This window comes from Fulvivirga marina (assembly GCF_016775155.1).
Classification (GTDB): Bacteria; Bacteroidota; Bacteroidia; order Cytophagales; family Cyclobacteriaceae; genus Fulvivirga; species Fulvivirga marina.
This window is the reverse complement of sequence record NZ_JAEUGD010000043.1, coordinates 1-57,671: the sequence shown is the minus strand read 5'-3', so window position 1 is coordinate 57,671 and position 57,671 is coordinate 1. Positions and strand designations below refer to the sequence as shown.

General features: G+C 39.1%; 60 protein-coding genes and 1 pseudogene (1 of these 61 running past the window's edge). 24 read left to right on the top strand and 37 right to left on the bottom strand.

Annotation, left to right across the window (positions count from 1 at the left end):
• Both JMN32_RS14005 and JMN32_RS14000 read left to right on the top strand, forming a co-directional pair.
• On the top strand, positions 1-349 hold the 3' portion of the coding sequence (locus tag JMN32_RS14005) for a DUF4395 family protein (protein ID WP_202856967.1). It extends 386 nt beyond the left edge of the window; only the last 349 of its 735 coding nucleotides appear in the window; its start codon lies off the left edge, out of view; it ends in the stop codon at positions 347-349.
• Positions 350-507: 158 nt separating this feature from the next.
• Positions 508-1,530 carry an amidohydrolase family protein gene (locus JMN32_RS14000; RefSeq protein ID WP_394369173.1) on the top strand — a complete coding sequence of 341 codons (1,023 nt, stop codon included), beginning with the start codon at positions 508-510 and terminating at the stop codon, positions 1,528-1,530.
• A gap of 45 nt (positions 1,531-1,575) precedes the next feature.
• Here the strand turns inward: JMN32_RS14000 and JMN32_RS13995 are convergent, their stop codons facing one another.
• Complete coding sequence (locus JMN32_RS13995) at positions 1,576-2,208, bottom strand: 2OG-Fe(II) oxygenase (RefSeq protein ID WP_202856965.1); 633 nt, start codon at positions 2,206-2,208, stop codon at positions 1,576-1,578.
• 145 nt (positions 2,209-2,353) lie between these two features.
• Between JMN32_RS13995 and JMN32_RS13990 the strand changes: the two genes are divergently transcribed.
• Positions 2,354-2,809 carry an LEA type 2 family protein gene (locus tag JMN32_RS13990; RefSeq protein WP_202856964.1) on the top strand — a complete coding sequence of 152 codons (456 nt, stop codon included), beginning with the start codon at positions 2,354-2,356 and terminating at the stop codon, positions 2,807-2,809.
• Positions 2,810-2,827: 18 nt separating this feature from the next.
• Positions 2,828-3,439 (top strand): DUF1684 domain-containing protein, encoded by a 612-nt coding sequence (locus tag JMN32_RS13985; protein WP_202856963.1) that lies wholly within the window; start codon positions 2,828-2,830, stop codon positions 3,437-3,439.
• Here the strand turns inward: JMN32_RS13985 and JMN32_RS13980 are convergent.
• On the bottom strand, positions 3,436-4,722 hold the full coding sequence (locus JMN32_RS13980; protein WP_202856962.1) for an OmpA family protein: 1,287 nt from the start codon (positions 4,720-4,722) through the stop codon (positions 3,436-3,438). The two genes, JMN32_RS13985 and JMN32_RS13980, sit on opposite strands and share 4 nt — an antisense overlap.
• Positions 4,723-4,901: 179 nt before the next feature.
• On the opposite strand from JMN32_RS13980, the gene JMN32_RS13975 reads away from it, so the two are divergent.
• Positions 4,902-5,417 (top strand): T9SS type A sorting domain-containing protein, encoded by a 516-nt coding sequence (locus JMN32_RS13975; protein ID WP_202856961.1) that lies wholly within the window; start codon positions 4,902-4,904, stop codon positions 5,415-5,417.
• Positions 5,410-6,420: an Lcl domain-containing protein gene (locus tag JMN32_RS13970; protein WP_202856960.1), complete on the top strand. Its 1,011-nt coding sequence runs from the start codon at positions 5,410-5,412 to the stop codon at positions 6,418-6,420. Before JMN32_RS13975 ends, JMN32_RS13970 begins: the two co-directional genes overlap by 8 nt.
• Here JMN32_RS13970 and JMN32_RS13965 read toward each other — a convergent pair whose 3' ends face one another.
• The 9 genes from JMN32_RS13965 to JMN32_RS13925 all read right to left on the bottom strand — a co-directional run bounded on the left by JMN32_RS13965 (position 6,421) and on the right by JMN32_RS13925 (position 15,769).
• Positions 6,421-6,867 (bottom strand): YtoQ family protein, encoded by a 447-nt coding sequence (locus JMN32_RS13965; RefSeq protein WP_202856959.1) that lies wholly within the window; start codon positions 6,865-6,867, stop codon positions 6,421-6,423.
• A gap of 92 nt (positions 6,868-6,959) precedes the next feature.
• Positions 6,960-8,333, bottom strand: coding sequence for a formimidoylglutamate deiminase (gene hutF / locus JMN32_RS13960; protein WP_202856958.1), 1,374 nt, complete (start codon positions 8,331-8,333; stop codon positions 6,960-6,962).
• Positions 8,334-9,140, bottom strand: a complete 807-nt coding sequence (locus JMN32_RS13955; RefSeq protein ID WP_202856957.1) for an N-formylglutamate amidohydrolase — start codon at positions 9,138-9,140, stop codon at positions 8,334-8,336.
• A gap of 39 nt (positions 9,141-9,179) precedes the next feature.
• Positions 9,180-10,268, bottom strand: a complete 1,089-nt coding sequence (locus JMN32_RS13950; protein WP_202856956.1) for a glycoside hydrolase family 3 protein — start codon at positions 10,266-10,268, stop codon at positions 9,180-9,182.
• Positions 10,269-10,278: 10 nt separating this feature from the next.
• Positions 10,279-11,580: a D-alanyl-D-alanine carboxypeptidase gene (locus JMN32_RS13945; RefSeq protein ID WP_202856955.1), complete on the bottom strand. Its 1,302-nt coding sequence runs from the start codon at positions 11,578-11,580 to the stop codon at positions 10,279-10,281.
• A gap of 23 nt (positions 11,581-11,603) precedes the next feature.
• Positions 11,604-12,119, bottom strand: a complete 516-nt coding sequence (locus JMN32_RS13940) for a DinB family protein (protein WP_202856954.1) — start codon at positions 12,117-12,119, stop codon at positions 11,604-11,606.
• 90 nt (positions 12,120-12,209) lie between these two features.
• Entirely contained in the window at positions 12,210-12,821 is a 612-nt protein-coding gene (locus JMN32_RS13935) for a thioredoxin family protein (RefSeq protein WP_202856953.1), read from the bottom strand.
• 13 nt (positions 12,822-12,834) lie between these two features.
• Positions 12,835-13,311 carry a TlpA family protein disulfide reductase gene (locus JMN32_RS13930; RefSeq protein WP_202856952.1) on the bottom strand — a complete coding sequence of 159 codons (477 nt, stop codon included), beginning with the start codon at positions 13,309-13,311 and terminating at the stop codon, positions 12,835-12,837.
• Positions 13,312-13,987: 676 nt separating this feature from the next.
• Complete coding sequence (locus JMN32_RS13925) at positions 13,988-15,769, bottom strand: chloride channel protein (protein WP_202856951.1); 1,782 nt, start codon at positions 15,767-15,769, stop codon at positions 13,988-13,990.
• 202 nt (positions 15,770-15,971) lie between these two features.
• On the opposite strand from JMN32_RS13925, the gene JMN32_RS13920 reads away from it, so the two are divergent.
• Positions 15,972-16,364, top strand: a complete 393-nt coding sequence (locus JMN32_RS13920; protein WP_202856950.1) for a VOC family protein — start codon at positions 15,972-15,974, stop codon at positions 16,362-16,364.
• Here the strand turns inward: JMN32_RS13920 and JMN32_RS13915 are convergent.
• From JMN32_RS13915 to JMN32_RS13905, 3 genes are all read right to left on the bottom strand, one after another.
• Positions 16,361-16,633, bottom strand: a complete 273-nt coding sequence (locus JMN32_RS13915) for a hypothetical protein (protein ID WP_202856949.1) — start codon at positions 16,631-16,633, stop codon at positions 16,361-16,363. The genes JMN32_RS13920 and JMN32_RS13915 overlap by 4 nt on opposite strands.
• A 62-nt stretch (positions 16,634-16,695) precedes the next feature.
• Complete coding sequence (locus JMN32_RS13910; RefSeq protein WP_202856948.1) at positions 16,696-17,412, bottom strand: glycosyltransferase family 2 protein; 717 nt, start codon at positions 17,410-17,412, stop codon at positions 16,696-16,698.
• Entirely contained in the window at positions 17,413-18,945 is a 1,533-nt protein-coding gene (locus JMN32_RS13905; protein ID WP_202856947.1) for an ArnT family glycosyltransferase, read from the bottom strand. It lies immediately after the preceding gene.
• 146 nt (positions 18,946-19,091) lie between these two features.
• On the opposite strand from JMN32_RS13905, the gene JMN32_RS13900 reads away from it, so the two are divergent.
• From JMN32_RS13900 to JMN32_RS13880, 5 genes are all read left to right on the top strand, one after another.
• Positions 19,092-20,006: a hypothetical protein gene (locus tag JMN32_RS13900; RefSeq protein WP_202856946.1), complete on the top strand. Its 915-nt coding sequence runs from the start codon at positions 19,092-19,094 to the stop codon at positions 20,004-20,006.
• A gap of 68 nt (positions 20,007-20,074) precedes the next feature.
• Positions 20,075-21,226 carry an aminotransferase class V-fold PLP-dependent enzyme gene (locus JMN32_RS13895; RefSeq protein WP_202856945.1) on the top strand — a complete coding sequence of 384 codons (1,152 nt, stop codon included), beginning with the start codon at positions 20,075-20,077 and terminating at the stop codon, positions 21,224-21,226.
• 235 nt (positions 21,227-21,461) lie between these two features.
• Positions 21,462-22,112, top strand: a complete 651-nt coding sequence (locus tag JMN32_RS13890) for a YciI family protein (RefSeq protein ID WP_202856944.1) — start codon at positions 21,462-21,464, stop codon at positions 22,110-22,112.
• Between the two features lie 28 nt (positions 22,113-22,140).
• On the top strand, positions 22,141-23,145 hold the full coding sequence (locus JMN32_RS13885; protein WP_202856943.1) for an alpha/beta hydrolase: 1,005 nt from the start codon (positions 22,141-22,143) through the stop codon (positions 23,143-23,145).
• Between the two features lie 196 nt (positions 23,146-23,341).
• Positions 23,342-23,644, top strand: coding sequence for a hypothetical protein (locus JMN32_RS13880; RefSeq protein ID WP_202856942.1), 303 nt, complete (start codon positions 23,342-23,344; stop codon positions 23,642-23,644).
• Positions 23,645-23,806: 162 nt separating this feature from the next.
• Here the strand turns inward: JMN32_RS13880 and JMN32_RS13875 are convergent, their stop codons facing one another.
• The 3 genes from JMN32_RS13875 to JMN32_RS13865 form a co-directional block, all read right to left on the bottom strand.
• Entirely contained in the window at positions 23,807-25,120 is a 1,314-nt protein-coding gene (locus JMN32_RS13875; protein WP_202856941.1) for an HTTM domain-containing protein, read from the bottom strand.
• The gene (locus JMN32_RS13870) at positions 25,117-26,052 is read right to left on the bottom strand and encodes a carbon-nitrogen hydrolase family protein (protein WP_202856940.1); all 936 of its coding nucleotides are present in this window, start codon (positions 26,050-26,052) and stop codon (positions 25,117-25,119) included. Before JMN32_RS13870 ends, JMN32_RS13875 begins: the two co-directional genes overlap by 4 nt.
• A gap of 110 nt (positions 26,053-26,162) precedes the next feature.
• Entirely contained in the window at positions 26,163-26,792 is a 630-nt protein-coding gene (locus JMN32_RS13865) for a porin family protein (protein WP_202856939.1), read from the bottom strand.
• A gap of 77 nt (positions 26,793-26,869) precedes the next feature.
• Between JMN32_RS13865 and gldB the strand changes: the two genes are divergently transcribed.
• Positions 26,870-27,886 (top strand): gliding motility lipoprotein GldB, encoded by a 1,017-nt coding sequence (gene gldB / locus JMN32_RS13860; RefSeq protein ID WP_202856938.1) that lies wholly within the window; start codon positions 26,870-26,872, stop codon positions 27,884-27,886.
• Between the two features lie 4 nt (positions 27,887-27,890).
• Here gldB and JMN32_RS13855 read toward each other — a convergent pair whose 3' ends face one another.
• The 3 genes from JMN32_RS13855 to JMN32_RS13845 form a co-directional block, all read right to left on the bottom strand.
• Positions 27,891-28,616: a hypothetical protein gene (locus JMN32_RS13855; protein ID WP_202856937.1), complete on the bottom strand. Its 726-nt coding sequence runs from the start codon at positions 28,614-28,616 to the stop codon at positions 27,891-27,893.
• Between the two features lie 239 nt (positions 28,617-28,855).
• Positions 28,856-30,592: an ABC transporter ATP-binding protein gene (locus JMN32_RS13850; RefSeq protein ID WP_202856936.1), complete on the bottom strand. Its 1,737-nt coding sequence runs from the start codon at positions 30,590-30,592 to the stop codon at positions 28,856-28,858.
• A 406-nt stretch (positions 30,593-30,998) separates the two neighbouring features.
• Positions 30,999-31,490, bottom strand: coding sequence for a DinB family protein (locus tag JMN32_RS13845; protein WP_317191782.1), 492 nt, complete (start codon positions 31,488-31,490; stop codon positions 30,999-31,001).
• A 219-nt stretch (positions 31,491-31,709) separates the two neighbouring features.
• On the opposite strand from JMN32_RS13845, the gene JMN32_RS13840 reads away from it, so the two are divergent.
• Positions 31,710-31,982 carry a (2Fe-2S) ferredoxin domain-containing protein gene (locus JMN32_RS13840; protein WP_202856934.1) on the top strand — a complete coding sequence of 91 codons (273 nt, stop codon included), beginning with the start codon at positions 31,710-31,712 and terminating at the stop codon, positions 31,980-31,982.
• Here the strand turns inward: JMN32_RS13840 and JMN32_RS13835 are convergent.
• Positions 31,979-32,542 (bottom strand): ferritin, encoded by a 564-nt coding sequence (locus JMN32_RS13835; RefSeq protein ID WP_202856933.1) that lies wholly within the window; start codon positions 32,540-32,542, stop codon positions 31,979-31,981. The two genes, JMN32_RS13840 and JMN32_RS13835, sit on opposite strands and share 4 nt — an antisense overlap.
• Positions 32,543-33,210: 668 nt before the next feature.
• Positions 33,211-33,438: pseudogene (locus JMN32_RS13830) on the bottom strand (pinensin family lanthipeptide); the annotation flags it as partial.
• A gap of 188 nt (positions 33,439-33,626) precedes the next feature.
• Between JMN32_RS13830 and JMN32_RS13825 the strand changes: the two are divergent.
• Positions 33,627-34,220: a YkgJ family cysteine cluster protein gene (locus JMN32_RS13825; protein ID WP_202856932.1), complete on the top strand. Its 594-nt coding sequence runs from the start codon at positions 33,627-33,629 to the stop codon at positions 34,218-34,220.
• Between the two features lie 61 nt (positions 34,221-34,281).
• On the opposite strand, the gene JMN32_RS27335 is transcribed toward JMN32_RS13825, so the two are convergent.
• Positions 34,282-34,356, bottom strand: coding sequence for a CPXCG motif-containing cysteine-rich protein (locus JMN32_RS27335; RefSeq protein WP_238354480.1), 75 nt, complete (start codon positions 34,354-34,356; stop codon positions 34,282-34,284).
• A 173-nt stretch (positions 34,357-34,529) separates the two neighbouring features.
• Between JMN32_RS27335 and JMN32_RS13815 the strand changes: the two genes are divergently transcribed.
• Positions 34,530-36,347 (top strand): M61 family metallopeptidase, encoded by a 1,818-nt coding sequence (locus JMN32_RS13815; protein ID WP_238354471.1) that lies wholly within the window; start codon positions 34,530-34,532, stop codon positions 36,345-36,347.
• A gap of 107 nt (positions 36,348-36,454) precedes the next feature.
• Here JMN32_RS13815 and JMN32_RS13810 read toward each other — a convergent pair whose 3' ends face one another.
• Genes JMN32_RS13810 through JMN32_RS13800 form a run of 3 tightly spaced genes read right to left on the bottom strand, consistent with a single transcriptional unit; the run spans position 36,455 to position 38,077 of the window.
• Complete coding sequence (locus JMN32_RS13810; protein WP_202856931.1) at positions 36,455-37,201, bottom strand: type III pantothenate kinase; 747 nt, start codon at positions 37,199-37,201, stop codon at positions 36,455-36,457.
• A 1-nt stretch (position 37,202) separates the two neighbouring features.
• Positions 37,203-37,802: a hypothetical protein gene (locus JMN32_RS13805; RefSeq protein ID WP_202856930.1), complete on the bottom strand. Its 600-nt coding sequence runs from the start codon at positions 37,800-37,802 to the stop codon at positions 37,203-37,205.
• A 53-nt stretch (positions 37,803-37,855) separates the two neighbouring features.
• A complete protein-coding gene (locus JMN32_RS13800) occupies positions 37,856-38,077 on the bottom strand; it encodes a hypothetical protein (RefSeq protein ID WP_202856929.1) in 222 nt (73 codons plus the stop codon).
• A 46-nt stretch (positions 38,078-38,123) separates the two neighbouring features.
• On the opposite strand from JMN32_RS13800, the gene JMN32_RS13795 reads away from it, so the two are divergent.
• Both JMN32_RS13795 and JMN32_RS13790 read left to right on the top strand, forming a co-directional pair.
• Positions 38,124-39,185, top strand: a complete 1,062-nt coding sequence (locus tag JMN32_RS13795) for a pyridoxal phosphate-dependent decarboxylase family protein (RefSeq protein ID WP_202856928.1) — start codon at positions 38,124-38,126, stop codon at positions 39,183-39,185.
• Positions 39,186-39,195: 10 nt separating this feature from the next.
• Positions 39,196-39,567 carry a hypothetical protein gene (locus JMN32_RS13790; RefSeq protein ID WP_202856927.1) on the top strand — a complete coding sequence of 124 codons (372 nt, stop codon included), beginning with the start codon at positions 39,196-39,198 and terminating at the stop codon, positions 39,565-39,567.
• 175 nt (positions 39,568-39,742) lie between these two features.
• Here JMN32_RS13790 and JMN32_RS13785 read toward each other — a convergent pair whose 3' ends face one another.
• Positions 39,743-40,018, bottom strand: coding sequence for a hypothetical protein (locus tag JMN32_RS13785; protein WP_202856926.1), 276 nt, complete (start codon positions 40,016-40,018; stop codon positions 39,743-39,745).
• A gap of 174 nt (positions 40,019-40,192) precedes the next feature.
• On the opposite strand from JMN32_RS13785, the gene JMN32_RS13780 reads away from it, so the two are divergent.
• Positions 40,193-40,867, top strand: coding sequence for a uracil-DNA glycosylase family protein (locus tag JMN32_RS13780; protein ID WP_202856925.1), 675 nt, complete (start codon positions 40,193-40,195; stop codon positions 40,865-40,867).
• Positions 40,868-40,881: 14 nt separating this feature from the next.
• Here the strand turns inward: JMN32_RS13780 and JMN32_RS13775 are convergent, their stop codons facing one another.
• The gene (locus tag JMN32_RS13775; RefSeq protein WP_202856924.1) at positions 40,882-41,766 is read right to left on the bottom strand and encodes a DNA-3-methyladenine glycosylase family protein; all 885 of its coding nucleotides are present in this window, start codon (positions 41,764-41,766) and stop codon (positions 40,882-40,884) included.
• 24 nt (positions 41,767-41,790) lie between these two features.
• On the opposite strand from JMN32_RS13775, the gene JMN32_RS13770 reads away from it, so the two are divergent.
• On the top strand, positions 41,791-41,922 hold the full coding sequence (locus tag JMN32_RS13770; RefSeq protein WP_202856923.1) for a KTSC domain-containing protein: 132 nt from the start codon (positions 41,791-41,793) through the stop codon (positions 41,920-41,922).
• An 85-nt stretch (positions 41,923-42,007) separates the two neighbouring features.
• Here JMN32_RS13770 and JMN32_RS13765 read toward each other — a convergent pair whose 3' ends face one another.
• Positions 42,008-43,900 (bottom strand): TonB-dependent receptor plug domain-containing protein, encoded by a 1,893-nt coding sequence (locus JMN32_RS13765; protein ID WP_202856922.1) that lies wholly within the window; start codon positions 43,898-43,900, stop codon positions 42,008-42,010.
• A gap of 281 nt (positions 43,901-44,181) precedes the next feature.
• Positions 44,182-46,833, bottom strand: a complete 2,652-nt coding sequence (locus JMN32_RS13760; RefSeq protein WP_202856921.1) for a DUF5916 domain-containing protein — start codon at positions 46,831-46,833, stop codon at positions 44,182-44,184.
• 211 nt (positions 46,834-47,044) lie between these two features.
• Here JMN32_RS13760 and JMN32_RS13755 point away from each other — a divergent pair, with 211 nt between their 5' ends.
• Complete coding sequence (locus JMN32_RS13755; RefSeq protein ID WP_202856920.1) at positions 47,045-47,407, top strand: cupin domain-containing protein; 363 nt, start codon at positions 47,045-47,047, stop codon at positions 47,405-47,407.
• A gap of 1 nt (position 47,408) precedes the next feature.
• Here the strand turns inward: JMN32_RS13755 and JMN32_RS13750 are convergent, their stop codons facing one another.
• The 7 genes from JMN32_RS13750 to JMN32_RS13720 all read right to left on the bottom strand — a co-directional run bounded on the left by JMN32_RS13750 (position 47,409) and on the right by JMN32_RS13720 (position 53,293).
• Positions 47,409-47,981, bottom strand: a complete 573-nt coding sequence (locus JMN32_RS13750; RefSeq protein WP_202856919.1) for a DUF3592 domain-containing protein — start codon at positions 47,979-47,981, stop codon at positions 47,409-47,411.
• Positions 47,982-48,588: 607 nt separating this feature from the next.
• Positions 48,589-49,236 (bottom strand): hypothetical protein, encoded by a 648-nt coding sequence (locus JMN32_RS13745; RefSeq protein WP_202856918.1) that lies wholly within the window; start codon positions 49,234-49,236, stop codon positions 48,589-48,591.
• Between the two features lie 308 nt (positions 49,237-49,544).
• Positions 49,545-50,423, bottom strand: a complete 879-nt coding sequence (locus tag JMN32_RS13740) for an alpha/beta fold hydrolase (protein ID WP_202856917.1) — start codon at positions 50,421-50,423, stop codon at positions 49,545-49,547.
• 89 nt (positions 50,424-50,512) lie between these two features.
• Entirely contained in the window at positions 50,513-51,124 is a 612-nt protein-coding gene (locus JMN32_RS13735; RefSeq protein ID WP_202856916.1) for a hypothetical protein, read from the bottom strand.
• 56 nt (positions 51,125-51,180) lie between these two features.
• Positions 51,181-51,774, bottom strand: coding sequence for a Crp/Fnr family transcriptional regulator (locus JMN32_RS13730; protein ID WP_238354470.1), 594 nt, complete (start codon positions 51,772-51,774; stop codon positions 51,181-51,183).
• 579 nt (positions 51,775-52,353) lie between these two features.
• Entirely contained in the window at positions 52,354-52,767 is a 414-nt protein-coding gene (locus JMN32_RS13725) for a nuclear transport factor 2 family protein (protein ID WP_202856915.1), read from the bottom strand.
• 4 nt (positions 52,768-52,771) lie between these two features.
• A complete protein-coding gene (locus tag JMN32_RS13720; protein WP_238354469.1) occupies positions 52,772-53,293 on the bottom strand; it encodes a TetR/AcrR family transcriptional regulator in 522 nt (173 codons plus the stop codon).
• Between the two features lie 636 nt (positions 53,294-53,929).
• Between JMN32_RS13720 and JMN32_RS13710 the strand changes: the two genes are divergently transcribed.
• Genes JMN32_RS13710 through JMN32_RS13700 form a run of 3 tightly spaced genes read left to right on the top strand, consistent with a single transcriptional unit; the run spans position 53,930 to position 57,462 of the window.
• Entirely contained in the window at positions 53,930-54,124 is a 195-nt protein-coding gene (locus tag JMN32_RS13710; RefSeq protein WP_202856913.1) for a helix-turn-helix domain-containing protein, read from the top strand.
• On the top strand, positions 54,117-56,210 hold the full coding sequence (locus tag JMN32_RS13705; protein ID WP_202856912.1) for a RecQ family ATP-dependent DNA helicase: 2,094 nt from the start codon (positions 54,117-54,119) through the stop codon (positions 56,208-56,210). The genes JMN32_RS13710 and JMN32_RS13705 overlap by 8 nt, the downstream gene beginning before the upstream one ends.
• A gap of 4 nt (positions 56,211-56,214) precedes the next feature.
• Entirely contained in the window at positions 56,215-57,462 is a 1,248-nt protein-coding gene (locus JMN32_RS13700) for a DNA-processing protein DprA (protein ID WP_202856911.1), read from the top strand.
• The last annotated feature ends 209 nt before the right edge of the window (positions 57,463-57,671 follow it).

Here is a 57,671-nt window from a genome sequence, read left to right as displayed (position 1 = left end):
TGCTGCAATTCTTACTCACTTCTGTGTGGCCTGTTGGTTGTATGAAAAGTTTTATGCCTTTCTGGGGTACGGGAACAATATTACCCTTTCGAAGGCAAGAGAACTTCGAATGAATGGGGCCTTGCTTGTTGATGTAAGAACTCCTCAAGAGCATGAAAAACAGGTGATCACAGGCGCCCTAAATATTCCCATTACCACGCTCACTGATAATAATATATATCACGGCAAGGATGTCATTGTTTTCTGTAATAGTGGCATGAGATCTAAAGAAGCCTCGAATATTATAAATCAAAAAGCACTGGCCAGGGCCTATTCCCTAGGCTCTATAGAAAATGCCATTAAACTATAGAGTTTATTGTGGCGGTTATCATAACCTCTTATAGGGTAATCCGTTTGAAGTAAGCATAAAACTGCTTGCATATGTATCGATCTATACCGTTTTTCTTCCTTTTAACCGTTTTTTTTCACTGTAAAGGTCAAAACAACCCCACCCAAAATGAGCTGCAGATGGATTGGGAAAAATATGATCCTCCCTCCACACTGGTCGTACCAGAGCATATCATAAAACAGGCAAAGTATCCATTCATAGACGTACACAACCACCAGTTTAATATGCCTAACCAAGACCTTACTGAGGTAGTGGAAGAAATGGACAAGCTCAATATGTCGGTTATGGTTAACCTCAGCGGTAGAGGAAGAGGCTCTGAAAAACACCTGATAGGTAGCCTTGAAAATGTAAAGAAAACAGCTCCAAAACGTTTTGTTGTATTTACAAATATTGACATCAGCAGTATTAATGAGTCAGGCTGGACTGAGCGCACTGTAAAACAGATTGAAAATGATGTTCAGCTAGGAGCTAATGGACTCAAAATATATAAGAGTCAAACTATGGCTGTAATCAACGGCCAGCGAATAACCATCGACGACCCTCGAATTGACCCTGTTTGGGAAAAATGTGGCGAATTAGGTATCCCTGTATTAATACATGCAGCAGATCCTAAGCCTTTTTGGGAGTCTCATGACGAACAAAATGAAAGGTGGCTGGAATTAAAGGTACGCCCCGGTAGAAAAAGGTCTGATTCTGACCCTGCCCCATGGGAACAAATTATCGGAGAGCAACATCACTTATTTGAAAAGCACCCAAACACTACCTTTATCAATGCCCACCTAGGTTGGTATGGCAATAATTTAGCAAAGCTTGGCACGCTTATGGATAAATACCCCAACATGTATACTGAAATAGGTGCTGTTATTGCCGAACTGGGTCGACAGCCTCGCATGGCAAAGAAATTCCTGACCAAGTATCAAGACAGGGTAATGTTTGGTAAAGACAGTTGGAACCCTGAAGAATATTATACCTATTTCCGAATACTTGAAACTGATGACGAGTATTTTCCATATTATAAAAGATACCACGCATTCTGGAGAATGTACGGCCTGAACCTAGATGATGAAGTTTTGAAAAAGCTCTATTACAAAAATGCTTTGAAGGTAATACCAAATATAGATAAGACACTATTTCCAAAATAGCGAAGTGGAAACCAAAATGAGTGCCTTTACAGTCACTCTGATAGCTTACTTATCTACTACAAACTCTAAACCCCAAGGCAAGTTCAACATCCAACCTGTCAGGCTAAACCTGTCCTTTTTAGATAACAATACCTCATGCTCTATAATCTCGCTTCTAAAACATGCCAGTTTACCTGCAGTAGGGGCAACATCCTTAATTTCATTGCCAAAGTAAAGCCTTAACTCTCCTCCGTCTCCTGGCTCCCATTCAGTATTCAGATAGCAGATAAAAGATATTTTTCTAGCTCCATCATTTTTAAACTGATCGAGGTGTCTTTTGTAAAATGAGCCGGGAGGGTAAATGGTAAAGTGCGTTTCATAATCTTGTATCCCCAAAAAGCATGTCCTATTTAGATAATCTTTTAAACTGTCTATTTTATCCAAAAACCTCTTCACCGGAGGAAGAGCATGTTTAGGGTTTACCCATTTGATATAATCACCGCGAATACTTCTGTCATATTGCAGGTTATCATCCTTACCGATACCGGCTCTCCTAAAAAGATCGTGATCCTGATGCAGGGAAAAAACTTTCAAAATGTCATGAACCTCCTCCATAGGAAGAAAGTTATCAACAATTGCATAATCCTGGCTAGCTAATCCATCAGCTATAAATTCCAAGTAATCAGTGGAAATGTTCATCGAAGTAGTAACACTGTAAATTTACAATCGTGGTGTGGCTTTTAAAATAATTTAGTATGATTATAGTTTAGAAAGTAACAAACTTATTAAGCTAACGTCTATTACATGCTTAGTTTTGAGCATAAACTCTATACCCTTTTAAAATATGAAATATAAACTGCCGCTGTTATTGCTGTTGTCTATTGTGTTATTTACTTATGGCTGTAAACGCCCAGAAGATGCTCCTGTATTTAGAAGGGTAGGTAATATTGAAGTTACAAAAGTGACCGGTTCCAAAGCATACCTTAACGCCAATGCTTATTTTTATAATCCCAATGGTGTAAAGATGAAGCTTAAAAAAGTTGCCGTGGATGTTGAGGTAGAGGGCAACAAAATTGGCACCATCAACCACTCTGTAAAGACTTTGATCCCGGCAAACTCTGAGTTCAAAGTGCCACTGGATGCCACCTTTGATATGAAACAGATGGGATTCCTGAAGAGCGTAATCAGCATTCTTGGCGGAAAGAAGGTCAAAGTGCATTATAAAGGATTCATTAGGGTGTCATTACATGGCTTACCCATTAAAGTACCTGTCGACTATGAAGACCATGTTCGTATTTAATTAACTCAACAAATCATTATGATCAAAAATATACTGATTACTGCCCTGTTTTCAACTTGCTTTCTAACATCACATGGCCAATCCAATGAACTCACCAAAGAGATTGAAGAATTCCATAAAGAACTTAACGAAGAATTTGCTAACCCAGAGGAAAGCCCTTTAACGAAACAAGACCTGGAAACATTTAAATCTCTTGATTTCTTTCCTATAGACCTCAAGTATCGTATTGTGGCCAAGTTTGTACGAACTCCAGATCAAAAACCATTTAAAATGGCAACCACCACCACCCGGTCTCCCATTTATGAAAAGTATGGTGAAGCTCATTTTGAGCTCAATGGTCAGGAGTTTGTACTAGAGGTTTATCAAAGCCATGAACTGAAAGAAACTGAGGAATACAAGGATTATCTTTTTTTACCGTTCACTGACCTCTCCAATGGTGAGGAGACATATGGAGGAGGAAGGTATCTCGGCCTAACCATTCCTGAAGCAGACACGGTTGTTCTTGATTTCAATAGAGCATACAATCCATATTGCGCTTACAATAAAAAATACTCATGTCCTTTGGTGCCAAGGCAAAATAGGGTCAGAACAAAAGTACTAGCAGGGGTCAAAGCATTTAAGTCACACTAGTAGCTTAAAATCAGTTCTACACGCCTGTTCCTCGCTCTTCCTTCTGTAGTACTATTAGTTTTTAAAGGCCTCTTTTCACCATAGAAATGAATAACTAACTGACTATCAGGTATACCAAGCCCTTCCAGCGCACGTGCAACAGCTTTGGAGCGATTGTGCGAAAGTACTACATTGTAATTATCGGTACCCCAGCTATCAGTATGTCCGATTACATGAATTTTACCCTCCGGTTTTTTATACCATTCATTGATGGCTGTAGTTAGTGTATGCTTAGCCCCAACAGGCACTCGGTATTCATCAAATTCAAATTCTATATTCCCCAGTATAATTTCTTTGGGTATACTTCTTGTTTGTTGTCTCTCTGAGTTCGCAAAGTCAGGGCGCCTGCTTTGTGCTGTTTTAGGTATAATATCCTCTTTAAAGTGCCTATCCAGCTGTACAACCAGGTCCCCAGAACTTTGAAATGAACCTCCTTTAAGAATAACTCCAGAATCCAAAATACCATCTCCAACATCAGCTATTGCTATTTTAATATGGTATACCTGATTGGGTATTACCGTACACCTAGCCTCCAAAACTCTGGTAAAACCATCGAATTGAATGTTATACTTTGGAGGAATCTCTTCATGTAGGTAGTTCTTATTTTCAATAACCTTGCGATTTCTTACATCCCAAATAAAAGGATCCGTGGTGTTTATATAAGTATTATCAACGTAATACTGGTTGTTCAATTTATTGTTTACCGTATTAACGGTAATAGGAGTAATACCATCAGGAAGCATGGCAATATTCATTTTTTCCAGGCCCGGCCCTTCAATAAAAAAAGCAAATACGTCATTAAACTTTGACCCAACATACTCAAGATACTCCTCAGAGGCAAAAACAAATTGAAAAGTCAGGTTTTCAGAAGCGGTTACAAAATCAAACTCAAGCACCGAAGCATCATATGTCTTCCCACGAGCAATTATATCGAGTTCAGGGTCTCCAGGAGCATCACTAGCCCAACCAGAGCGAGGAGACTTATTGGGACCTACAATAAAAAGGGCATTACCAGAAGTTAATAATATTCCCTTTTCGATACCTATTTGCGCGGTATGGTCTTCATAGAAACCAATAGCATGTTTCTGACCGGTAAACCTAATGTTCCCAGCCTGCACACCGTTACCCAAAAGTATATTATTAACCAAATCAGTGGCTGTTTGGGTTGTATCCACCACCTGTCCATGAAGGGTAATGCTTATGCCAAAAGCGACTACTAATACAATAAAAACTTGTTTAGCCATAGGAGTGGCCTCTTAATATTCTATCAACTTACATAAAACCAGCCTATTCTAATAATTCCAACAAGAACATAAATGTTCAAAAGTCAAAAAATGCGATTTTTAAAGATAAGGTACATCAAAGGTTACATGCCTTTTTCACTCAGTATATATTGATATACATTGACTTATAGCCAATGTATATGGCTTTGATTATCATGACAAGAATATTCTTCACCCTAAACCTACTGTTGTTTGGTGGCTTTTGCCATGGGCAAAGCCAACTTACTACTTTAATTTCTCCTGCTGGAGGGTCATATCATAGCAATTCCTTCAAAACTCTCTGGACAATTGGGGAAATTACAGGAGCAACCTCAAGAGTTAATAATGTACGTATACAGCAGGGCTTTATACAGCCTGGTGTCAGTGCTACAGTTACAGGTACTGAGCAACTGTTCAATCCCAAACTCAGTATATATCCCAATCCAGCTGATGAGTTTGTAAATATTTTATACAATACCTCTATAAACGATTTAAAATTCAAGTTTTTTGATTCACAAGGCCTACTATTGGAAACATGGACAGCTGAAAATATGCTTCAGGTCAAAAAGCTGGATATTTCCAATTATACTCCCGGGGTGTACCTCCTTGTTGTTGAAAGTCAAAGCCCAAAACAAAACATGAAGTACAAAATTATTAAAGCTTATATCAATGAATAAGTTAGCCTCTGTATTATTATTATTCATTATAATCTCCCCGGATTTGGTTGCTCAGGGAAATGACTCCTTCAGGTATCAGGCTGTTATTCAAAGTGAAAACGGTCAGATTATTGCCAGTAGAAAGGTGTCTTTTTTAGTTACTATTTTGAAATCAGCTTTGAACAGGGAGCGTGTATTCTCAGAGTTCCATACTACAGTTACCGATGAGTTTGGTGTTGTAAACCTTGCCATAGGTAAAGGCAACCCTATATTCAAAACCTTCGATAGCATTAAATGGGCCAGTGATGAGCATTTCATAAAAATTGAAATGGATGAAAATGGGGGGTCTAATTTTACACTTTTAGGAGAAAGCCAATTAATGACCGTTCCTTACGCTCTTCATGCCAAATCTGCCGATAATGTAGACGACGCTGATGCTGATGCTCAAAATGAAATACAAACATTAAGCTTGAGCGGAAATGAACTAAAGATCACCAGTGGTAATGCCATCCAACTGCCACAGCAGACTTTATCGCTTAATGGGAATAAATTATCAATTTCGAATGGCAATACCGTAGTATTACCCACAGAAAATTCTCAGGCACCAAACCCAGAGCAGCCAGTACCTATAATTTTTAGAGGCTCATATATTTATGCCCACCCAATTGATAATGCCGACAATGTTGTTTTTGGTCCCTTCCAAAATACAGGAGCAACCTCGGATTATGATGGCAAAACAAACACGGAAATATTAGTAGGCACCTATGGTTCTGGCAATTATGCCGCCAAGATTTGCGCAGACCTGAATGCCTTTGGATATGATGATTGGTATCTCCCATCACGTGCAGAATTAGACGCTATATTTAAGCAAAGCTACCTAATAGCGGACTATACACTTGAAGAGTACTGGACATCAAGCGAAACAGCCAATAACATGGCATATATTATTGACATGCGTACGGGTCAGCCCAATGACCAAGCGAAAAACCAAGAGAAAAAATGCAGGTGTATCCGAAAGGAATAACTATTCGGGTAGTGTTATGTATTCCAGGATTTTAAGTACCTGCTCAATATTTTCAGCTACGGCCATAGCCTGAGCATCAACTTCTTTCAGAGCATGAGTAAACTCTTTAGAGTGCACTACAATATATGATTTACCAAGAGCTGCAGCATAACCTGCATCAAAAGCAGCGTTCCATTGCTTGTACTTATCCCCAAATTTAACCACTACAACATCTGCCTTTTCAATGCTGTTTTTAATACGAATTGCATTGATCTTTGCAGCTTTGTGGTCTTTCCAGAAGTTGCTCTCTTCAGCTCCCAGAATTTCAACACCAACATTATCACTGGCATCATGATTTAATACCGGGGCTAAAAAGTCAACGGGAAGTAATTGTCTCTCAGCCTCGTTGATGAGCTCCTCCCTCCAACCTGAATGGATCTCACCTGACAAATAAACTTGTAGTTTCATAGGTATATAATTTTAAAATTGCTTTGTCAATATACAACAACTCAACCGCTCCGATATGAACACTTAGCTCATCTCCATATTACAAATCTCTGTTACCTTATGTTTAATTTTTTTATGCAAGAAATAAAATTTTCGGTTATCTCGGCCTTTAGCTTGTGCTCATTGTTTTTCACTACCCACTTCCCGTTGACCATAGTTCCTAAAGTCATTGTCGCGTCACCAGAATAAACAATGGTTGACAACAAATTGCTTACAGATGATGAGGCAAGCAAAGCTGCAGAGGCATCATAAACAACAGCATCAAAAGCTGCTCCCTCCATAAAGTATTGCTCACAATCATTACCCATAGCCTTTCTTCCTGCTATAAGAGCATGCTTGTAACCATAAGCCCCACTATCTGGCTCGATATTGTCTATAAAAGTATTTCTTTGATGTGAAGTCAGTCTTTGTCCATAATCTAATATTCTGAGCTCTTCCAATGGGTTAAGTCCAACATGACTATCCGTACCTATAGACCAACGCCCCCCTTGCTTTTGGAAGCTCTTCAAGGGAAATATGCCATCTCCAAGGTTTCCTTCGGTTGAAGGACAAAGAACAACATGAGCACCCGCCTGAGCTACGCCACTAACTTCAGCTTCTAACAGGTGTGTTGCATGTACCAGATGAAAGTTTTCGTTAACATCCGTGTTATTTAGCAACCACTCTACAGGTCGCATTTTTAAATATTCCTTAGCATCTTCAATCTCCTTAAGCTGTTCCGATATGTGGATATGAAAAGGAATTCCTTTGGGTCCCTCATTAATAGTAGTAATTATATCATCAGGCTGTACTGCTCTCAAAGAGTGAATACCAAAAGCTACTGTTGCTCCATTATATAATCTGGCAGCCTGTTTAGATGCTTCCAGCAATTTGAAGTATGAATCAAGCGTAGGGGAGATGAACCTACGTTGCCGGAGTTGAGGTTCTGCTCCAAACCCTCCCTTTTGATAAAACATTGGCACCAAAGTAATCTTAATTCCGGCCTTTTTGGCCGCTGCTACCAACCTCTCACCGTGCTCCGCCAGGTTTCCATAAGGTTTTCCATTCTTATCATGATGTAAGTAATGAAACTCTGCAACATGAGTATAGCCATGTCTCACCATTTCAGCGTACAGCATCGTAGCAACATGCTCAATATCTTTAGGAGACATGGTAAGGGCAAGTTGATACATAGCTTCTCGCCAAGTCCAGAAATCATCAGCAGCTTCAGCATTTTCATGACGTTCTGCTATACCTGCCATAGCATATTGAAAAGCATGACTATGAGCATTTTGAAAGCCAGGAACAGCAAAACCATTTACCTTTTCGGCTCCATCTATATCATCCGTTGAAATTTCCTTTATAACCCCCTCATTATCAATTGTTACACAGGCATTCTCTATCCAGCCATTGCTCTGTAAGATACCTTTGAACTTGTACGTTTTCATCTATAGAGTATCTATTTTTTTAATAAGGTTTTCAAAAGTCTTTTTCAGTAAAGTTCTCATATTACCTGCTCGCTCAATATCATAATGAACTTCTTTATTATCCATATAGTTGATTTTTGTCATTTCCAACTGCAGAGCATGTTGGCTTTGTTCCGGCTTGCCAAAGTATCTGGTCAGGTGACCTCCTCTAAAAGGATGGTTGTGCTCAACTTTAAGTCGCTTGGTTTTTAAAGTAGACAATGCTGTTTCAATTAACTCATTATCAGCTGTTTTACCATTATTGTCACCCAAAATCAAATCAGGGAAAATTTCCTTTCTGATCAAAGGTACATACTGACGAATAGAGTGCGCATCCCAGAAAAGTACCTTTCCAAACTGCTCTTTTAGCCCGTTTAGCAGTTCCGTTATTTTATTGTAATACGGCCAGTAATAGGTTTCAAGTCTTCTGTCTATCTCGTTTCTGTTAGGCATGTGATGATCCTGGTAAATAGGCTCTCCCGCAAATGATGCGCTTGGACACAATTCCGTAATAATTCGTCCATCATCATAAAGAGGAGCACTTTCCGGATCACGGTTAAGATCTATCACCCACCGGCTGTAAGTAGCGGTGATCATAGTGATCCCCATCTCCGGCGCAAAATCATAAAGCTTATGTACAAACCAATCTGTATCATCAGGCGCAGCAATAAGTTTTTGATTGTAGTGGTCTTTGATATTATCCGGAAAAAGTGTTCCACTATGCGGTACACTAATCAAAACAGGAACATTCTTTCCTTCTGCTTCTATGATATGGTATGGTTCTGTCATATTTTAAAATATGTTCTTAGGTTTGCTTTTGATTTTATATTAATTAAACATTGATTTCAGCTTAACTATCCTGTCGTATGACTTATCAATTCTCTCAGTACTAATTTCACCTTTCTCTACCAGGCTTCTGATAATCTTATGAACCGTATCAACGGTACGGTTTTCACTTCCCTGAATATTATTACTAAACATAAGAACATCAACCCCTGCCTGTATGGATAGCTTGATAGCTTTTTCGAGCCCATAGTGTTTAGCAATAGCATGCATCTGCATATCGTCCGAGAATATCACACCATCATAACTAAGGCTATCTCTCAGAATATCTGTCATTATAGCCTTTGAAAGTGTCCCTGGGTTCCCTGCTTTGTCTAGTTTTTTGTTGACAATATGCGCAGTCATAATTGCATCGACTTTATCCTGTTCTAATAAATTCTTATAAGGGACAAGCTCCTTCGACTGCCAATAGTCTGTTACATCTGCAATACCCAAGTGAGTATCTGCATGTGAGCTGCCATGTCCCGGGAAGTGTTTGAGAACAGAAATAACGCCATACTTGCGGTGAGTATCAATTACTACTGCAGCATGACGGACCACACTATCCGGATTATCACTGTATGCCCTTTTTATTTTAGCAATTACAGGGTTGTTTTTATAAGTTGACAGGTCTACAACAGGAGCGAAGTTAACATTGAAGCCCAGACCAGCAAGAGTTGAAGCTGTTATTTCAGCATAAAAACGAGTGCTGTCAACATTACCCAAGTCTCCAAGGTATTCTGCAGAAACGCTTTTCGGAAAACTATATTTCTCTTTTAGTCTATTAACACGCCCGCCTTCTTGGTCGATAGCTATAAATAAAGGAATTGGGGCCTTTTCCTGAAGACTCCAGGTTAGCTGCTTCAGTTTTATGTAAGAGTTGGAAGGTTTTATATTTTTTTCGAATAAAATGATACCTCCAATCCTGCCTTCTTCAATATCACTGATAGTTTGTTCAGTAGGTTTAATGTCCTGCTTAGGATATCCTACTATTAGCATCTGACCGATTTTAAAATCAAGGCTGTCAACACTTTGCGCTCTTAACTGAATAAAAACAAAGGATATTAAAAATATAGTAATCAGGGTCTTCTTCATGTAGAATTGGTTAATTGTTCAGGTAGACTTTATACAAGATCCGCTCCATTTCTTTTTTAATAACAGCTGCCTTGGTAGGGTAATTATTATTCATAAAGGCAAAAATATAAAGCTTGCCTTTTTTTGTTTTCAAAAAGCCACTTATGTTATGGTTATTACTTAACGTTCCCGTTTTTCCAAATATATATGGCGTAGCATTTTTATAATATTTTTTCAGCGTTCCGAATTGCCCTCCAACCGAAAGCAATGCGAAAAGCCGGTCAGGGTTATAGTTTTTATACAGCTCATTCCATACCCATACCATAGAGCGAGGGGTAAAAAGGTTATATCTCGAGAGACCTGAAGCATCAACCCAAACAGGTTCGTCTGGTATTTGTTGTAGGTAGTGATTTACTGAATAGTCTATAGCTCTTTCTGTGTTTAGTGAATCCGTAAGTATACCTGCATTAATTAACATAAGCTGCTCAGCAATGAAATTATCACTCTCTTGCATCATCACTTTATAGGCGGAATCTGACGGAATGCTATATATCGTTTTATAGTTATCCGGCAGAGAGTAGCTTACCAAATTAACTTTTTGATTCAGAGTATCCGCCAAAGCTGAGGCTAAGAAGTAATCGCTATAGTGGAAAGGTATTTGCTCATTAAAACCACTTTCCACTGAAGAAGGAAAATAAAAGGTGTTATTTGAGCTTATGTCACGAAGCAAGACATTCTCAGTCCTAACCGTGTCTCCAAGCCAAAAGAATTGCTTAAAAAAGGGTTGTTCAAGTTTAAGGTGGGTATCTTTATTAGATTTACTGACGGTGAAAAGGTTTCCATAAATGGGTAATGGTGATTTTTCCGCAGAAAAGGTGTACAAGTAATCATCCCAGGCCCAACCAGGTCCAAAGTGCTCATCAAAATAGTTGGATGAAGAAAAGTATAGCTGCTTGTCGGTATTATTTAGAAATTTAAACACCGGGCCTTCAGGCAGATTTGCATTAAGCAGGGATGGGTCTCCTGTTCCCCAAAAAATGAGCGAATCACCACTTTCAAGATAATAAAGGCCGGGGATAGAATCTCCTAAGGTTTTTAATGAAGCTAAAAGAGTGAGTATTTTAGTATTAGAAGCAGGAGTAAAGTATTTATCTCCATGATAATCTAAAATATAGTCACCACTTTCAATGTCGTATATTACCAAACCGGAGTGGTGTTGATACCTGGCTTCAAAAGCTTTAACTGAATTCAGGATCTGTTTCTTGCCTTTAATAGATGCACAGGAACAGGCGGCCATTGCCAAAACAGCCACCAAAGCCAGGTTAAATTTCATAGGGGCAAATTACGAAACGTCTGTTACTTTGAAAAATAGCGTTCACTCAACACATTTCTATGGTGAGTCTCATGGCCTGCTATCACGAAACCAATAGCATTGACAGATATTTCAGACCCGTTTGCCAAACCGGTCCGGGCCAGAGCTTCTACATCGAAACTACTGAACAGGTCAATAGTAGCAGCCCTTACATTGTTATATTCTTCAATAATTTTATAAAGTTTGCGGGTATTTGCGTTTGACGCTATGGCATAATTGTTTTCTTCAAAACCAGAAAGCTCTGTTTTATCACCTCTGCCAAACCTTAGTGCACGGTATGCAAAAACGCGCTCCGCATCGATCAAATGAACAAGAACTTCTTTTATGCTCCATTTACCTTCAGCATAGCGATAGTCACCAGAGGCTTCCGGAATAGACTTGATCATATCTATGGTTAGGTTACCACTATTTATCAAAGCGGGGATCAACTCTTCTTCATCTATTCTTTCCACATATTTCTGGTAGAATGATGGAACAGATAATAAATTGGGTTTGGCCATTTCTGTAAATTTAAGAGGTAATTAAAAGGTCCGCCAAATGTAAACTTTTGTTTTTTTAGCGGACCTCGATTTTAAAGAATATTATTTAAGCTATGCTTCCTTCCATTTAATAGTACAGCCTATAGCCTTTGTTTTATTAGTAGCCGGTTCCTTTCCTTTTAAAAGAGCATTAACTGCATCTTCAACATATTTCTTATCAGCCGCTGCTGCATCTTTGGTATTGTTATCAATAGCTCCGACATAAGCAACCTTAAAGGCTCCTTTGTTGTTTTTCAAAACAAACACATGAGGAGTATTAGTAGCACCAAATGCCCTGGCTACAGACTGATCTACATCTTGTAGATAATCGTGCTTATAACCATTCTCTTTAGCATAGGCCACCATTTTGTCAAATGCATCTCCGGGAGATCTTCCCGGATCATTGGGATTAATCGCCAATACTGGGTAGCCTTTTGACTTAAAGTTAGCGTGAAGCGATTTTATACGCTCTCTATACGCCTGCGAATACGGACAAGTATTACAGTCAAAAATTAGAATCACCCCGTTTTCGTCTTCAAAGTCTGACAGTGCCAGCATTTCCCCATCAACGTTTTTAAGCTCAAAGTCCTTAACCGTATCTCCAACCTGATATCCCGAATTAATTTTATTTCCGGCAAAAAACACCACAAATAGTAACAATGAAAACAATTTCAACTTTAGCATGGTATTAAATGGTTTAGTTTGACAATTCTGCAATTAGTTTTTCAAGTTCACCTTCTTCAAGCTCTTTCTCAACAAATTTTCTTTGACCGGTAGCTGCATTAATTACCAATGTTGCCGGGATCGCACCTGACCAGCTTTCATCTACTTTATCTATCCATGAATTATAATCCATTTCATCCAAAAGGAGAACCGGTGAAACCAACTCCTTCCTTTCAATAAATGCATTTACACGATCAAGTTTCTCTACAAAATCAAGACTGATCAAATATACATTAACATCTTCGTTTTCAGCATCAAGTTTTTTAAAGTAAGGAAGCTCTTTAACACATGGTCCACACCACGTAGCCCAAAAGTTAATAACCATAACCTTCTCGCTTTCCTGGCTAATCAGAGCTTCGAGTCTGTCAAATTTTATTACCTCCGCCTTTTGCGCATAGCCAGGAACCCCTAGAATAAACAAAAGAAAAAATAAGATGTTGTTTTTGTTCATAAGTTAAAGATAATTAATTCATCGAATGCACAATTAATGCAACCGAACAGTAAAATACATAACGTTATTTTTATGGCCGCGGTTGCCAAAGCGCATTGTTAGCCTAGCCATAAAGCCAACAACACCAATCTACACATAAAAACATGATTAGAACAAAGCTATAAACATTGTACTATTTAAAGATTGTTGCTTTCGGGTAATTCTAGATTAACTTGAGTACACTTTACATTGTAATAATACTGAATTAAACATAGCATAATATTATGGATGGATAGCACGATATGGGTTGAGCGGCATAAATGGCTGACTAAGGTAAAGCAATTAATCACAATTACTCTGTTATAGTAATGTATGTTTTGAGTAATAAAATAACCTTCATTGTTAGCTTTTACCTGAAAATGGAAGGGAAGATTTGACTAAATAAAGAATCCACAAAATCAACAAAAACTTATCCACAAAATGACAAAGTTATCAACAGCAGAGCTTGCCGAACACATAAATTGCTGTAAATCAATAATTTATACATGCAAATTTTAATGTATGCTTTGTGGACAACTTTGAATCCACAAAACGCGGGCTGCGAAATTAACTAATTAGATGAATTATACAAGGCTTAATTCGTGAAAATCAAAATTTTATGTCAACCGCAACTGAAAGGTAGAGAAATTACACCTGATCATTCTCTATTATGACGGATCAACTTCTTTCGGTAGGTATTAAAAATTCTAGACTTAGACAAAAAACCAACGTACTTTCCGTGGTCAATCACTGGCAAATTCCAAGCCCCAGAAATCTCAAACTTACTCATTACTGATTGCATATTTTCATGAGAGGATACGAATGCAGGAGGACTATGCATATAGTTTTTCACCACTGTATCCTTTTGCTTTTCTTTATCAAACATGATGTTCCTAATGTCATCCAAGGTCACAACACCTACGAGTTCCTGGTTTTCATTTACAACCGGAAAGATATTACGCTTTGATATTCTCACCAGATTTACGAGCTGTTCCAATGTTGCCTCTGGCTGGATGGTAAGAAGATCCTTTTCAATGATCTTGAGCAAATCAATCTGGCTCAAAACCTGTCGATCTTTATCGTACTGGATCAGGTCTCCTCGTTCGATCAAATGCTTAGTATAAAGTGAATGCTTTTCGAAAAATGATGAAGTACTGAACGAAATAGCCGACACCAACATCAACGGTACAAATAGCTCATAGCCACTTGTAATTTCTGCTATTAAGAATATAGCTGTTAATGGTGCATAAAGCACACCACTCATTACACCGCACATGCCAACAAGAGTAAAGTTACTGGTACTAACATTGGCATCTCCCCAAGTAATGACATTAAGCACAGTGGCAAACATAAAACCCGTAACTCCTCCCAAAAATAGAGATGGGGCAAATATACCTCCACTACCACCTGAGCCTATCGTTAATGCTGAAGCAATTGGCTTCATCAGGATCACCCCAAAAATAAAACCAAAAACAATGTAAACATTATCGATTTCATTAAAGAAAGGGCTTGTATGCAGTATCTCTAACTCTCTATTTGCTAATAGCAACTTAATGGTATTATAGCCCTCTCCATACATAGGAGGGAAAAGGAAGATAACGAAGCCGAGTAATATCCCGCCTACTATAGCCCTTCCGAACCTATCCTTTACTTTGGCTATTAACCCCTCTACCATGTACGTCATTCTAGTAAAATATACTGAGACCAACCCGCAGAAAATACCGAGCAATATATAGTAAGGGGTGTCAGAAGCCGTGAAGCTATCTATCAGTTTAAATGAAAACAACACATCATCGCCCAAAAGGCTAAGAGAAACAAGTGCTCCGGTAACAGAAGCAATAAGCAAAGGGATAAACATAGCAATAGTTACATCTGCCATAATAACTTCCATGCTAAAGATAACCCCTGCAACAGGAGAGTTAAATATTGCCGAAATGGCCCCTGCTGCTCCACAACCAATTAAAATTGTTCTTTTCTTATAGTTAAGATGCATAGCTCTTCCAACATTAGAGCCTATTGCTGAGCCAGTAACAACTATCGGAGCCTCCAGTCCTACCGATCCTCCAAAACCAACAGTTATGGCACTGGTGACCATTCTGGAAAACATTTTAGATCTTTTGATCAATGCGGAATTTTTGGCAATATCATAAAGAATCTGAGTTATACCATGTCCAAGGTTTTCACGGAGCAAAAACCTGGAAATCACCACGGTAATTAAAATACCTACCAAAGGGAAACCCAGATAATAATAGTTACCATTCTCTATGGCAAACTCACTAATAAGCTGATTTTGTATGAAGTGAACACTCTCCTTAAGAGTAACTGCTGCAACACCGGCAATTAGGCCAATGATACCGGCCAGGAAAAGAACAAAGTTCTTGTTACTGACATGCTTCACACGCCATATAAGAAACTTAACCAGCAGCCCGTCATTTTTCACTATATCTTTAATATCGAGTTAATTGTGCGCAAAGTTAGAATAATCGCTTTAAAGGAAAGCCCTTCATCCTGTTAATTTCAGTTAGTTTTAGACCCCTGATCACATAAGGCCGTGTATTTAAAAGAAAGTAAGATAAAATTAACCTACAACAACTTCTGAACGTTATAAGAAAAATCACCAATTCAATGATTAAACGGCTTTTATGAAAGAAATTATTAAAATTAAAGAAACTTGCTTGTACATTAAAGATCTTGAGGGAGCCAAAGATTTTTATCATATCAAATTGGGTCTTGAAATAATACATTATGCTCAAAACAGACACATTTTTTTTAGAGCAGGTTCTTCTGTTTTACTCTGCTTCAACCCTGATGATAGCAAACATAAAGATTCACCTCCACCTCATTTTGCAGAAGGAAACCAGCACTATGCTTTTGAAGTCAGTCAGAAAGATTACGATGCAGTGAAAGAAAAAATAAAAGCACTAGGCATCACTATCATTGATAAACTGGTGTGGAAAACTGGCCAGGAATCTTTCTATTTCAATGACCCAGAGGGCAATGTCCTTGAATTTGTTCCTGAAGGTGTCTGGGGTTAGTCAAACGCCAGGCCTCCGAAGGGTTTCTTGGTTTTAAATTCTGACTTTATCATGCTGACTTCTTCAGTAGTTACGGCACTGGTATGAATTTTTTTAAACCAAAATTCATAATCCTTAAAAAGGATACAATCAGACATTAATACTGTCTCAGTCTGAATCTTTATGACCACATCCATATTAACCCAATTCTTAATAGACGTTTTTTGGTCTTCCGGCAACTCACTTATCCTAACATATTCTATGCCCCGGTATATTTTCGCTTCTATCATCCTAACGCTCTCTAAAATGTGTGATATTTAATAAGACTTATTGCTGAGAAGTAACCAGAAAGTTAAAACAGGTTATATTTGAATATACAATAAATTGCTCTAAACCCATCTTTCCAATTTATTTTTTTGCCCTCTGCATAGGTACGTCCATAATAAGAAATCCCTACTTCATAAATACGGATACCCTTTACCTTGGAAAGTTTTGCTGTTACTTCTGGTTCGAACCCAAATCGTCTTTCCTTCAGGTTCAAATTCTGAGCCGTTTTCGTTTCAATGAGTTTATAACAAGTCTCCATGTCTGTCAAGTTCAAGTTAGTAAACATATTTGACAGAAATGTTAATATTTTGTTGCCTATTGAATGCCAAAAGAATAAAATTCTGTGAGGATTGCCTCCCAGAAACCTACTACCATAAACCACATCTGCAACACCATTAACAATTGGCTTGAGCAAAAAGTTATATTCATCGGGGTCATATTCCAAGTCAGCATCCTGTATTACGAGGTATTCGCCCGTAGCCTCCTTTATACCACGATGAAGTGCGGCGCCTTTGCCCATGTTTTTGTCTTGGGCATAATATTGAATATCAAGTTCCGGGTTTGCACTCATATACTCCCGAACCTTAATTTCACTATCATCAGTAGAAGCATCATTAACTATTACCACTTCCTTCTCGATGTCATTGATCAGATGTACCGCTTTTACTTTGTCAAGTATTTTGTGAATGGTTCTGCCTTCATTATATACCGGAATTACTACGGATAATTTAGTTATACTCATTTATCGCTTAAATTTAAGAAGAAAGGTATCCGGATTTTTCAAATGATAAACCTGCTCAAAGCGCTCAGGGTACTGACGAACAGCTGGAAGCAGGTAACGTATAGTATTCCCATAAACCTGATCGATCACAACATAGTCCACCGCATGCTTCTCCAAATCTGCAATCAACTCTTTAGGGTCCTGCGCAAATTTGTACCTTCTCGTGTATGTATCTGCATAAAGATAAAACAGCGATGGCTTACCGCAACTCACTACCACACCTTCCTCCAAGTTTCTGTCTACCCATTTGGCTATTTCAAAATAGTTTCTCCACCCTGGCATATAAGGAACCCTTGCCTGATCATGAATGGCATTAACAGGCTTTATATATAACAGGGAAAAAGCCAGTAACAGGTAGGGTGAGACAGGTTTTTTAAACGAAAGCAACCCTCTCAATTTCAAAATACCATCGTACAGACCATACAAAAACCCAAGTGTAAACAGTGGTATGAGCGGCACAATAAACCTGACACCAATCCAGACATCAGGCCATATCATCAAAATGGCTAGTGTACCGAGTGTGTACCCCAAGATCAACCAACGATACTTTGGCAAAGAGAATACACCATAGAAAAACAAGCCCACTATAACCACTCCAAGGAGCCAATCTTCTGCACTGTATGATGAGCCATACTCCGGTTCCTTCAAAGGAAATATTGCACTGGGAATCTCAAAAGTAATGTAGCGTGAAAAGTTGCTAAAGAACCGATCGACAAAATCACCAAAATCCGCCTTGCCCAATGCTGGCTGATATGGATTAATCATACCCAGTTGCTTCATATATGAGCCTCCCCCCAGCTTTTGACTGCGAATAAACCAAGGAAGAGCCCCTACTACAAAAGCAATAAAAAAACCAAGAATCGGCTTCCATTTTTTTTGAAAAATAAAGTATAATATATACCCTCCAAGAAGGGCAATCCCCAGAGACCTGATGTAATATGAGATTATCATAGTAATAATGCAAAGAATCAAATACGGATCCTTCCACAACCACTTCTCCTGATCGATATTTACAAAAGCCCAGAGCGACAGGGTGCTAAAGAAGAAAAATGGTATTTCCGACATCATAATGGATGAGTACCACAGCATGTGTGAGTTTAAAAGTGCCATAAAGGTTGCTGTAAACGCAAATGCTTCATTATCGGTCACCTTATTTATTAAGTCAAAAAAAAGCCAGAGCCCCAAAATAAAAAAAATACCATTCAGTATCTTTATAGGAGTGATCGCTTTGGTAAACAATAATATGGTACTGATAATAGCTGGGTAACCAGGAGGATAATGGTTGTTAGGCCTATGGCTGATGCTATTAATACTAACATAACCTTCACCTTGAGACAGAGCTTTACCTAATATGTAATAACTGGCATTATCGCCTAACATAGCCAGCTTAGAATCGAAGGTATAGACATAGGCTGCTATGAAGGAAGCTACCAGAATAACCAGATACACATACCTCTTTGAGCCTTTGTCTTTTTTTACTTTTTGTTCAGACATATGTTTTTATTCGAAAGGGTAAATATAGAAATTTATAAAAATGTAAAGGACACGACTGCAGTAAACTTATTTTATACTGATTTTTAAAGTAGTTGTTAGTTAACCACTTGCAGCCTAAAAAACACTTGGCTCTAAAATGTAAAATCATGAAATCCTCACTTCATATTATTGTATTTACTCTGGTCTATTCCGGGCTTTGGGGCTGCCAGCAGCCTATAGATACTCCAAAGGCAAAACGATTGCAAAAGCTTTATAAAAACGAGCAGTTTAGCGAGTACTGGTATTCCGGCAAAGCTGAGGTAGCATCATATAATTTAAAACAGTCGAGGTATGGAGAAGTACATGAAGGAAAGGCAGTATTCATCTTTGTCACCGAACCATTTTCCAAATCTAAGCAAGTGAAACTGGATGTTCCTAAAGAGACCAAAGATGATGAAGTAACTGTAATGAAATTGAACTTTACCAAAAAGTTTACCACAGGCATTTACCCTTATTCTATGATGCTCTCCGCATTCACTCCTGTTGACAGATATCATTACCCAAAAACACTTAAGGTTACAATGTCCAGCCAAGAATGGTGCGGACATGTATACAGCCAGATGAACCTTGAAAAAAAGAAATACCGCTTAAAATCATTTTCTTACTTTGAAAGCGAGGGAGATCAGGAGGTCTCTGTTGAAACGGCATTACTGGAGGATCAGGTGTGGAATCAAATACGGCTCGACTACAAATCCCTGCCCGTTGGGAAAGTAAAAATAATACCCGGACTTTTCTTCACCCGTTTAAAGCACAAAGACCTAAAACCACTCATAGCCTCGGCCAGTTTACAGGAGAAAACCGACCACATAACATATCAAATTTACTACCCCGAGCGAGCATTGTCCATCCATTTTAGTAAAGAATTTCCATACCAAATACTTTCATGGGAAGAAACCTATAAAGGAATAGGAGGCAAAGAGTTAACTACGTCTGCCACATTAGACAGAACTTTACATATTGATTATTGGGCGAAAAATAATATTACGGACAGTTACCTTAGAGACTCGCTGAACCTCAAATAAATACTTATTAAACCCTATAAATAAATCTTCGTTTACACTTATTTTAGGATCTACGAAACCAACTTAACATGCTAACCAATCAGTCTAAATTATTCTCTCTTCCAAAAGATCACATTTATTTGAATTGTGCATACATGTCTCCGTTGTTAAAGCGTGTGGAAGAAGCCGGAATAATGGGTATAAAAGGAAAAAGCAACCCAACATCCATTTCTCCGTCAGACTTTTTCAAAAACACCGAAATACTTAGAGAGGAATTCGGCAAGCTCATTAGCACTGAAGATCATAACCGCATAGTAATTATACCTTCCGCATCTTACGGAATCTCGACAGTTGCCAAAAATGTGGACGTTAGCAAAGGCCAGAATATAATAGTTATGGAAGAACAATTCCCCAGTAACTATTATCCCTGGAAGAGCTTGGTTGATAAAAACGGCGCAGAACTGAGAACAGTTAAAGCTCCAAAGCTAACTGAAGGAAGAGGTAAAGCATGGAACGAAAAAATATTAGAGTCTATTGATGAAAACACCAAACTGGTAGCAATGACACACGTGCACTGGGCTGATGGTACATTATATGATTTAAAAGCTATCAGAAAAAAGACCCAAGAAGTAGGAGCCCTGCTTATTATTGATGGCACCCAGTCAGTAGGTGCACTTCCATTCAATATAAATGATATTCAACCTGATGCTTTGATCTGCGCTGGATACAAATGGCTTTTGGGTCCTTATTCTATTGGCCTTGCATACTATGGCAAAGCCTTTGACAATGGTGAGCCTCTGGAAGAAAACTGGATCAACCGAGCTAAAAGCGAAGATTTTTCAGGACTTGTTAATTATCAGGATAGCTACCAGCCCGGTTCACTTAGGTACGAAGTTGGAGAGCATAGCAATTTTATTCTGGTCCCAATGATGCTCGAAGCAGTTAGACAAATCAATACCTGGGGACCAGAAAACATCCAGACTTATTGCCACAACATCACAAAGGATGCACTTAACCGTTTAAAGGGAACCCCCTATATCTTCGAGAATGATCAATACCGAGCCCAACATCTATTCGGGATAAGAGCAACTAAAGGACTGGATACAGCAAGGTTAAAAGAACTCATGGCTCGTGACAACATACATGTTTCTGTCAGAGGTGATGCCGTGAGGATATCACCTCATTTATACAATAATGCAGACCAGATATCTTTATTGGTTGATCGGATACTAGAGCTTTAGTATCAATGCCACTCGAAAGTGCATCAAGCCTATGACCCTGTTGTAGTTAATTAAAATCATAAGTAAAACCGTGTTGGTGTAACCTCCACCACTTCAGTTTTTATTCCGCTTACTGTAAATTGAGTGAAAAACGATAAATTGCCGTTTATATATAAGCGTTAGAGGTTTTAAATAATTAAATTAGGTGGAGTTTACCACTAAAAATAGTATATCGTTTATATGATAAGGTTGGATAATGAATAAATTGATACTGTTACTGGCACTGATTACTTGGGTATGGAATGCGCATGCTCAGGAAAAGTACATGTTTGTTTTTCTGCATAGCAACCCTGAGAAAGAAGTTCTTTCAGAACAAGCAATGGACAGTCTGCAAAAAGGACATATGGCTAATATTCAGCGACTCTCTTCTGAAGACAAATTACTAGTCGCAGGCCCATTCGAAGGGGGGGGAGGTATCTTCATTTTGAATACAAACTCCATTTCAGAAGCCAGAGAATGGATAAACACAGACCCCGCAATAAAAGCCCACAGATACAGAATAGAGATTCTTCCATGGACCCCGAGATCCGGAGGAATTTGCAAAGTAAGTGAAGATACGAAAATGGTTTTTTATACCTTCATCAGGTATCAGTCACATATTACAAAATTTAATGTTCAGCAGGCACCAGAGTGGTTTCTAAAGCATGATCGATATAGCCATGAGATAGTAAAGACAGGAAATGTAATTTCGGAAGGCGTCTTTGATAATGATGACGGAAGCATCCTGATCATGAAGGGTGAAGTTGAACCCGAGGTGATTATGTCTGACCCGGCGGTTAAAAATGGTATCCTTCAACCAGAGCTTAAAACAATTTGGGTTGGAAAAGGCTCTTTTTGTGAAAATTAACGTTCTCAATCATTTATAATACTATCCCATGAAAGCAGTCAAATGGATATCAATAATAGTTTTATTCATATGCGCCGCATACTTTTTAGGACCTCAGGTAGAGTCTCCTCAATTGACCAAAGATCTGCCTACAGTTGCAACAGATCTGCGCACTCTGGAGGAAGACATAAAAAGGCATGAAGAGCAGACTCCAAATATAAAGCCTGATAATGAATCAACCATAATCTGGGCTGACTCTGCCTATAAAAAAACTCCATATAGCATTGTATATCTACATGGGTTCTCTGCGAGTCAGGGAGAGGGGGCACCGTTGCATAAGGAAATTGCCAAAAGATATGGCTGCAACCTGTATTTACCTCGACTCTATGGTCATGGCGTAGCTGATAAGGAGCCTATGATAGATCTTACTGCAGATAAGCTTCTGAATTCAGCCAAAAAAGCCATTGCAGTAGCCAAGCAGCTTGGTGAACATTTAATTATACTTGCCACTTCTACAGGAGGTACGTTTGCACTGTACCTTGCCGAAAATGACCCGGACATTGCTGGTTTAATTCTCTATTCGCCCAACGTAAAGATCTATGACCCCAACTCCTGGTTGCTCGATGAACCATGGGGGTTGCAGTTGGCAAGACTGGTAAAAGGGAGTAACTATAACCGATGGGAAATAGATCCTGAAAGAGAACAGTACTGGACCAACGGCTATCGCTTGGAAGCGCTTACACATCTCGAAGAACTTATTGAAGAGACAATGACTACAAAAACCTTTGCTACAGTTACCCAGCCTGTATTTTTAGGGTATTATTATAAAAATGATAGCGCACAGGATAACACTGTCTCTGTACCGGCAATGCTTGAGATGTATGACCAGTTGGGCACTCCTGAATCTCTTAAAAGAAAAGTGGCTTTTTCAGAGGTAAACCACCACGTAATCGGTTCATACCTAACCTCTGAAGACCTTGAGTCTGTAAGACAGGAAACATTCAGCTTTATAGAAGAAGTGTTGAAACTTCAGCCGTATGACACTGTAGAATAGTGTAATTTATTTCCTCTCCAAACCCCAACGACATGTAGAAAAATTCAACAGTTTAAAATACTACCACCACTAAGACTTCAGGTTAAAAGCATGAAAATCAAATAATTACGATCTCTCTAATGGTCTGGCATGGTTCTGAACGGATGGTTATCAAACATTTTAAATTTTTAACCAACCAATAAAAAAGTAAATAAATATGAAAACGTTAATTAGAACAATAGCCGCTTCAATGATCATTGCAGGAACCGCAGCATTGAGCACAACAGCCGTCGCACAGGTAGAAAAACAGGATGAGAAAGTTGAGATTAGAATGACAGAGGTACCTTCCTCTGTTTCTGAAACAATTTCTTCTGACTACGCTGACTGGAAAGCCTCCAAAGTATATAAGGTAATTGACCCTAAAACAAGCAAAACGGTTTATGAAGTACACTTCACAAGCCCGCAGGGAGCACCTGAAAAGAAAAAGTTCAGCGCTGAGGGTAAAGAACTTGACGGATAATTAATTGTAAGCAACACTTTTCGCAAAAGAAGAGGCCTGCTCAAAACCCAGGATATCAAAATTTAGAAAATTAGGGTTTATTCAGGCTTCTTTTCCTTTTTATAAAAATTCACACTTAAAGCTCACTAAGACTTACCATGTACTGTAACACAACTTTATTATCTACTCTGTCATACTAAGTAGCCATTCGGAATGGCCAAATCGCCTCCACTTAACTTTAGTCAAATCCACACTTTCATCATAAAGCGGCTGTTGCTCTCTTCCATTTAAACTGACTTTCCCTACTGCATAAATCGCAACATCAGGGAATCCTCTTTGGGCATAATCAGATTTTAAAATCTGCACAAATTGCCAACACATATCCGGACGAGTAGCTATAGCCCTGGATTGTTTGTAGGTCAAATATTGAGTTGGATTCACTTTCCATTTCCGGCCTGTTTCCTCATCTACCACCCTAAAAAATACATAGCCTGACTTTACTCTAAGCATCATGTGCCATGAGAGACGATGGCCCTCCTCAGTCCAGTGCACATTGCCGGGAAACAGCCAATGACGTAATGGTAATGATATTTGCATAATGAAGTACAAGCCTATAATATAAACCCAGGCAATTTTTGGCCTGTATATATCAACGTGCTCTGCTATGGGTTTCTTTTTGAAGAAAACCTTGCGTATAACTGTTGGCTCAAAGAAAAATACACCTAAAGCAATTCCCATATATGGGAACACACCTACCTGAAAAATGATGGAGTTAAACAAGTGGAAAAATATTGAGGCAATAAATGCATATTTTCTGGTTTTCTTCCAGATAAGTCCAGGTGCAATAAGCAGGTCAAACAGAATACCTCCATATGCAATGACATGTTGAAACCACTCTTCAGCCAGAAGTGGGCCGATTAGAAAATAGTCGCTTTTATAATCAAACCATATACTAATTGGCTTAGCCGCGATCCAATCAGGATACATCTTTGCCACTGAAGCATAGATATATACAATGCTAGTTTGTATTGCAAAAATCCATAAACACCATTGTGGGCAGGTAAGGCTTTTTTTCTCAGGGTGTCTTGTGGCATCTATTGATGCATATCTATGTGCAGGAACCAAACACATCAGCAGACATAATAACACCAGAAGATAGTAATGATTATTATAGTTGGTCTTCTGCATAAAATACACAGCTGACCACATAATAGTATAAATCCCAATACCTAGCCGGTAATAGAACCCAAATAAAACCATTAAACCAGCTATACCCATTACGATATAATAAACATACATGCCATAGCCAGGTAATGGCTGTAACCATGGGAAATCTAAAAATGGAAAAGTGTATTGAGGCTCTATAAAAGCCCTTCTTACCCACCCGGTTAGGATAGCTCCCCAAGCTTCTAAAAATATAAGCAAGCCAAAAACGATCCTAAAAAGGATAAGGGGACTATTATCAACCGGACGAAATAGTTTTTGTGTAAAAGTCATGCCTTTCTTTGTTTATCAACCTGAAAATCAAAAATATCCGCCCGTTGATAGTGCCCGCTCACATCCAGTGTCATTTGTTCTTTTACTCGCTCAGAAAGGTCTATTTCAGCAGTTACAAGCCCTTCTTCTTCATACATAGGGTCTACCACAAACTCTCCTCGAGGATCAATAATGCAACTTCCTCCACAAAGTACCAGCTTGTCAGGATCATTGATGAGTTCCTCCGGCAGTGACAGTTCCTGAGGAAATTCAGATGCTCTCATCATTTGTCCCGCTGCCAAAACAAAGCACCTTCCTTCAAAAGCATATTGCCTACTGGCTATAAGATGTTCTTCATGTACAGTTGGCCATACAGCTACATGAATATCCTCAGCCTCATCATGTAGGCTCTGTCGAGTCAAGGGCATCCAGTGCTCCCAGCAAACCAAAGCCCCCACGTTACCTACTGAAGTTTCTGCCACCTGCAACCCATGGCCGTCTCCCAAACCATAGATCATTCGCTCGGTATATGTAGGTACAAGCTTTCGGTGATGGTTAGCCAACTTTCCCTGATTATTAAATGTCAGCAATGCATTATATACCGTACCGCTACCCCTGCCTTTTTTAACCACCTCGTTCACTCCAATAACTATCGACATGCCATACTTTTGAGCTAAAGCACCAATCCGCCGAGTCTCCCTGCCAGGAATTTCTATACTGCTTTGGCGTAATTTAAGGTAAGCCGCTTTGGTAGCTGCACTATCCCATTGCGCCACTTCAGGACAATGATCTAGCCATACAGGGTAACCGGAAAGCCAGGTTTCACCAAAAACAAGTAATTCCATATTTTCTGAGGCTGCCTGTTCCACAATTTGCTCAAGCCGGACCAAGCTTTTCTCAAGGTTGAGGTAGTGAGCCGAATACTGTGCTATACCTACTTTATGTAACGACATATTTTTAAATTTCTACCAGTAGTTATGGGTAATACTAACTGGGTGAAGATAAAAAAAGCCACCCAGAAAGCGTATCCGGATGACTGAATAAATGACCTAATATACCCTAATCAGAATTTGATGCCCAAATCGAGCGCCAGATAATCATTTTTAAAAGTGATGTCGTCATCAAGTCTCACCTGATCCCCAATAGTGTTTAAAAGACCACGACTATAGGAAAATCCACCAAACACAATAGTGTTCAAACCAACCTTATATTCCAATCCTACACCAATCAACAGTGAAGAATCAAAAAGCTTAAAATCCTCAACATAGTAATAGCGATCTTTCTTGGGGTCTTCTTTCACATTTACTTCCATGGTGGCTCCCATCTGGAAATATATCCGTTTGTCGAGAGCCACCTCATTTGTATAAAGTTTTAACGTAAGTGGTATCTGAATATACTGCAAAGAATACTCCTCCACCTCTGTACCTGTTACCTGTTTTGCTTTTAGTCCTGCTCTTTTAGAAACAAGCAGTAAGCCCGTGCTCACAAAATAATTATCCGTAAGCTGAAAATCGGCAATAGGGCCGGCAACAAAACGTAAACCTGCTCCATCAGTACTGAATGAAACTGTATCTGACTTAGCATCTATTCTGTTTGTTGAAATAGTTGGACTAAATTTGAAGCCAAGCTGAAACTGGGAAAAACCAGTAGTAACAACACATAAGAATATGATCATCAACAGAATTTTTCTCATGAATCTATAATTTTTTAGTTATTTAGCATGTTCAATAGTAAAAAACACTAACGACAAAATAAGCGAATAGTTTAATCATGGAAAAAAGCCTCCGACTTTTATTAATACCTGCCCTTTTTATCTTATGGTTGTCATCATGTAATAATGAAAGTAACGAATGTGTCTATCAGCCTGATATAAGCAATATCGAAATAAATGTAGAAATAGAACGGCTTGAGGATGACCTGTTGGGTGTAAAAAGCCGAGCCGATCTCAGGCAATTCCTAAAAGATAACCCGGTAATTACTGAGATTTTTCTTAAAAGAAATCAATACCCTGATGACTCCATCATGATGGAAGCTCTGTATAAAAGATTCCAAAATCCGCATATAGATACTTTAAAAAGTGAGATAGGCCGGGTATTCGGTGACCTTAGTGAGCTTAAAGCTGATATTTCGACAGCTTTTGCTAACTTAAAATATTATTATCCTGATTTCAAGACTCCAAAGATACAAACCATCGCCACTGGACTGGATCATGATCTTTTTGTCTCTGATTCACTGATCGTTATAGGATTGGATTATTACCTCGGAGACAGTGCCAAATATCGCCCACTAGGCCTCTATGGTTATATGCTTGAAAGGTACAGACCTCAGTACATTATGCCCTCAGTGATGCTACTTTATGGTATATCCCCCATGTTTAACAAAACGGATGTTTCAGATAAAACTATACTTGCCGACATGATAGGCTACGGCAAATCTTTCTACTTCGCCAAGCACATGATGCCATGCACGCCAGACAGTGTCCTGATCTGGTATTCAAGCGATGAAATTGATGGGGCCAGAAAAAACCAGGATATCATTTGGGCTCATTTTCTTGAAAATCAATTGCTGTATGAAACAAATCATATGGTGAAGAAGAAGTATATTGATGAACGCCCTAAGACCTTTGAAATAGGGGAGAAGGCCCCTGGAAGAATTGCAACCTGGGTGGGCTGGCAAATTGTTAAGCAATACATGGAAGAGGAAGAAGTAACCTTGCAAGAACTGATGCAAGAGCCTGATCCCAGAAAAGTTTTTAATAACTCAAATTACCGCCCAGAACGTAAGTAAGAGATTACATTTCTGCGAATGGATCATGTCCATTATTAAGGTCTGCAGCACTCATGGCAAGCTCTACCCCTGACACTTCTACATTCACCACCCCGTGATGAAATGAAGAAATGCGTGCACCAGTGGTGTAAGTTTGCCAGCCATCCCAGCTAAACTTCATGCCCCCAAGCGGTATAATTTTAACCCATAACTTCCAGGCTACCGGAAGGCCATCTTCATTTAATAACCAAAGGTAGCTGTCTCCTGGAGTTACACCCCCTGAAGTATATTGTACAAGCAGTGCATCTCCATGCTCGGTTTTTACTATGCTTCTTTTAGTGCCAGGGTCCCTAGCCTTAAAGGGAGCCGCCAGCCAGAAGGAATCATTAGTAAAATATTCCCACGCCATTTGTAAAGCATCAATTGCCTCATTTCCAGATAGTAAAATACCTCCCTGAAATGCTTTTCCAGATTGACTGTTAGTATTTAAAAGCACCCGCATGTCGTCCCACTTCACTTCAACAAGATCCCGCTTTTTATCCCATAAAAAGTCATGCCCTCTATAGAAAGACCACTTAACAGCCACAGTACTATCCCAAGCCTCAAAGTTTACAGCTTTCAACATTTTATCAGCCAAAAGCTCAGCCTCCGGCCCCTCAACACCCTCTGGTAAGGGCTTGTCATACCAGCTATATAACATAAAAGCTGCCACAGCCAATATAGATAGCAGGATTAGTGTTTTTTTAAGCATACAATTAAAATTTGCCTCCCAAGATGGCCATTATAGACCTATTTAGGAAGTACTCTTTGTATATTTTACTTATTTCCCGATCTCAAAATAGATGAATAAACATAAGGCTTCGGTAAAAATGACTTAGGGAGCATATCGGGAAGGACATGACCTCTGCTTTTATTAATACATTATACTCGTGTAAGAAAAAGCTACGACTGACCAGAACTGTAGAGGTCAACAGCTAAAAAGTATAATCATTAAATTCTGGCTTGATAAGTATATAACTGATGATATCTACCTTCTCTCTCGATCAACTCATCATGCTGTCCTTGCTCCACAATTTCACCCTTCTCTATTACCAGTATCTGATCTGCCTGCCTAATGGTACTCAATCGGTGCGCAATCACAAAAGTAGTACGTCCCTGCATAAGTTCTTTTAGACTTTCCTGTATGTATGCCTCACTCTCCATGTCCAGATTTGATGTGGCTTCATCAAGTATCAACACCTTGGGATCGGCCAATATAGCCCTGGCGATGGCGATTCGCTGTTGCTGACCGCCGGAGAGCTTAACCCCCCTTTCTCCAATCAGAGTATCCAGACCGTCTTCAAACCTGTCAGTAAATTCATCTACATGAGCGGCCTTCACCGCATTGTGCAGCTGCTCTTCACTAGCATCAGGGCGAGGGAATAAAATATTGTCACGAATGGTCCCTTCAAATAAAAAGTCGTTCTGCAAAACCACTCCCAACTGACTTCTGAAGCTATCCAACTTAACTTTACTCAGGTCAACACCGTCAACGGTAACTGTACCACTGAGGGGGGTGAGAAATGAAGCAGCCAAGCCGGCAATAGTGGTTTTACCTGAGCCAGACGTCCCGACAAGGGCAGTAACTGAGCCAGGAGGAGCTTTAAAACTTATATTCTTGACTACCGCCTTCCCTTCTTCATACGCAAATGAAACATCTTTAAAGTTGATCTCTCCTCGTATATTGTCAATACGCTCAGTTCGAGAAACTTCATCATCCTCAAGAGGTGTATTCAGAATTTCTTCGGTACGATCCAATCCCGCGAAAGCTTCGGTTAACTGACTCCCGATATTGCTCATCTGGACAATAGGAGCAATCATGAAACCCAGGTAGAGAGTAAAGGCAAGAAAATCCCCAAAAGAAAGGTCATTATGCATGATCATATAGCCTCCAATACCCATAATGCCTGTAGAGGCAAGTCCCAACAAAAGTGTAGCTGAGCTAGTAACAAGGCTGGTAGAAGTCAAGCTTTTCTTGATGTTCAGAAATAGTTTGTTGACCCCCGTTTCAAAAGTCTTTATTTCCTGCTCCTCGGCATTGAACCCCTTGATCACACGCACGCCACCAAGTGTTTCCGTTAACCTGCCTGTTACTTCAGCATTGATCACACCACGTTCCCGAAATATCGGTCTGATATATCCAAAAGCCTTAAGAGAAATAACACCAAAGACAGCCACAGGAACCAAAACATATAAAGTCATCATGGGGCTGATGTTGATCAATAAAACCAAACAGATCACCGAGGTAAGAACACCCCCAAACAATTGAGCAAGCCCTGTACCTACGATATTTCTAACTCCTTCGACATCCGTCATAATACGCGATACCAACTCTCCCGTTTTAGTATTGTCAAAAAACCGTATAGGGAGCTTGATAATGTGGCGTTGAACCTTGGCTCGCAACTTGGCAATGAGGTTTTGTGCTTCTACACTTAAAATTTGCGTTAACGCGAATGAAGTAACCGCCTGCACTAATACGGCTCCGGCAACGACCAGAAGCAGAAATTTTAACTTCTTCATATCACTTTTTGCAATAACATCATCCATCAGGTATTTACTCGCATAGGGCAAAACGAGTCCCGCCGGACGGCTTATGATTATTAGTATCAGACCAATAGATATATGCTTTCGCCTAGGCCACACGATCGTTTTAAAAACGTGACCTATGGTAACTTTTGATTTACTCATGGATATGATTCGGTAGTTAAGTTAGACCTTTCTACTAACGTAATTTGAAAAATTTGTTTGCCTTATCAGGCGATAATTTAAAAAGGAATCCCTATCTCATGGTTGGGCAAGTTTTGAGTTATAATTATGGGTTTAATCTGCATAAGCTTAAATTGAAGTTATATATTCGCCAAACAAATGCCTCTAAAACCCATCAACTGAGCAACAAATAGAACGGCTACCTCTCTAATTAAAAAGATAGCCGTCAATCAAACACAAGAAGGGGCACTCATTACCGATATTTTATTACAAGATATATCAGTAAAACGGCAACTCCTATACCCAATAACAGGATGCCCTCCCCATTCAATATTTTTTCAAGTGTTTTCAATTTTTGCTTCATTCAATGTACGTCTGTATTTTTTAATTAAAAACTCACCTCATCTGCACTTGGCCCGTAACTTCCGGGGATTGGTACATCCAGTAGCCTCAGGTACACCCCTAGCTGAGCTCGGTGGTGTACTATTTGACAGTAGACCATTCTCAACACTTCTGCTTTAGTATCGGAAGAATATACCTGATTGCCCTCACGCAGTATCCATGTATCGTTGAAACGCTCCTCATTCGCCTCCTCCAACTGGCTTTTGCCTTCCTTAAGCTTATCTTCAAACAATGTCATCAGTTCCTCAGTGCTATTTAGAACAGGAGCCACATAGGGCACTTCCGCCAAATCCAATTCATCCGTAGTAAGTGTCGTGGTGATCCAGCCAGGAAGTTCGGCAATATGGGTTGCAAGATTGAGTAAGGTCATGCTTTTGGTATGTGGCTGCCATTGAAACTTGGCATCTGGTATCCTCTCTAACATTTTACGGGTAGTTTGTGCCTCTTTCTCAAGTTCCGTTAAAAGTGCTTTAATCATTGTCATGGTTATTTTCTTTATAGTTTATTACAAAGAAAAACAGAGGTAGTGACAACCCTATGTCAGTAATGGTTTTGAGAAAAAACTTTTTTCAAAGTTTATCTCCAACCTTGATATTGATACCTACATCTGCAAGAGAGGAAGAGGTAAATATTGAAAACAGATAACTAGTCAAATCAGGAATTTATTTACAGTATTTCTGTTATCTTGTAATAACTCATGGAAAACACCAAATCAACACAATATATTTTTGTTTGCTCCGCTAAGGATTGTAAAAAGAACGGCAGCAAAAGACTCGAAAAGCTACTTAGTGGAAAGGTTAAAAACAGTAACTTAAAGTCATCTGTAGAAGTAATAAAAACAAAATGTATGGGCCATTGTAAAAAGGGTCCTAATGTAATATTGAACAACTCCCTTCACCATAAGGTGAAGGAGAATGATCTTGATAGTCTGCTTGCCCAATGTAAAGCAGCAGATACTTTGAAGGGTTAAAGGCCACCAGCTTCTGACTCAAGGCCTGTTTCAGTTCCATTATTCTCTAACTTGGCGATTTCCTGATCTATCGTCCAAAGACCAATGCCTTCTTCCCCGATAATATCGAATAATTCTACTGCCCGGCGAGCCAGTGTTTCTTCTTCACGCTGTTCAGTAACATACCATTGAAGGAAATTGAAGGTTGTAAAGTCTTTAACGTTGAAACAATGTTCTACCAATTCATTGATAGAATGTGTTACCTCAATTTCATGGGCAAGTATATCTTCAAAAACCTCTCTCAAAGAATCAAAATCATGTTTGATATTGGTTATCTCAGGCTGAAGTGCATGCCCACCAGCATTGTTAACATAGGCAAACAGCTTTAGCATGTGCTGTCTTTCTTCTTCTGAATGGTTGTATAAAAACTGTGCTGACTTGATGTACCCACGGGTATCGCACCAGGAAGCCATTGATAAATAGCTCGCTGAAGATAGACCTTCCATCAAAATCTGTTTGTTAAGTTTTTTCTCTGTTTCTTCTGTTAAAGATCTCTTTGAAGTAATAATTTGTTTAGCCATAGTTAATTATGTTTCCCTACTAAATTTAGTTATAAATCTATAGTTAATAATACTGCAAATCCTCAAGATGTTTGATGAAAAAGTAATTTATAATCATTTCAATTAGTGGCTGTACCTCTGTAGTATGAATGAGTTTCCGCCCTTGCCAATTAAGAGTCTCAGAACCCCTTACAAGCTAACCATGACACCCAAATAGACCCGGAAATCACTTTTTCGTCAAAAATCATGATTCAGATGAGTTTATCGACCATACTCTGAAAAGAATACAGTATTTTGGGTAGATATGTGCCTGAAGGACCCGAACCGATTAATAATACCAAGTTCAACCCCATTATTTGAGTAAGCCTGATCAATTTAAAGTTTATGGAAAACCCAATTTTTCTGACAATCCTCTTTTTGAAGTAGATGATGACCGAGATCCGTTTGTAGGAGTTTATACCGGTTTGAGTGGTGTATATTATTACTAACGGTATTATTTACCCCATTAGCCTAACTTTCTAATCAGAAAATAAAGAGACTGATTTCACATATGAACCAAGACCGGGAATTACTCTACGCACTAGCTGTTGGCATATAATGGGAGGCATAGAGTGCTCCTCTGAAGTACCTTAAATATGCAATGACATATTTTGGGTTTTTTTACAATTCTGTTGCGGCCTTGATCATTGTTAGAAATTATATACTTCCACAACCATCCCAGTAAAGCATGGTATGCCAACCCTTACATATAGCTCCACTTGGGTGTCCAGACAGCATGAGGTATTGTTGGTAGGAGGTGGCAATGCCCCTCCACAGGTAATAGCGCCTGTACACCCTATCACAAGTGTTCCTCCTCCTTTGACAGTATGCTCTTCACTACCCCTCATTGATGTAATGAAGCTCTTTACTTTTAGGTCGTTTAGGTTAAAACTTCTTTTTCATGGTTCTTGCACTTAATTTATCCTTACTCTAATAGCTTTTCAGGTTCCGCTAGGCTTTAGTGAAGACAAAAACAACAAGGTTACTTACCCGAATAATTTTTAATACAAACACAACTAATTTTAACACTTCGTGATTAGATTTGCGGCGCTTTTTTAGCAGTAAAATGTCAATCTATCGTAAAGTTCAGGCTATCGAACGGGTGTTCGCGAGCCTGGAGAGGGAAGTGGCTACCTTTCAGGAGTCCACGGGAATGAAGTGTCTGAGCGGATGTGGTGCATGTTGTAAAAAACCTGATATAGCTGCAACCCCGTTAGAATTTCTTCCATTAGCGTACCAGCTTTATAAAAGTGGTCAGGCCTATAAATGGTTTGAAGAATTACGCGCTGAACCGGAAATGGCTAATTGTAAAGCCTTCCTTCCTTTTGTAAGTGAAGGAGACAGAGGTTTTTGTAATCAATACAACCAAAGAGGGCTTATTTGCAGGCTTTTTGGCTTCTCAGCTATGCTTGATAAACAAGGAGTCCCGCAACTGATTACTTGTAAAACGATTAAAACAGAGTTTCCTGAAGCACACTCAGTATCAATAAAGCACATTGCCGATAAGCAGCCAGTGCCTATTATGCGTAATTTTTACTTTCAGCTACGTGCTATAGACACTGACCTGGGCCAAACTCTAATGCCTATAAACAAAGCTATTGAAGAAGCCATAAAAGTAGTGTTAAGCTACTACTCATATAGGCAGCGCCGAGGGGCCTGACATTATTGTTCAATTGACGCTGCCATGAAAGATATGAGATCTTTTCCATCAACATCATATTTTATTCTGATAGGATACAACACACCTCACAGTCTTCAATATAACCTTGTTGGGGAACAGGTATGTCTAATGTCATCGAAATTTGCTCCCCACAATATGGACATGTAAAGCAATACACTAACGTAGGCATGTGGAGAAGTAACAACTCAACTAGGAAAAAGTTGTATTGATTGCTCCTGCCTAATCATCTGTGGTAAATATAATTTTTTCGCTAGCTTAGTTACTTCAACTTTAAATATCTTAAAAATAATGCGATCGCTGTACTCTTTGGTTTTACTTTTAATGGTCAGCAGCTTGTCCATGGCTCAGACGCACAACGTTTATGAGATTTCTTTTGATAATGCGGTTCATCATGAAGCCACTGTCAAAGCCCATTTTACCGGACTCGAAAATAAAGTGCTCGAACTTAGAATGAGCCGAACATCTCCTGGTAGGTATGCACTTCATGAGTTTGCCAAAAATGTTTATCATGTAAAAGCAACTGACAGCAGAGGCAACAATCTGCAGGTGACCAGACCTAACCCATATCAATGGGATGTATCAGGCCATGATGGTACAGTGATTGTTACCTACACACTTTATGGAAACAGGGGAGATGGCACTTATACACAAGTAGATGAAACTCATGCTCACCTCAATATTCCGGCAACATTCATGTATGCCCCCCGCCTTGCACTCAGGCCGATAAAAGTTACTTTTAATGTACGTGAAGACCTGAATTGGAAAGTAGCAACCCAACTCAAACAACTCGACAAAAACACATACTATGCACCGAACCTTCATTATTTTATGGATAGTCCCACAGAAATTAGCAATTACTCTATACGCGAATTTACAGAGGAATCAAACGGTAAAACGTATAATATAAGGTTCATTTTACACCATAAAGGATCTGATGCGGACTTTGATACCTATGTAGATAAAGTAAAAAATATCGTAGCACAGGAAAAAGCCGTTTTCGGAGAGCTTCCCGATTATGACTTTGGAACCTATACTTTTTTGGGTTGCTATCTGGCTAATGTATCAGGAGATGGCATGGAGCACAGAAACTCGACGATCCTGACTGACGTGGAAGGACTTGCGGAAGGGGGAATGGAAAATAATATTGGCACGGTTTCTCATGAATATTTCCATGCGTGGAACGTAGAGCGGATCAGGCCATTAGCACTGGAACCCTTCGACTATACCTCAGCCAATATGTCAGGCGAGCTTTGGTTTGCAGAAGGTTTTACCAGCTACTATACTAACCTCATCTTATGCAGAGCAGGAGTTATTACACGTGAAGCCTATGTAGAAGGTCTGGCCGGCTCACTAAACTATGTCTGGAATTCTCCCGCATTGAAATATTTCAATCCTATTGAAATGAGCTATCAGGCACCATTTGTTGACGCTGCCCGCTCTGTTGACCCTGTCAACTGGACCAATACTTTTGTTTCTTATTATTCCTATGGAAGTGTATTAGGCCTTGCTCTTGACTTATCTTTAAGAAATCAGAAAAAGAACCTGACCTTAGATGGTTATATGCAATTGATGTGGAAAAAGTTTGGAAAAAACGAGATTCCTTATACTGTTAAAGATCTTGAAAATACTTTGACAGAGTATGCAGGGGAAGATTTTGCTAGCACGTTCTTCACTCAATATATTTATCAAAGCAATATGCCTGATTACAAAGTTCTAATGAATACTGCTGGAGTTATTTTTGAAAAGGCCAAACCAAGTACACCTTACCTCGGCGCATATGTCAAGTCTAATGATAGCAAAATGAAGGTTGTAACCAATCCTCATCAACAAAGCCCTCTATATAAAGCAGGTGTTGAGAATGGAGACTACATTCTTTCAATCGGTGAGCACGTCTTATCAGACACTACCAATATTTCTGATATACTCAAAGAGCATGAGATAAACAGTACGGTAACAGTAGTCTATGAAAGGGGTGGAGAGAGAAAAGAAACCATTATGCAAATGGAAAGTGACCCTGCATACAAAACAACACTTATAGAACTCCAGGGTAAAAAATTGAGTAAAGCTCAAAAGGAAACAAGGGAAGACTGGTTAGAAGCTAAATAAAGCCTTTACTAATAATTATAACGCTGATCAGCAGGTTCGTTAAAATTGGAATTATCAGGTATTCAGGGGTCTGAGCACCTGATTTCTTTTCAAAAAGATTTCACTTTTTATTTACTTGCGTCGTAAATCAGCCTCATTCCATCCAGTGTCAAGTACGGCTCTACAGCATCAAACTGATCATGTAAAGGCTTCAGTACTTTTGACAAACCACCGGTGGCCACTATTTTTAACTCGGAGGACAATTCATTCTCAATACGCTCAATCATCTTTTCAACAAGGCCAACGTAGCCCCATAATATACCCGATTGTATCGCAGTTGTAGTATCTACACCAATAACAGAACCCGGTAACTTTAATGGTATTTCCTGTAGTTTGACAGCATTACCCGCCAGCGCCTTCATGGCTGTTTTTAAGCCAGGAGCGATATTTACACCTTTTATTTTCTTGTCAGCCACAACAATAAATGTGAGGGCAGTACCAAAGTCCACCACCATACAATCATCATTGAACATGTGGTATGCCGCCGTAGCATCAGCAACCAAGTCAGTTCCAATTTGCTCAGGGCTCAGTACTTCCAACGGTAGGGGATTATAACTTTGCGGTCCAATAATGTAAGGGATTACTCCAAACTTCTGTTCCAGCTGTTTAGTAAGCATAGGAGTGAAGAAAGGGACTACACTACTGATAACAATGTCACTTACCTGATCGGGATGTTTAACATGCTTGTTTAAAGAATGATACAACTTGCCCTGGGCCTCATCCTTGGTGTCAATTCTCCAAACCTCTTGCCATTGACCCTCTTTGTAAAGGCCAAAAACAACATTTGTGTTTCCTATATCTGCTGCTAATAACATATTAACTTTGAATATCGTGGATCAATCGGGCATATCCAAAAGAATTTTCCTTATCTAGGAAGATTGGACATACTTTTTTTTCAAAAATATCATGAGTGGTCTTTTGGAGGTTCATATCGGCCAATGATCCGAAGGCTTCAAAAGCCAGAGACCAGAAAGTTTTATCGATTATTTCTATTTCAGAAAGCTCAACCTCACAGCCATTCTCTACAATTTCATCTTTATCAACCCTGTCAGGAAAACCCCCTCCCAGTGTAAATCTCAGCATTTTCCTCTCTTTTTTAACAGGTAGCCAAACTTCCGGTCTGGCTACCAATGTTCCCCACTCTTCATTGCTTACTACAGGAAAGTTCCACTTCTCATATCGTGCCACTTTACCTGTAGCATTGGCATAATATTCCTCGCCCATTTCAGCGGTCAAACATTTGATCTGTATCTGACCTTCTCTCAGCTTAATTCCCATGCGGGCCTGGTCTGTGTTACTCAAATAATAATCCGTTCTGGGAGCCTGAAAAAACGGCTCAAAAAAGTTAAACCAGTCAGACATCGCCTTTGGAAGCGCCCCTTCAAAGAACCATCTTACTTCTGTAGATGAAAGCATGAATTGTTAATAGTTTAAGGCTTATATAGTTTGCTTGAAATTCAGAACTATTGCTAAGACTCCATATCTTTCCTGTAAAGTTCCTCTATCTTTCTGAGATCATCTTCAGGAAGGTCAGGATTTTGCAAAAGGCGAAAGGCATCTGCAGGGGTTCGTATATTATATTTTTCTATAACATTGTCCCGCTTATCCTTTTTTCGCTTAGCCCTGATCATGAAAAACATAACAACCTGAAGGATCAGTACCAACGACACAAACAACAATAACCAGTTCACATCAAAGTTTTTTAAAAGTTAAGAAATATAAAACAAATTTGACGTCATGCGAGATCAGATAAAAGCTTATGAAGAACAGGCCAAAGCTATAGAGCCCAATGCCGAACAACGATGTACACTCCGTGAAGCCATAGTTAATTATACGGAGCAATTCCTTGAAAATATTCACGACCTGGAAAAAATTCCTGCTTTTCAAGTACATGATACTGGTATTGACCTCACAAAACAACCTATTTCCGACAACCCTATCGAACTTGAGAAGGCTATAGAGCTGATAGCAAAAAGTGTAGATAGGGAGGGGTTGAACCCTGCGTCAGGTGGACACTTTGGGTATATTCCCGGAGGGGGGATTTATAGTTCTTCCCTGGGTGATTATTGGGCGGATATTACCAACCGTTATGCCGGGGTATTTTTTGCCAATTCTGGTGCAGTGCGTATGGAAAACCACCTGATCAATTGGATGAAAGAGCTTGTAGGCTATCCGGAATCCGCCCTAGGAAATTTAGCATCTGGAGGCAGTATTGCCAACCTGACTGCTATTGTGGCAGCCCGTGACACCGCTGATATACGTGCACACAACATCTCTCGACATGTGATTTACTTATCAAAGCAGGCCCATCATTGCATAAATAAGGCCATTCACATTGCAGGCCTTAAGGAGTGTCAGGTTCGTCACATATCTCTTAACGATAGGTTTAAAATGGATATGGACGCTCTCAAAGAAACTATAGCATTCGACATTAAAAATGGCCTAAAGCCGTGGCTTCTGGTAGGATCAGCAGGTACTACTGATACCGGCGCAATTGACCCTCTAAATGACATGGCACAGATTGCCCAAAAACACGAAATGTGGTTCCATATAGATGCCGCTTATGGGGGCTTCTTTATGCTCACAGACTATGGGAAAAGGCAATTCCACGGGATTGAGAGATCAGACTCTCTGGTGATGGACCCACATAAAGGCCTTTTTCTTCCATATGGAATAGGTGTAGTCATTGTCAAAAACGGTGAAGCACTCAGAAATAGCTTTACCTATAAAGCCAGTTACATGCAGGATATCTCGAGCCTAGCTGATGAATGTTTCTCCAGAATTAACGAAACATTTTAGGGGCTTACGTATGTGGTTACCTCTTATGATCCATGGAGTGAACCCATTCAGGTCAGCACTTGATGAAAAGCTATTGCTGACGAGGTACCTCTATTTACAACTTCAAAAAATTCCCAGTATAGAGGTAGGGCCTGAGCCCGAACTGACTGTGATCACTTTTAGGTTTATGCCCCATAAAGAAGACCCGAACAAGTTTAATCAGGAGGTTGCTAAAAAAATACATGACGATGGTCGCGTTTTTTTATCCACAACAACTATTGATGGAACCTATAAGTTAAGGTTTGCCATCTTGGCATTTAGAGCTCACCTTGAAAGCATAGATCTGGCCTTGGATATCTTAAAAGAGAAGTACGAAGAAGTTGTACAGGAGAAAAAAAAATGAGGCTGGCCGGTATTTCACGGTGCAGCCCCATTACCTAAACAAAACAAACTTATTGAGTAACCATTGTTATGGTATCAGTATTATCAGCAACATCGAATTTGAAAGAAGAAGTCTTGATGTTCTTCATGTTGTAAGCCCTTCTGAAACCTCAACAGTGCCATCAGGGTGCTCCATTTCATATGGTATATGTACCTAAAGGAGCAAAATCAAATTGCTGAGCAAACACTTCTTCGTTCATTTCCTTCTGGATATGAACCTTTGCTCCCTCTTTATTAAAAATATTGATTAATACGGTACCTTGGCTTTCGTTAAGGTAGACCAATTTATATTTGGCCTCTTCATTATTAACAATGGCTATCTTCTTTTTCGCAGCTAAATCTTTGTCATCATTTACATTTGCATAAGCCGTGCCAGCCAATAGCAGGGCTACCAGTATTGTTAGAATTTTCATACTTATTTGTTGTTTGACCTACACCATAAGACGCAGCTTTCCGGAGTAAAGGTTGCAATGAGCTTAATATATTTTGATAAACGGGTCAACTCTTCGGTCGGGCAGATGATGATAAAAGCTGAAATGACACAGGTAAGTGTTTAACAGTTTGGCTGTTTTCTATAGCTTTACGATATGACCTATGCAGAAAAAATTCTTGAGTATTATGCCAGTGTTTCCATACCACAGCAATTGCCCGATAGTGTGGAGGTGCTTTACCCCTTTGACCGCGAATACGTAAGTGCTATTCTGGAAACATTCTATCACAAGTATTTTAATGATAACCACTCCCGTACGTTTTTGATTGGAATAAACCCAGGTCGCTTTGGAGGTGGCTCAACAGGCATACCCTTTACTGACCCGATCAGACTTAAAGAGGAACTGAATATTGAAAATAACTTTGATCCAAAACAAGAGTTGTCATCGAGGTTTATTTATCAAATGATCCATGCAATAGGAGGACCAGAGATATTTTATAAAAACTTTTATTTCACATCCGTATCTCCGCTCGGCTTTGTAAAAGATGGCAAAAATCTCAATTATTACGACATCCCTGCTTTACAGGAGTGCCTTGAAGACTATATAGTGGAGGAGATGAAAAAGCAAATTGAATTTGGAGCTAAGGACACGGCTTTTAGCTTGGGCATGGGCAAGAATATTGCTTATCTTAAAAAGCTAAATGCCAAACACAAGCTGTTTAAAGAGATCATTCCCCTGCCTCATCCAAGGTGGATCATGCAGTATCGCCTAAAAAGACTGAACGAATTTATACAAGAGTATTATAATCAACTCAGTCGTACGATCGAGTAAAAGCAACATTTATACTATCTTTCGCTTAAAGATCTCCATAAATACAAAGTCGCATATGCCTGCCAGCCTGCCCATTGGTCAGAAAGCTCCCGTAGCTGCAAAGCAGTGGGTTTTTCCTTTTGTCCCCACAAGCTGCGTATAGCATTTTGTAAGCCTGCATCACCCATAGGAAAAGCCTCCACAAACCTAAGACAGCGCATTGACACATAGTTAGCGGTCCAGGCTCCGATACCGTGAAGTTTGGACAGCTCGGCCAAGGCATCTCTAAAGCTAAGTTGCTGCAAGTGGCTTTTAGAAATTCTACCTGCATCAAACATTTCGGCCAAATTAAGCACATAATCAGCCTTTTGCCTCGAAAACTGTATGGCCAAAAGGTCCTGCTTAGTGACAGCAGACAACTCTGCCGGAGACGGAAAGTAGTAATATCGTTGTCCGCCGAAATCTTGATAGCTACCAAACCTTTCCACCAGAGCTCTTTTCAATTTATAGGCAAACTTTAGGTTGATCTGCTGACCAATAACAGACCAGCAAAGCGCCTCAAAAAGATCATTGATCCCTATGAGCCTAAGGCCTGAGTACTTTGCTAACAATTGACTAAGCAAAGGGTCATTCGCTGCCAAAGTATAAAAATCACTAAGGTCTCTACCCAAATCAAACCAAGTATTTACATAGTTGACAATAGCTTCGTCCGGTATGCTACTACTCTGTGTCAATGTATTTACCTGTAATGCCTGAGGACTAGCCGATATCTTTATCAAAGCCTTTTTGTCATTGAAGGAAACAGCTTTGTATACTATTTCGTTTTCAATCCTGTAAAGACATTCATCAAGACCTCTATCCAGATACCAGAGGCATTCTTGATAACTAAAATGCTCAGGAAGGGGAATTTCTATCTGCATTATAATTTTCTTTAGTAGCAAAATATGAAAAGAAAACTGGTTAATTCCAGCGTCATTGCTTCAATTGGCTATGACAACGCAAACGAATTACTTGAAATGGAGTTCTCCGAAAGTGTGGATATTTATCAATATTACAATGTAGAACTACCTGTATGAATAACTCTATTAGCGCTGATTCTTCCTAGGTGTATTTTAACGCTCATATTAAATTCCAGCATGAAGAATATAAGATGGCCTAAACCTAAAAATTTATTTTTAAGCCAAATGACAATAGGCGGCCACGGTTCACGACACCTACGTCAGAAAGCGTAGTGGGCGTTCTGTAAATTTTATCCGTTAAATTATTAACGCTCCCAAACAGTGTCAGGTCTTCATATTTGAACTGTAGCCTGCTGTTTAAAACCAGGTATCCAGACTGATTGCTTACTTCCTTGATTTCTCCATGATATATCCCATTAAAATTGAAGTTGAACCTTCCAAATCTTATGTTAGCTCTGGCAGAGATCATTTGCTTTGGCATATAAGCAAAATCATCCATTAGCTTCGTAAATGTACCTGTAAAGGTAAACTTGTGAAATGGTCTATAGATCATTCCTAACTCAATCCCTGAGGTATGAATATCCTTAGGCAAATTATAGAACGTGGGTGCAAGTAAGGGGTTATTTTCTACCTGAACCGGTGGTGCTTCCGGATCAAGAAAAATCAGGTTTTCAATAGTATTATTAAAGTACGTGGCTGAAGCAGAAAACACATCAAAGCTTTGTGTGTAGGCAATCTCAATAGTCTTTATTTTCTCCGGGTCCAGTGCAGTGTTGCCATAATCAACGGGGTTATTCTGATCATAGAGCTCAAGATAATTTGGTGCCCTGAATGCCTGACCATACATGACTTTAACTATACCTTTCCATGGAGTGTTTCCAATTACCGCTCCTCGGGGGTTAAAACTAGTTCCAAAATCGCTGTAATTGTCTATCCTGGCACCATAAGTTACTTTTAGGTATTTGTTGAAGGTATGCTTATCCTGAATAAAAAAACCTAAAACATACCGCATATCGTCTATATTGTTGAACGGTAATTCGTATTCACGTATACCACCAAAATAGTTAAGTTCCCTATAGTCATGGGTGGTCAGCGATACCGCCTTGGAAATTCCTGCGCGCTCATAAGAAAACCCCGCGAGCAGTTCATTTTTTTCACTTAGTAACTGTGTGGCATCTGCATTTAAATTAATGGCCGAACTCTTCATAAATGGCCCTGCAAAAAAGTCCTCTGTCCACCCATCGTAGCCAGCAGGAAATATTACCGCCTTGGTTTTCCATGTTTCAACCCTTCTACCAACTTTGAAGTTGAACTTTAGTTTCTCCGTAAACTGTAAGGTGTATATTAGGTTTACCATAGTTTGAAATGACTCCTCGGAATTATTGAAGTCCGCAACACCCCCTAACCCATAATAACCTTTAAATTCACGTTCATGATGACGCATTTCCAACTTTAATCCCTTATAACTCACCCCGAGCATAGCGTCAAAACCTCGCTCCTGATCTGTCATATCCGAAGTCCTTCCTACAAGATCCGTAAAATCGTCAAACTCGTAGCCGTCGTTAGAAAAGCCCTTAACAAATGCGTTGATATCCACATTCTCATAGCTCTTAGAAAAATTGCCGGCCACCGACACACTTTGAAAATTGCCGTAAGAAAGCTGTATGTCATTGATGTTTTTTTTCGTTACAATATTTACAACCCCAAGAAAGGCATTGGAACCATATAAAGAAGATCCTGGTCCTCTTATTACTTCTATTTGCTTAATATTTTCAACGGGAACAAGCCTATTGATAATAGAAACACCACCCGTGTATAGATCATTGAGCTGGCTTCCATTGACCAAAAATAAAACTGACTCTGAAAGTGCTGTACTTCTACCTCTGGCACCCGTACGATAAGCTTTACCCTGCTCTATATCCAAACCTGTAAAATAACCAGGGACATAGTTAAGCAACTCTTCCACCGACCTTGCTCCCATACGCTCAATTTCCATGGCGGTAAATACATAAACAGAAGAAGGAGAATTAATATAGGCTTCTGCACTTTTTGATGCGACTGAAATCTCAAGGTTTATAAGTTCATCCACAGACATTTCAAAATACTGATCTATATCCTCATCCTAAGCATCAGCTACAATACCAAAGGATAGAGAAATTAGTGAAAACAAAATGCGGGCTCCAAGTATGACTCTCATACCGTTTTCTTAAACAATATTCAAAATGAATATATAAGATAAGCAGTATTCTGGTGAAAAACATGTCTTTCAAGCTTTTTTGTTGCTCTTTCAGACCGCCTCACTAAGCACAATACTCTCTGATTTACAGTAGATTATTAACAAAAGCTAAAAAGGGAGAGCTTAATACCGACACCCTCTTACAAAATAAAGCGGTAGGTGTATTTTAAAATAAATGTGTTACGAGGCTTCTTGTTAAACAAGCCTTCATAAAGGTGGGAAAAAGAATGACTCTCGTTGCCTGGTGATTCTGACCTGTTTTGTGTCCAGACCAGGAATAGGGTAGAGCCTGGAATATATTCCCATCTAAGGACCATGTTGGAGCGGAATTGAGCAAAATTGAAGTCGGGGTTTTCTATGGTATAATCTTTTTGACTGTCGAAGTTTTCGTCAATCAAATACTCATCATTTTCAGAGTCATACACTGTTCTAACAGCGGCAAACCTGTTATTATAGTTCTCCGCAGCAGGAGTAGTCACTTTCTTAAAAGCAGAATAGCTTCCTGATGATGCAAAGGGCTGTCCCCAATATTGAATGGACAGGTTTGGAGTTATCATGTAGGTCATCCGAAAAGACATGTTATAAGTAGTCTGATCTATTTGAGCTATGATATAGCGGTCCTGCCCCAAGTCACTAACAGTAGTTACATATTGCATTTCATCCACATTACTCCGTATGCTTGGATTAAGGGAAATATTCCATGCATTACTTGGGCGAAACACAAAATTGAGCCATAAACCTCTGGTTTTTTGATTGTTGTCAAACCCAAAACCCCACCATGGATTTACTTCCATACTAAACTTCTTTCTGGGGTCAGTCATTATCCAGGCCCAATACTCAAACCTACCGGGATAGGTAATAGCAGGTCCCCCACGTAAATCGGCATTGGAGACTGCATCGCTACGTAAATAAAAACCAGCACCCCCAGACCAAAAGTTTTTGAACTCAAAGTTCGTCCGCATATTAAAATCCTTTTTGGTACTGACACCTCCAAAATCCCAGGACGAGGACTGATTAAAGTTAACGCGAAGCCACCTGAAAGCTCCAAAAGGCTTCAGCTTCCTATATTGAACCCACAGCCACTGAGTCATCATATCCGTTTGACCTAAAAAGCCAATATCATTTAACTCTAACTCTGGAGACAACCAGCTAAAGCCTGCATCATAAACAATTTTTCCGCTTCGTTTTCCAAAAATCAGTGTTCCACCAGTACCTGTTAGCTCATTTCGTGTAGTATCAAGTTTTGTATGACGATTATCAGCACGCTGAAAAAACCTCTCAGAAGATTTCTGGGTAGAGGTTACTGCTTCCTCGCTTCCCTCTACCTTACTTAAAACCACTTTGGAGGAAATGAAGTATGTACGCTGAAGCCAATAATGGGTAAAATCCACACCAGCAGTATAGGCCGATTTATGAAGCCAGTCCAGCCGCGGATCTTCTATTTTACGATTAGTAGCAGTAAACATTCCTCCAACAAGCGTATTACCCTTATTGATATCCTGTTGAGCCCTTGCTACAAAATAGTTGGTTAGAGGCTCTATCGTTTCCTCACGGGTATACCCCAGGCTATCAACTTCTGCTTTCTCAATAGCCGTTACTGACTCCAAGATACCCCAGGAAAAACCATTCTTATTTTTACCTGTAACTTTAGCAGCACCCAGAATACGGGAATTGCTACCGGCCTTAACAAACTCCTCCACTTCATCGTCATCAGCCTCTCCGTCTCCATCCAGATCATCGTCATCCGTATCTATGGTTTGTTGCGGTTTTCGGCCTATTCTCCGTGAGTAAAAAAGATTGTTGTTATCAGAGCTGGAAACCGGAAAAGTCAGGATATTATTTCCTTCAATAAAAAAAGGGCGCTGCTCAGGAAAAAAGAGCCTGAATGCCGATAAGTTAACTTGCGACGGGTCTGCCTCTACCTGTCCAAAATCAGGGTTTACCGTCAAATCCAAAGTAATATCACTGGTAATACCAATTTTTGCATCCAGTCCAAAATCAATATCTGATGAGCTACCTGTAGCATAAGGATTACCCTCTTCCTTTTGAAACCGCTCAGTTTTAGCCAGTACATAAGGCTGTATTTCCAGCTGCTTCTGTGGCCTTATCCCCTTTATTCCTCTCAGTTCACCAAACAAATGAACCCAACCGGCTGCATCTTGTGGTATATATTGCCAGTTAGAACGTTCATTATTCCTAAAAAACCGGCGAGTAATCTGCAAACCCCAGATATGCTCGGGTTTATCAGCAAAGCGCAACTGACTTAATGGAATCCTCATCTCCGCAATCCATCCCTCTTCATTTATACTCGTTTTAAGATACCAGATAGGGTCCCAATTGCTGTCCCAGTTGTTTCCGTTATTAGACACATATTCATCACCCTTTACACCAGAAACGGAAGCTGTAAATGAAAATGCCGTTCTTTTATCATAATAGCTATCGATATTCACCTCCACAAAATCTCCCTCAAAACCATCTCTTCTTGACATGCGATCAACTATTTTGTCAGGTTCAGAATCAAGGTTTTTGAACAAGACATAAAGGTTTTTAGCATCGTAGAGAATCTTAAACTGAGTTTGAACGGAAGGAGCTGCACCGTCATCAGGAATGCGTTGTGTAAAATCACCTCCTCCCCAGGGTACCTGCTCCCAGGCTCTATCTTGTACCTTACCATCTATCTTAGGCGGCTCTCCCACTATGCGTTGGGTGGTATAAGACTTGACATCGGGTTCTTGAGCAAACCCAGAGGAAAATACTGATATAATTACGATAAAAATAAGAAGAAGCCTCATTGTTAGAGTTTTAGACCTTACAAGTTATTACTGCTATTATCTGCAATAGTTACATGCCTGCTAAGGCCTAATGCCGAATAGACGATTATTTCTGACAAACGTCTCATTCTCTTATATAAACGGAGGTCCTGCAAATGACTAATTGGTAGGTTATTGGTGAAAGTTATTACAAAACCAGTACCTTAAGTCAACATTTATTGACTGAAAGATTATGAAACCAAAAGTAAACCTCAAAGAAAAATTCTCTCTGTTCTCTGCACACTGGACTCCCAAGATTGTAGGTGAACTGAACGGACAGTATGTTAAGCTTGCCAAGATAAAAGGAGAAATGGTATGGCATAGCCATGCTAATGAAGATGAAATGTTTTTGATCATCAAAGGCAGTATGACATTATATTTCAGAGACGGTAAAGTTGATTTGAATGAAGGAGAAATGTTTGTAGTACCAAAAGGAGTTGAGCACTTACCTGTTGCCGAACAGGAATGTCATGTTATGCTATTTGAACCTAAATCAACGGCGCATACCGGCGAGGTAGAGTCTGATCTAACTGTGAAGGAATTGGACTGGATATAATCTAGCGTAATCGGGTTAGAAAGAAAACAAGCAGACTGACGCTTGAAAAGATAACACCCATACCCCCTACAAGGGTAATTACAAACCAGCGATCCATGAAGGTGTTGATAAGCACATCATGTGGGTCATCAGGGTTAACATAAACCCAGACCTCCTCTCCCACAGAGTAGCTGGGCGGTTGAGATTCAATATTAGAATAGTAGGTGTAAGTCTGGCCTTCAAACTTGTACTCAAATACAGGCTGGGAAGGATTATGAATTACCACAGCCACGGTCTGTTCGGCCTCCTTAACAAAGTTGCGGTGCGATAAGTATAGATAAACACCTATACCCAGCATAATAGCCCCAATTAAACCGAAAACATAGGTGAGAGCACTAACACCACCACTACGAAATGGCCCGGGTTTTCTAATATACTCACCTTCCGCTATGTCCTCATCAATCAGTTCAGCCAATCGCTTGGCATCTTTTAGGGTTAAATCGAAGTTAGTTCGAAGATATTTAATAGCTTCAATTTTACGGCCCTTGATCAGTAGCTCTCTAATGTATTGCTTTTGAACCTCTGCAACCTCCATATTTCAATTTAATGATATTTTTGAACTAACACCAGTCTTATAGACAAGTCCTTAATTGAAAAATAAATAAGAAGGGTTAGCTTTAGCCAATTGACACAACTTACTGTTCGGGTGAGAAAATAGAGGGTACAAAATAGTGCTCTTTCGCACTAGTATACGTTATTTAATATAAACATATGTTTACGTTATATCGAATGAAAAGGAACGGTTATATACCCAATTTCATGTACAAAGTTTTGTACATGGTTTATTAAAATATGTTATTTTATATTAAAACACGTTATTTCGTTTATATTGAGCTTTTGTTTATTATCATAAAAAAGCCAGCCTTTACAAAAAGCGGTCTTTTACTGTTTCACGCTAAAACCAACTAAAACTATGATAATAGCTTGTTCAACCTAACCGATTAAATAAAGGTAATTGCCATACCAATAGTTGCATATAATATAAGTTGCATGCTTGTAAGGAAATGTTAACAATCAAAAATCCCAATATAAAAACTAGTCCCGGTTTTGGGCTTATTCTTTTTCCGAGAACAAGATAAGAGAGTCGTAATATCTGTAAAGTCATGTGCAACAGAAGCAGCTCTCTCTACTTTCGAATACCTTTATGACAATAGGCTTGATATAATTACAACAGGAAAAATAACCAGCCCGATAAGGAAGATGTTCCGGCCATGTTTCCGGTCAGAGTGACAATAAGAATACACCTTCTTTCCGCCCGGAAGAGTCTTGGTTCCATTCCATATCTGCCATCCCATCAACAGCCCCAACAGCCCACCTATTAAAGAGAAGAAATAGCCGGCGTAGACCCAGCCCATTTGACTTGCTTCAGGTTCAGTCAGGTCAGCCAACCTTTGAGTTTTGAGTGAAGCAATTAAGTCCTTGCTTATATTTTCTCCTCTATCCCTAAGAATTTTAGTTGACAGCATATGGTCCAACTCACTCCACTCATCAGGCTTTAACAGCACATCATAGAGTTCCTCATTTGTAAAATCAAATAAGTAGTGAGTTTTATCTACATTAAGCATCATTACCTCAGCATGAGCAGACAGAATATTACGGGCTTTTTCAAAGTCACGCTGATAAATTTTTATTTCATGCACCACTGCTTGGGCTCCGCCACCAAATGTTGTATCAACCGGTGACCCAACCTCAACCAACTTATATTCAATTCCATTGCTTAAAAATAATTGCACTAGATCTTCTGATAAAGCCAGGTCAGAAAATCTTCTAAAACTCCTCAATTCACCCATTAACTACTATATGGTATTTAAAAAATATTTGATTAAGATATAACCAAAAAAAAGCCGCCCTTTACCAGAGAGCGGCTTCTGACTGTTTTCGTTAAAACCAACTAAAAACGAAATAACAGCTTGTTCAACCTAACCGTTTTAATAAAAACAATTGCTATGCCAACATATGATTGTCTTGAAAAAGCGTATTTGGAGGTTAAACAAGAACATGTTCTGTTTCAAGTGGAGAACTCTGTCCCAAGTCGGGAATGAAAATTCCTTCAAGGCACATTGATAATCGAAGTTAAATTTGACAAACTTCGTCTTCATTACTTAACAGATGCCAAAATATTATCTAATGCTTCGTTGAAGACTGTCGGGTTTTCCACCATCGGATAATGACCCGTGTCTCCAATGAACTCGATATGGAAATCATTCCTTGAATATTTTTTAAGCCCTTCCTCGTAAGTTGATGTAGCAGAACTATTGATAAGATATAGTTTCAGCGGTAACTTCTCAAGTAGCTTGGGCACATCTTGAAAGCCTTGCATCAGATCCTTTAGAGATTTAAGACCAATTGCCGGATCAGTGTTCGCAATGTCTGTCATCACAGCTTTCTTTACCTCTGGTGGAGTAGAAAGATGAAACAAGGTCTTCTCAGAGTATGTTGGTGCATTTTTACCGAAATCACTTTCCAGAGCCTCAAAGTAATCGGTCATATATTTCGTATCCTCAGGCGAAAACTCAACGCCAACATATTTGAAGTTATCAACACCCACAACCCCGATGACCTGGACTGGCAGATCAATAGCCACATGCAACATGATATTTCCCGACATAGAATGACCAACCAGCACCACATTCTTCAGACCCTTCTTTTTTATAAAGCCTTCAACATCTTCTGCATACTCCTTTATTGTCCATGAGGTTCTCCCTTTGGCAGTAGATTCACCAAAGCCCGGCAAATCCATGGCATATACGCTATAGTCTTTGCTAAAGTGAGTAATCTGATTTTTCCAATAGCCGCTATTAATGCACCAGCCATGCAAAAAAAGCAAAGTAATGTCTCCACTACCGCTTTGAAGATAGCTTATCTTCACCTGGTCATTGATCTTGACTTGTTCTTTCTTCATTGAGACTGAGTTTTGACCGTAGGCTCCACCTAACATTAACAGGCAGGTCACCGACATAAGTAATAATTTTTTCATAGGATAATATTGATTTATACAATACTAATCCACGCCTGTGTCAACCCTATGTCAGTATCAAAAACCTTTACCCCTCTCAAACACAAAATTTATTTCCCGACAAGCACACCATATTCATCCGGTATTGGCACCCCATGAAACTGATTGGTAAGACCATAAAATATCAATAGGGTCAATACTGCTCCCGATACTAGAATTGCCACGGACTGAGCAGATGGAGACACACCGAGTATGGGTTGTTTCATTTTCCTTTTATGAATAGCCGCTATATGGCCAAAAAATGAAAGGATTGCAAGGCCATAATATGGAATGAAAAACATATTATGAGGAAAGGTATTCAAACCAGCCACTCCAAAATAGAAATTAGTATCCAGGTTTAAGACAAACCTGCCTGTAATTACAGCACTCAAATGAATGATCAGAAAAACCGCCATATAAATTCCTGTCCAAAGGTGTAGCATTTCAAAGTCGTTGGTTGCATGCTTTCTTCCTCTGACAAATAGGGAAATGCCCGAAATTATTTGAACCAGAACGGCCGACAGAAGTATTATCTCAGCAAAAAGGTTGCGATAAAAATGTCGTAATACGGTCATGACTTCGATGTGTTTATCCGCACCGAAAATGCCAACCACATGATTAAATAAGTGCAGCCCAATGAACACGGTAATGGTTATGCCAGATAAATAGTGAATTCGCTTCATATTTCTTGTTTTTGGGCAAAGATCAGGCATCAACTCTAGTCAGCATTTGACATAGATCAAATTCCGTTTTTAGGATTGCGGATTCTGCTTAAGGTCTCCAGGGTAATGCCCAAAAATGAGGCTATATGCGTCAGAGGTACTCTCTGCGTAATTCCCGGCTGAACCCCCAAAAGGTTTTCATACTTCTGTTGTGCCGTCTCGAACTGGATAGAGACAACACGTTGCTGAAGCTGAAGCAGCGTTTTGGTTACTACTGTTTTGACCAGTCTTTCAAAATCGTGGTACTTATCAGAAAGTATAGTGATTTTATCTCTTGAAAGCTCCAGCAAAATTCCCCGCTCCAATATCTCTATGAAGTGAGGACTTGGCACATCAAGAAAAAAGCTGTTAATGGAGCTTATAAACTCGCCCTCGAATGCGAACCAATCTGTAATATCTTTACCATCTTTTAGATAATAAGCCCTGGCGCAGCCCTCTACAATAAAATAGGTTTTATCCGCATATTGCCCTTCCTTAACAAGGGTAGCAGACCGGTCGAAACGCAAAATTTTAAGTGCCCGAACCAGGTCGCCTTGGCATGCATCGGTTAAAGGAGTATAGCTGGCACTAATGGTTTCGACAACCTTACTGATATCCACATCGGTTTCCATTCAAAAACATTGGTTTTACACTTTAATTTTTGGGTGCTTATGACTCAAAAGTCGACACTATGACTTGAACTTACTAAATCCAAGACTATTAAATTTTACAATTTCTGTTACAGCACAAGCAATCTGCAAATCAATCAATTACGCTAAAGAATTGGAAAACTTTATTGAGCTTAATCAGTTTAGTTATAATTTTCCAGCGTCATTTGACCCCGGAGTTAAACCCGGTACCACTAGAATAAAGTAAAAAAAGAAAGTAGTTGTGACGGGTATTATATGAATAAGAACTGCTGGAGAAACTAAGTTTCTGCACTGTGCCATGTAATCTGCACACAGATCAGGTGTGAAGAACTAATACTGATAGCCCCGATGCACAAAGACCATAAATACGTTTAAAAGCATATTTATGGCTGAATAAATCGTTCATTCTATTTTTTATTTACTATAGCACGCAGTGAAATGGACAAGCACGGCGTGGCGGAAGAAAAATGGAACCTGTTTTTATAAATGCAAAAAATAAATAGCCTAATAAAACACCTATTACTATCTCAAGCCTCACAAAAACTATAATAAGAGTGACTTTTATTTCATCCTTCTGTCTTTTTCATCTATCGGCAGATCATTGATGCTGGCATATCGCTTTTTCATAAATCCGTATTCATCAAACTCCCAATTCTCATTTCCATAGGCTCGGTACCATTGCCCGTTCGTATCATGATATTCATACTCGAAACGTACAGCAATTTTATTGTCGGTAAATGCCCATAGTTCTTTCTTGAGTTTATAGTCAAGCTCTTTATTCCACTTATCAGATAAGAACTGAACTACGCCCTCTCTGCCCTTGATAAATTTATCTCTGTTCCTCCACTCGGTATCTACAGAGTAGGCAAGAGATACCTTCTCCGGATTCCTGGAATTCCATGCGTCTTCTGCCATTTGCACTTTCTGCATTGCTGTTTCGTGCGTGAATGGCGGTAATGGTTTTTTCACTTCCATAGCTTTAGTTAATTAGGGATTGAACTATATTTTTAGATTTAATAATTGGCCACTGATCCTTGAACAACTGACTTTCTATAATCGAACTTTCAAACAGCAAATACACATGATCACTTATACCAGGACTCACCAGGGTTTTGATATAATCTCTTAAGTCGCTTTTATGACTTCGGATTACTTCAAGGATTTTCGAATCATTTTCGTTGAGTTCAGAAAGTATATTGAGGAAACTGCAGCCTCTAAAGTTTTCCAGTTCATTCATAGACACCAAAAAGTCAAATGCACATAAAACTTCACTGCTCTCTCCCGCATGTTTCTTCACATATTGGCGAAGCTTGGTAAACCAATAAGTATGACGAAACTCTAAGTAGGCTATGCAGAGATCTTCCTTCGACTTAAAGTTGTAGTAGAAACTACCTTTGGCAATTTCCGCTTCTTCGATGATCTGGTTAATCCCCGTAGAGTTATAGCCATGTCTGTGAAACAGCCGGGCTGCAGTGTATATCAGTTTATCTCGAACCTTCATTATTTACGATTTGATTGGCCAAACATAAATAAAAGAATTTGATTAGACAAGTCTGTCTAATATTGACATGAAAATATCTTACTGATCAATAAGATGCCTCGGATAGGAGATAGTTTAAGAGCGCTCGATTTTCTCCAATGAATCAAGGAAGTCAAACAAAGAATTCATGTCCTGCATAAAACTCTCAAAGTCTGGTATCAAGTCGTAATGTTTGACACTTAAGTAATCAAACAGCACACACCTTAGGTTGCTCTTGAAACGTGAAATCTCGACAGATTCATAAAATACTTCTAAATCGGGGCGGCTGTTGATGGAATGGTTGCTGGTCATAGAATTAAAGGTTGCTTACAAATATTGTACTAAGCTATGCCATCAGCCTTTGTCAAAGTACTCTTTATAAAGAGTGGATTAATTAAGCCTCCTATTATTATACACTTTGTTAGGGGCTAGTCATGGTGTAGGTCCTCCATACAATATAGCGCATTTGGTTTTTGTCACCATAACATCAACTCTGAAAAACCAAAAGAGCTGGAACATTCTCACGCTCAATATAGATATTTCGAACTATTTATATATTAAAAAACAAGATATTTAGAACCAAAAATACTATCTTGGTTCACATAATTTTAAACTGAAATGAACCGAATAAAGGAAGTTTTAGAAGATAAGGGTATTAAACAGATTTGGTTGGCTAAACAACTTGGAAAAAGCTACAACATGGTTAATGGATATGTGCAAAACAGGCAACAACCTAGGCTAGCCGTACTTTTTGAGATTGCCAAGATATTACAAGTCAGTCCCAAAGAATTAATAAAGGCAGAAAATGACTAAAGAGGAAGGGTTAAAATTATTAAGAAAGGCTATAAATGATCCTTCTGCTGAATTTAGAGAAGGTCAGTGGGAAGCTATTGACAGTTTAGTAAATGGTCGAAAGAAGCTACTTGTTATAGAGAGAACGGGATGGGGAAAAAGCTCTGTTTATTTCATTAGTACAAGAATTTTGAGAGATCAAGGTAAAGGTACTACCATTATTATTTCACCATTGCTCGCACTCATGAGAAATCAAGTTGATGCAGCTGAAAGACTAGGAATAAATGCAGTTTCAATTAATTCAACTAATATATCTGATTGGGAAGCTCACAAACAAGCCGTACTCAACAATGAAATAGATGCTCTATTGATCTCGCCTGAGAGACTTTCAAATGAAAGTTTTATGGATAATGTATTAAGACCAATAGCTGATAGAATCGGTTTATTTGTTGTTGATGAAGCTCATTGTATTTCTGATTGGGGTCATGACTTTAGGCCTGATTATCGGAGAATAATAAGCATATTAAAATTTATGCCTGATGGTATGCCAATTCTTGGAACTACCGCAACAGCTAATGACAGAGTATGCGAGGATATCGTTTCACAGCTTGGTAATATAGAGATTATAAGAGGTGCGCTTACCAGGAAAAGTATCTCTTTACAAAATATAAAGCTCAAAGATCAAGCTTCAAGATTGGCTTGGTTAAAGGAAAATATTGAAAGACTTCCTGGAAGCGGAATAATATATACTTTAACAAAAAGAGATGCACACATTGTCACTGATTGGTTGATCGAATGCGATATTGAAGCTGCATACTATTATTCCGGAGCGATTGATGACAATTTTGAGGATTCTAACACATACAGACAGTACGTTGAAGATGTCTTATTCAATAATGAAATTAAGGTCTTAGTTGCAACTTCTGCTCTGGGAATGGGTTATGACAAACCTGATTTAGGATTTGTCGTACATTACCAAGCCCCTAATTCAATTATTTCCTATTATCAGCAGGTTGGAAGAGCTGGACGAGCAATAGACCAAGCATATGGAATACTTTTATCTGGACAAGAGGATGACAAAATACATGAGTATTTCAGACGGTCCGCATTTCCACCTAGAGAGCGCGTTACTGCAATTTTGAATAAACTGGATGAACACGATGGTTTATCGGTGCCCGAACTGATGAAGGAACTCAATTTAAGACAAGGGCAAATAGAGCAAGTTCTAAAATACCTCAAAGTTGAAGAAACTTCACCAATTGTAAAAATTGGAAGCAAATGGAAAAGAGCGGCTGTAGATTATGAAATGGACTCTGAAAAGATTCTAAGATTAACAAGTCAACGCGTTAATGAGTGGGAGGAAGTCAAAGAGTACATTGAACACAATAGATGTTTAATGAGATACCTACAAGATTCACTAGATGATCCCAATAAATCTAACTGTGGAAAATGTGTCAATTGCACAAATAGTAAATTACACGAAGAAGTTACTCACCAAAATGGCGTAGAGGCAGCTCTATTTTTAAAGCATTCTGAATTCGATATAAAATTGAAAACTCGTATTCAATATGACGCATTATCTAAATACGAATTAGCAGGCAACCTACCATTGAATTTGCGGGGGGAGATTGGAAAAACTTTATCAAGGTGGGGTGATGCCGGGTGGGGAAAAATTGTAGCACTAGATAAACACAATAATCACTTTAGAGATGAATTAGTTGAAGCATTTGTAGAAATGATCAACAAAAGATGGAAGCCTTCTCCTTCACCTACTTGGGTTACCTGCATACCATCCCATAGGCACCCTGATTTAGTTCCATCATTTTCGAATAGAGTTGCCGTCAAGCTTGGCATACCATTCATTCCTGTAATCAATAAAATCGAGGAAACAGCTCCTCAAAAAGAACAAGAAAATAGTTACTTTCAGTGTAAAAATTTGGATGGTATTTTTGAAATAGGTAATAATGTTAGAATTGAGGAACCCGTACTACTAATTGATGATGCCATTGATTCTGGGTGGACATTGACAATCGCAACTGCATTACTAAGAGCTGCAGGAAGCGGCATTGTATACCCTGCAACATTAACTTCAACATCAGCTAATTAAAACTATGGTTACAGATAGAACAAAGGCTATATTATTATTTACATCTTACTTTGCTAAGAACTCAGATAGAAACCTGAAACCATTGACAACTACCGAATGGAACCGATTTGTTAGATTTCTACAAACTAAAGGAATAAACCCAGAGGACTTTTTAGCTCAGAATAGTGCCGAATTGCTCGATAATTTACGAGACAAGACTATTTCTTCAGAACGAATAAACTTTTTATTAGATCGAAAATCTAGCTTAGCAATAGCACTAGACAAATGGTCAAAAGCAGGGATTTGGATCATTAACAGAGGTGATAGTGAATATCCTAAAAGGATTAAAAATAAACTAAAGGAAAATGCTCCTCCAATATTATTTGGGATCGGCAGGATTGAACTTCTTAACCAAAGTTATATTGGGGTGGTCGGGGCAAGAAAGTCCAGTGAACAAGAATTAAACGACACAAAGAGAATAGGTTCGAAAATTACTAGAGATAAATTCGGAGTAGTCTCTGGAGGGGCAATAGGGGTCGATGAAGCAGCAATGTTAGGAGCTTTAGAAGCTGGCGGTTTTTCACTAGGTTTTGTGGCCGACTCATTAATTAAGAAATCCACTTCGAGTATTTTCAGAAAATTCATCATCAAAAAACAACTCTGTTTGGCTTCACCATACAATCCTGAGGCTGGCTTTAATGTGGGTAATGCAATGGCCAGGAATAAGCTAATTTATACTCAATCTGAGGCAACTATTGTTATGAAATCAGATATTAAAGGAGGAACATGGGAAGGAGCAAAAGAAAACATTAAGAAGGGTTGGGTTCCCATTTGGGTGATCAATAATGATGGAAAAGGAAATAATGAGATAGTAAAAATGGGAGCTAAAAAACTCTCAATCAATGATGACTGGAATATATCCAAATTAACTGAACATCATTCTAAATTTAATGAACTTGAACTGTTCTCCTTATCAAATTCAGAGACGCCCTCAGAAGGCGAAAAGAATAAAACTACATTAGACTTAAATAGAAGTGAATTCCAAATCAAAATTAAAGAAGCTTCTTTATTTGACTTATTTTTAGTAAAACTGATTGACCATTTCAAAAATAAAACTGTTACCAAAAAAGAGATGAAGGAGGAATTAAAACTTACAAATAGTCAATTGGATGAGTGGTTAAAAATGGGTACGGAGAGAGATTTTCTTATTAAAACCAGTAAACCGTTATCCTTTATGATAAACCCCAAAATGAACATTAGAATAGTAATTTAAAGGCCTCTAATTCACAGATATGCACATTCCCAAGTCCACAAACCCCCAATTTGACAAAGAGCAAATTACATCAATTGCGCAGGAATATTCGAAAGAAACTACCTCATAACAGAAAATCTCCCCAAGCAGATGGATATAACGTTTTGAAATATGCCACTGATTTCGGAGTGTTTATGCCAGTGATTACGGTTCAAAATATGCCAGTTAGC

Coding starts and splice junctions, on each gene's coding strand:
- JMN32_RS13795 (WP_202856928.1), top strand. CDS start 38,124: ATGCGAGATCAGATAAAAGCTTATGAAGAACAGGCCAAAGCTATAGAG.
- JMN32_RS13735 (WP_202856916.1), bottom strand. CDS start 51,124: ATGAAGCGAATTCACTATTTATCTGGCATAACCATTACCGTGTTCATT.
- JMN32_RS13750 (WP_202856919.1), bottom strand. CDS start 47,981: ATGGAGGTTGCAGAGGTTCAAAAGCAATACATTAGAGAGCTACTGATC.
- JMN32_RS13990 (WP_202856964.1), top strand. CDS start 2,354: ATGAAATATAAACTGCCGCTGTTATTGCTGTTGTCTATTGTGTTATTT.
- JMN32_RS13790 (WP_202856927.1), top strand. CDS start 39,196: ATGTGGTTACCTCTTATGATCCATGGAGTGAACCCATTCAGGTCAGCA.
- JMN32_RS13885 (WP_202856943.1), top strand. CDS start 22,141: ATGAAAGCAGTCAAATGGATATCAATAATAGTTTTATTCATATGCGCC.
- JMN32_RS13740 (WP_202856917.1), bottom strand. CDS start 50,423: ATGAAAAAATTATTACTTATGTCGGTGACCTGCCTGTTAATGTTAGGT.
- JMN32_RS13915 (WP_202856949.1), bottom strand. CDS start 16,633: ATGATAGAAGCGAAAATATACCGGGGCATAGAATATGTTAGGATAAGT.
- JMN32_RS13810 (WP_202856931.1), bottom strand. CDS start 37,201: ATGTTATTAGCAGCAGATATAGGAAACACAAATGTTGTTTTTGGCCTT.
- JMN32_RS13945 (WP_202856955.1), bottom strand. CDS start 11,580: ATGAAATTTAACCTGGCTTTGGTGGCTGTTTTGGCAATGGCCGCCTGT.
- JMN32_RS13710 (WP_202856913.1), top strand. CDS start 53,930: ATGAACCGAATAAAGGAAGTTTTAGAAGATAAGGGTATTAAACAGATT.
- JMN32_RS13870 (WP_202856940.1), bottom strand. CDS start 26,052: ATGTCGTTACATAAAGTAGGTATAGCACAGTATTCGGCTCACTACCTC.
- JMN32_RS13745 (WP_202856918.1), bottom strand. CDS start 49,236: ATGGGTGAATTGAGGAGTTTTAGAAGATTTTCTGACCTGGCTTTATCA.
- JMN32_RS13720 (WP_238354469.1), bottom strand. CDS start 53,293: ATGAAGGTTCGAGATAAACTGATATACACTGCAGCCCGGCTGTTTCAC.
- hutF (WP_202856958.1), bottom strand. CDS start 8,333: ATGAAAACGTACAAGTTCAAAGGTATCTTACAGAGCAATGGCTGGATA.
- JMN32_RS13840 (WP_202856934.1), top strand. CDS start 31,710: ATGGAAAACACCAAATCAACACAATATATTTTTGTTTGCTCCGCTAAG.
- JMN32_RS13865 (WP_202856939.1), bottom strand. CDS start 26,792: ATGAGAAAAATTCTGTTGATGATCATATTCTTATGTGTTGTTACTACT.
- JMN32_RS13770 (WP_202856923.1), top strand. CDS start 41,791: ATGAAAAGAAAACTGGTTAATTCCAGCGTCATTGCTTCAATTGGCTAT.
- JMN32_RS13955 (WP_202856957.1), bottom strand. CDS start 9,140: ATGACAGAACCATACCATATCATAGAAGCAGAAGGAAAGAATGTTCCT.
- JMN32_RS13905 (WP_202856947.1), bottom strand. CDS start 18,945: ATGTCTGAACAAAAAGTAAAAAAAGACAAAGGCTCAAAGAGGTATGTG.
- JMN32_RS13965 (WP_202856959.1), bottom strand. CDS start 6,867: ATGAAACTACAAGTTTATTTGTCAGGTGAGATCCATTCAGGTTGGAGG.
- JMN32_RS13755 (WP_202856920.1), top strand. CDS start 47,045: ATGAAACCAAAAGTAAACCTCAAAGAAAAATTCTCTCTGTTCTCTGCA.
- JMN32_RS13995 (WP_202856965.1), bottom strand. CDS start 2,208: ATGAACATTTCCACTGATTACTTGGAATTTATAGCTGATGGATTAGCT.
- JMN32_RS13725 (WP_202856915.1), bottom strand. CDS start 52,767: ATGGAAGTGAAAAAACCATTACCGCCATTCACGCACGAAACAGCAATG.
- JMN32_RS13730 (WP_238354470.1), bottom strand. CDS start 51,774: ATGGAAACCGATGTGGATATCAGTAAGGTTGTCGAAACCATTAGTGCC.
- JMN32_RS13700 (WP_202856911.1), top strand. CDS start 56,215: ATGGTTACAGATAGAACAAAGGCTATATTATTATTTACATCTTACTTT.
- JMN32_RS13850 (WP_202856936.1), bottom strand. CDS start 30,592: ATGAGTAAATCAAAAGTTACCATAGGTCACGTTTTTAAAACGATCGTG.
- JMN32_RS13855 (WP_202856937.1), bottom strand. CDS start 28,616: ATGCTTAAAAAAACACTAATCCTGCTATCTATATTGGCTGTGGCAGCT.
- JMN32_RS13930 (WP_202856952.1), bottom strand. CDS start 13,311: ATGAACAAAAACAACATCTTATTTTTTCTTTTGTTTATTCTAGGGGTT.
- JMN32_RS13890 (WP_202856944.1), top strand. CDS start 21,462: ATGAATAAATTGATACTGTTACTGGCACTGATTACTTGGGTATGGAAT.
- JMN32_RS13780 (WP_202856925.1), top strand. CDS start 40,193: ATGACCTATGCAGAAAAAATTCTTGAGTATTATGCCAGTGTTTCCATA.
- JMN32_RS13805 (WP_202856930.1), bottom strand. CDS start 37,802: ATGCTTTCATCTACAGAAGTAAGATGGTTCTTTGAAGGGGCGCTTCCA.
- JMN32_RS13920 (WP_202856950.1), top strand. CDS start 15,972: ATGAAAGAAATTATTAAAATTAAAGAAACTTGCTTGTACATTAAAGAT.
- JMN32_RS13880 (WP_202856942.1), top strand. CDS start 23,342: ATGAAAACGTTAATTAGAACAATAGCCGCTTCAATGATCATTGCAGGA.
- JMN32_RS13875 (WP_202856941.1), bottom strand. CDS start 25,120: ATGACTTTTACACAAAAACTATTTCGTCCGGTTGATAATAGTCCCCTT.
- JMN32_RS13980 (WP_202856962.1), bottom strand. CDS start 4,722: ATGGCTAAACAAGTTTTTATTGTATTAGTAGTCGCTTTTGGCATAAGC.
- JMN32_RS13910 (WP_202856948.1), bottom strand. CDS start 17,412: ATGAGTATAACTAAATTATCCGTAGTAATTCCGGTATATAATGAAGGC.
- JMN32_RS13970 (WP_202856960.1), top strand. CDS start 5,410: ATGAATAAGTTAGCCTCTGTATTATTATTATTCATTATAATCTCCCCG.
- JMN32_RS13765 (WP_202856922.1), bottom strand. CDS start 43,900: ATGTCTGTGGATGAACTTATAAACCTTGAGATTTCAGTCGCATCAAAA.
- JMN32_RS13785 (WP_202856926.1), bottom strand. CDS start 40,018: ATGAAAATTCTAACAATACTGGTAGCCCTGCTATTGGCTGGCACGGCT.
- JMN32_RS13975 (WP_202856961.1), top strand. CDS start 4,902: ATGGCTTTGATTATCATGACAAGAATATTCTTCACCCTAAACCTACTG.
- JMN32_RS13760 (WP_202856921.1), bottom strand. CDS start 46,833: ATGAGGCTTCTTCTTATTTTTATCGTAATTATATCAGTATTTTCCTCT.
- JMN32_RS13935 (WP_202856953.1), bottom strand. CDS start 12,821: ATGCTAAAGTTGAAATTGTTTTCATTGTTACTATTTGTGGTGTTTTTT.
- JMN32_RS13895 (WP_202856945.1), top strand. CDS start 20,075: ATGCTAACCAATCAGTCTAAATTATTCTCTCTTCCAAAAGATCACATT.
- gldB (WP_202856938.1), top strand. CDS start 26,870: ATGGAAAAAAGCCTCCGACTTTTATTAATACCTGCCCTTTTTATCTTA.
- JMN32_RS13825 (WP_202856932.1), top strand. CDS start 33,627: ATGTCAATCTATCGTAAAGTTCAGGCTATCGAACGGGTGTTCGCGAGC.
- JMN32_RS13815 (WP_238354471.1), top strand. CDS start 34,530: ATGCGATCGCTGTACTCTTTGGTTTTACTTTTAATGGTCAGCAGCTTG.
- JMN32_RS14000 (WP_394369173.1), top strand. CDS start 508: ATGGATTGGGAAAAATATGATCCTCCCTCCACACTGGTCGTACCAGAG.
- JMN32_RS13900 (WP_202856946.1), top strand. CDS start 19,092: ATGAAATCCTCACTTCATATTATTGTATTTACTCTGGTCTATTCCGGG.
- JMN32_RS13705 (WP_202856912.1), top strand. CDS start 54,117: ATGACTAAAGAGGAAGGGTTAAAATTATTAAGAAAGGCTATAAATGAT.
- JMN32_RS13940 (WP_202856954.1), bottom strand. CDS start 12,119: ATGGCCAAACCCAATTTATTATCTGTTCCATCATTCTACCAGAAATAT.
- JMN32_RS13775 (WP_202856924.1), bottom strand. CDS start 41,766: ATGCAGATAGAAATTCCCCTTCCTGAGCATTTTAGTTATCAAGAATGC.
- JMN32_RS13835 (WP_202856933.1), bottom strand. CDS start 32,542: ATGGCTAAACAAATTATTACTTCAAAGAGATCTTTAACAGAAGAAACA.
- JMN32_RS13845 (WP_317191782.1), bottom strand. CDS start 31,490: ATGATTAAAGCACTTTTAACGGAACTTGAGAAAGAGGCACAAACTACC.
- JMN32_RS13985 (WP_202856963.1), top strand. CDS start 2,828: ATGATCAAAAATATACTGATTACTGCCCTGTTTTCAACTTGCTTTCTA.
- JMN32_RS13950 (WP_202856956.1), bottom strand. CDS start 10,268: ATGAAGAAGACCCTGATTACTATATTTTTAATATCCTTTGTTTTTATT.